The organism is Leucobacter manosquensis (genome assembly GCF_018304845.1).
GTDB lineage: Bacteria > Actinomycetota > Actinomycetes > Actinomycetales > Microbacteriaceae > Leucobacter > Leucobacter alluvii.
This window is the reverse complement of record NZ_JAFEVO010000001.1, coordinates 1,256,352-1,312,238: the sequence shown is the minus strand read 5'-3', so window position 1 is coordinate 1,312,238 and position 55,887 is coordinate 1,256,352. Positions and strand designations below refer to the sequence as shown.

Sequence of the window (55,887 nt, the reverse complement as noted above, 5' to 3'; positions counted from 1 at the left end):
TGCGCGCCGAGTGGCGGATCCGAGAATCGCGCGACTGATCGCGCGGCTCGAAGAGCTTCCCGGTGACGAGGTCTTCCGCTTCTTCGAAGACACGGGAGTGTCGCGCCAGGTGCGGAGCAAGCATGTGAACGCGTATGTGAAACGCGTGATGGGCGAAGAGTTCACGGCGAAGGATTTTCGCACGTGGGGCGGCAGTCGGATGGCCCTCTCGTCGCTGCTCGAGCACGACGAAGATGCGTTTCGCACCCAGAAGCGCGCTGCCGCTGCCGTCAGGGATGCGGTCCGCGCTGCGGCGGAGCGGCTCGGCAACACTCCAGCGGTCACGAAGTCCTCGTACATCGACCCGAGAGTGCTCGGGCTGGCGGAGGACGCCGCAGCTCGGGAGCGCTTGCGAACGGCCCGCGAGAAGATGAAGCCCCAGGCGCACCTGACCGTCGACGAGCAGTGCCTGCTCGCCCTGCTGGCCCGCCGGGCGCCGCGCTGAGCGCGGGCCCGCCGGGACAGGCCGTCAGTCGCTCAGCGCTTCGCTGACCGCGGTGGGCGAATCGTAGGTCTGGTCGGGAAGACCCTCGAGGGCCTGCACCACGTCGTCCGAGGCGCCGGAGTTCCGTGCTGCGTCGACGAGTGCCGACCGGTCGGCTGGGTAGTCGACGCCTCCGAGGGATCGCTGCACCTCGATGGGGTTGCTCGATGCTGACATGTCGTCTCCTTTCTTCTGGGGCTCGGGCCGGGAGGATCCCGACTCCGGGAACAGCTCGTCGCTCGCCTCGATGCGGCGATCGACGATGGACGTGGGCGCTTCGAGGTGCACCGCGCCGCTCGGCAGGATGCCGGCGCCGCCGCGGCGCTCCATGACCCGCCATTGCGCCACGCGGTCCTCGCCAACGTGGTACGCGGGCAGCTCGCGCCAGAAGGCGAAGCCGCCGGCTGATCGGAGGGCCGCGGTATCGAAGAGCACGCACGCTCCGATCCACGCCACGCGGTAGGCGAGGCGGTCGTCGTCCTGCAGTTCGAGACGGGCCGCGAGATGAGCGAGATTCGCCGCGTTGTGCAGCGGCCAGCGCTCGTGCTCCGGGGTATCGGGGCGCACGTACTCGGGGCGCACGCCGGACGGCGGCCACGGTTCGAACGCGCTCAGCTCGTCAGGCCTCGGGTCGTCGAGAAACGAGAGCCCCTGCACGGCGTACCCGACGAACCCGCAGCGCTGCTCCGAGAGGGACGCGTCGAGTCTCGACAGGGAGCCGGGCTCCAACCACACGTCGTCGTCGAGATAGAGCACCCGCGGCGCGGCTGCGCAGCTCAGCAGGAAGTCGCGCTGCTCCGCCAACCCGCGGCGGGGCAGGTGGCGGTGCACATCGACGGCGCGGCCCTGCGCTCGAAGCACGCGGATCATCGCGCTCACGGCGGGAACCTGCTCGACGGGATCCTCGGACTGGTCGCTGACGACGACTCGGAACGCCGGGTTGTCCTGCGCCGCGAGCCCCGAGAGCGTGACGGCGAGCTCTGGCCCTCGATCGGCGGTCGGAATCAGTACGTCGATCTCGATCGTCTGCTGGGCCGCAGGGCGCGCCCAGTGCGCGGCACCGCGCCGGCTGGGGCGCGCGCGCCTCCGGTGCGTCTGCACGTTCCAGTGCACAGCATTCCTCCGTTCAAACATGGTCATGCTTCGGCCGTCGTACGCAGCCGGTCGATGAGTTCGGTGGTCGAATGATCGGGGACGTAATCGAGGATCACGACCTCCCCGCCCATGCGACGCATCTCCGCGGCCTCCTCCAGCATCTCGGGAGTGTAATCGCCGCCTTTCGCGTACACGTCCGGGCGCAGCTCGCGGATGGTCGCGCACGCCGTCTCATCGTCGAACACCGTGACGTAGTCGACGCAGGACAGCTCTGACAGCACATTCGCCCGGTCCCGGATGCCGTTCACCGGCCGCCCAGGGCCCTTCACGCGTCGCGCGGAATCGTCGCTGTTCAACGCGACGACGAGCACATCGCCGAGACGACGGGCCTGCTTCAACGACGCCGTGTGCCCACGGTGGAGCACGTCGAAGCATCCATTCGTGAACACGATGCGCGCTCCGGCGTTGCGATGCGCGTCCAGGCGCCGTGCGAGTTCTGCGACGGAGATCTGCGGATCCGGTGCGGCCGTCGCGCGGAGTTCGAGCTCATCGAGGGAGCACCGGCAGGTGCCCGTGCGCTCGACGGCGATGTCTGCGGCGAGCTGCGCGAGGTCGACGGCAGCGGAGAGCTCGCAATCAGCTGCGCGTGCGACGGCGAGGGCGGAGACGAACACGTCGCCCGCTCCCGACGCCTGCTGCTCCGGGGCCGCGTGGGCCCGCGTTCGATGCGGCCGGGCGCCGTCCGTCAGCAGCACGGTGCCCGTTCGGTCGAGCGTGACCACCACCGACCGGGCCCCGCTCCGGCTGCGGAGAGCCTCGCCCGCATCGATGGCCGCCCCGACGCGTGCCTCACCCGAGCCCAGCGGCCTGCCGAGCAGCCGCTCGGTCTCGCCGGCGTTCGGAGTGATCACGTCGGGCCGGAGCGCGGACCAGCGCGCAGGGTCGTGCGCGTCGATGATGAGGAGCGCCGCTCGCGGCAGCTCGGCGAGTTCGGCGATCATCGCGTCGTCGAGCAGGGCCGCGCCGTAGTCGCAGATCACGAGTGCATCGCACTGGGTCACCGCCTCGCGCAACTCGGCAACGAGCCGGTGCCGCACGCGTTCCGGCCACGGTTCGCGCTGCGTGTCGTCGAGTCTGAGGAGCACATGATCCGCGACCGACACGCGCGCCTTCGTCGTGGTGCGCGCTCCGTCGACGCACTGCAGCGCGGAGACGTCGACGTGCGCGTCGCGCAGGCCCTCCCGGAGGCGATCGCCGGGCTCGTCCGCGCCGATGGCGCCGAAGGCCAGCACGTCCGCCCCGAGCGCGGCCAGATTGCGCGCCGTGTTCGCGGCGCCGCCGGGAAGGTCTCGGGCGCCGGCCAGTTCGACGACGGGCGCCGGAGCCTCGCGAGCGACGCGGTCGACGGTGCCGTGCCACCATCGATCGAGCAAGAAATCGCCGAGCACCGCGATGCGGGGCCGGCGCGCCCGAATGCGAGCGATGCTGTCGAGCGTGTTCATCACGACCGCCTTTCCTGGGGAACGATGACCGGTCCGTTTGAAACCGGGGCGAAGCGGGCAGAAGAAGAGCAGGCGCGTTGCGCGCCGGATACCGGACACGTCATCGCGAGATGGAGGAACACATGCCGCACGACCCGTACCGCACCTCGGAGGGCGCCGACCACGCTGCAGGGCCAGCGGTGATCCCGAGGAGACCGATCGTCGGTGCGCTGCGCGAGAAGATCGACGGGGTGCGGAAGATCGCAGTGCTGCGCGGCGGCGGTATCGGGGATCTGCTGTTCGCGCTCCCGGCCATCACGGCCCTCGCGTCCGCCTACCCGGAAGCCGAGATCACGCTGCTCGGCACGCCGGCGGCGCGACTGCTCGACGGCCGCGTCGGCGCACCGCACCGCATCGTGCGGCTGCCCGTGGCGGAGGGCGTTTACGAACCGAGCGGGGCAGCGGTCGACCCGGAGGCGCTGCGACGCTTCATCGCCGAGCAGCGCGGAGCGGGCTACGACCTCGCCGCTCAGATGCACGGAGGAGGCCGCTTCTCGAATCCGTTCGTGGCCGGTCTCGGCGCCCGGTGCACGATCGGCACGCGCACCGATGATGCGCTCGCGCTCGAGCGATCGCTGCCGTACGTCTACTACCAGCACGAGGTGATGCGATGGCTCGAGGTCGCCGCGCTGGCGGGCGCAGCCCCCGTCGATCTCGAACCGCGTGTGATCGTCGCGCCCGAAGAGGTGGAGCTCGGCCGAGCCCGCCTGGGCGAAGCCGACGGCCCGATCGTGGTCGTGCACCCCGGGGCGACCGATCCGCGGCGCCGCTGGCCCGTCGAACGCTTCGGCGCGGTCGCGGCGGAGCTGGCGCGCTCCGGCGCGGGGGTCGCGGTGATCGGCGACGCCTCCGAGCAGCGGCTCGCGGACGACTTCGTCCGTGCGGCTGTCGCAGCCGGAGCTGCTGCCGCACCGCTGAATCTCGCGGGGAAGCTCTCGTTCGACGAACTTCCCGGTGTGCTCGCCTCGGCCGACCTCTGCCTGGCCAACGACAGCGGCCCCCGGCACCTCGCCCAGGCGGTCGGAACGTCGACCGCGTCGGTCTTCTGGTGCGGAAACCTGCTCAACGCCGGCCCGATGGGGCGGGGGGAGCACCGGGTGCAGCTGTCGTGGACCACGAACTGCCCGGTGTGCGGCCTCGACAGCACCCAGGTGGGATGGACGGCGCCGAGATGCGAGCACGATGACTCGTTCGTCGCCGATGTCAGCACGGAAGCGGTGCTGGCCGACGCCCGAGCACTGCTCGCGGAGCGCGCGCGCTGAGGATCGCGCGCGCTCCGGCCGCCGGGCTACGGCCATGACGGCTCGTCCTCCGGGGCGATCACGAGCTCGCGAACCTCGGATCGCGGTGGCTGCTGCAGGGCGAAGAGCACGGCTCTGGCGACGTTGGCCGGATCGTTGAGTTGCGCGTCGGCAGCCGGCCGGTACTGCTCGGGTCGATCGTCGAAGAACGACGTCTGCATTCCGGCGGGAATCAACGTGGTCACGCCGAGACGACCCGCGGTCTCTGCGGCGAGCGCTCGCGAGAAACCGAGCACCCCGAACTTCGAGGCGCAATAGGCCGTCGCCTCGGGGAGCGCGCGGAGTGCGAGCGAAGACGCGATCGTCACGACGCGGCCGTGGACGCGCTCGAGGTGCGGCAGCGCCGCGCGGACCGTCGATACGGTGCCGAGCAGATTCACGCCGATGACGCGCTCCCACTCGGTCGCGTCCACGTCTTCGAGCCGACCGCACCGGTCGATGCCGGCGGCGGTGACGACGGCGTCGATGCCGCCGAGCTCTTCGGCGATGGCGGCGACGGCGTACTCCACCTGCGCGCGGTCGGAGACGTCGGCCGCCTGCGCGACCGCGCGATCGTGCCAGGCGCTGACGTCGAGATCGATGATGGCCGGGGTGCCTCCCGCCTCAGCGACGGCGTGCGCCACGGCGGCGCCGAGCCCGGAACTCCCGCCGGTGATGAGGACGCGGCCGAGCGGGGAGGGAGTGGTGGAGAGGGTCATCGAGGGTCCTTTCTCAGGTGGGACGAGGTGAGCAGTGCGCGACGCAGGGCCGCGCGGGGGATCGTGTCAGCCGACACGGGCGATGGCCTCAGCAAGGGCCGTGGTCGACCGGCCGAGATGATAGGGGAGCGTGAGGACCCGCCCGCCCCAGGACTCGACGAGCGCGGCTTCGGGGAGGGCCTGGGCGCTGTAGTCGCCGCCTTTGACCCAGACGTCGGGCCGCAGGCGGTCGAGCACGGCCTGGGGGTCGTCCTCGGCGAACACCACGACGGCGTCGACGCAGCTCAGCGCCGTCAGCAGCTCCACCCGATCGTGCTCGCTGATGAGCGGACGCTCATCGCCCTTGAGACGGCGGACCGATTCGTCGGAGTTCAGGCACACGATCAGGCAGTCTCCGAGACCGCGCGCGGCTGCGAGCGTGCGCACATGCCCCGCGTGCAGCAGATCGAAGCATCCGCCCGTCGCGACGACGGTGCCGCCCGAACTCCGCACCTGCTCGGCGATCGCGAAGGCGTCGGCGCCCGCAGTACGAGCACGTGGAAGCCCGGTTGCGCCGAGCGCTGCGACGCCTCCCGACGACAGGAAATCGCCGGCGGCGTCGACCGCGCTCCGCACCGCGTCGGGGAGGGAGTCGCCGGCGGCGAGGGCGAGGAGTGCCGAGGCGGCGAAACGATCTCCGGCTCCGCAGGCGTCGGCGGCGTCGACGGGACGTGCGGGGATGAGGGCTGGAGCGTGATCGGCGTCGAGCAGCAGCGCGCCTTCCGAGCCGAGCGTGACGACGACCGCCGCGCACCCCCAGCGCTCTCGCAGGCGCGCGGCGGCACCGGCTGCAGACGCGGCGTCGGCGGAGGTGCCGGCGGCCTTCGCGGCCTCTGAGAGGTTGGGCGTCACGAGGCTCGCAGAGGGAACCGGATCGGCGCCCCGCGGATGCGGGTCCCAGACGAGCGGTACGCGCGACCCCCGTCGATGCAGGGCGACCCGGATTTCAGGGTGCGCCGTGAGCGCGCGGCCGTAGTCGGAGACGATGATCGCGTCCGCCTCGCCGATGGCGCCGAGCATCTCCCGGGTGATGTGGGGCAGCACGGGATCGCCGCAGCCGTCGTCGATGCGGGCGACGGGCTGGCCGGCCGCTCGCAGTCGCGTCTTCACCGGGGTGGGGGCTGGCAGCAGCCCGGCGACCAGGTGGATGCCGTCGAGGTGGGCGCGGAGCCGCTCTCCCGGTTCGTCCGAGGAGAGCGCGGTCACGAGCGTGACGTCGTGCCCGTCGTGCTGCAGCATGCGTGCGACGAGCCCTGCGCCCCCCGCGCGGGAGCGGCGCGTCTGCACGTCGACCACGGGGACGGGGGCGTCGGGTTGGAAGCGTTCCGCGACGCCGTCGATGTCCTCGTCGAGGAGCGTGTCTCCGACAATGACGATCTTCATGATTGGGGCTCCGTTCCCACGCAGGCGTCGAACACTTCGCACATCGCATGGATCGCCGCGAGCTGGCACTCCTGCACATGGGGTGACGCGCCGTCCAAGCAGATCGCATCGTCGCAGAGGCGCGCCAGTGGATTCGGTCCCGGCCCGGTGAGCGCCCAGCTCGTCGCGCCCGACTCCTCTGCCGCGCGCGCGGCCTCGAGCAGGTTCGGGCTGCCACCGCTGGTCGAGAGCAGCAGCACGATGTCTCCGGCTCTTGCGTGCGCCCGCACCTGACGCGCGAACACCTGGTCGAATCCGTAGTCGTTGCCGATCGCGGTGATGCTCGACGTCTCCGCGTGCAGCGAGATCGCAGAGTAGGCGGCGCGGTCATCGCGATAGCGACCGACGAGCTCAGCGGTGAGGTGCTGAGCCTCGGCGGCCGAGCCGCCGTTGCCGCCGACCAGCAGGCGTCTGCCCGCGCGGAGTCGGGTCGCGAGCTCGACGCCCCATGCCTCCAGGTGGGTCGCGTGCCGGCGAGCCTGAGCGAGAGCTTGCGCGAGCGCGTCGAAGTGGTCGGTGACGGCGTTCGCCGTCGATCGCTCGGCGGCGAACGGCGCCTGGGTGAGCGTTGGGGTGGTCATAGTGCGGCCTCCGCGAATTGGGCGCTCGAAGCGCGGTCGGTGCGTTGTCTGGTGTGCTGCAGTGCGCGTTCGTAGATGCGCTCGGTGCGAGCGGCGACGCGCTCCCAGCTGTATCTGGCTTCGACGCGCATGCGCCCCGCCGCCCCGAGCGTCGCGGCGAAGGCGGGATCGGCACGGAGCCGGGCGAATGCATCGGCGACGGCCGGTGCGTCTTGCGGCGGCACGAGCAGCCCGGTCACTCCGTCGACCACCGTGTCTCCCAGGCCGCCGATGTTCGCGGCGACGACCGGTGTGCCGCAGGCCATGCTCTCGAGGGGAACGATGCCGAACGGCTCGTACCAGGGGGTGCAGACGACGGCGTCGGCCTCGCGGATCAGTGCCGGGACGTCATCGCGCGGCACGCGGCCCAGGAATCGCACCTGATCCGAGACGCCGAGTGATTCGGCGAGCGCCGTGAGGCGGACCGTCTCGGCGTCGGGTCCGGATTCGCCGGCGGGCGCATCCCCGGTCCCGACGATGTGCAGCTCGACGTCGTCGATTCCCTGCTCATGCAGCAGACCGACTGCGCGGATGGCGATGTCGACGCCCTTCCGCGGGACGAGGCGCCCGAGACTGAGCACGCGGAAGGTCGCTCCTCGAGCGGCGGCGCGGCCGGTGTTCTGGAACATGCCGAGGTCGACGCCGCACGGAGCGATCTCGATGCGGTCTTCCGGGACGCCGAGGAGCCGCAGTTCTGCGACCTCGTCCGGGCACGTGGCGATCACTGTAGTTGCGCGCTGGCCCACGAGCGGCTCGAGCCGCGCGCGTTCGGCAGGGCTCGTATCGGCAGCGCCCTGGTACCGTCGCTTCACCGAGCCGAGCGCATGGAAGGTGTGCAGCACTGGCGGATGGCCCGTGCCCCGCTCGGCTGCGGCGTCGAGGGCGGCGATGCCCGACATCCAGAAGTGACTGTGCACGACGTCGGGGCGGTCGAAGCGCCACGCAGCTGCGAGCCCAGCTGAGAGGGCCGGGAGGTGCGGGAGGAGGTTGTCCTTCGGCACGTGGCGCTGCGGGCCCGCGGTGAGATGCACGACTTCGACTCCCGGGCACAGGGGCACGCGCGTCGGGGTGGTCGGGTCATCCCTGCGCGTGAACACGGTGACCCGGTGGCCGCGCTCCGCGAGCGCTCGTGACAGCGCGGCGACGTGCACGTTCTGGCCGCCGGCATCCACGCTGCCCGGGGTGGCGAGGGGATTGGCGTGCTCGGACACCATGGCGATCTTCACGATGAAGCTCCTTCGGTGATCAGGTGGGGGGCGTCTACGCGCGCCCGGGCGCGACGGGTGTGGGCATCACGGGTGTCGGCCAGGACCGCGTCCCAGTCATCCAGGAAGCGCCGGAGGCCGTACCGCGCGATCGCGGCTTCTCGCGCGACGGCACCGCGTCGATGCGCCTCGTCGGGATCGAGGAGCAGCAGGTCGGCGGTCGCGACCAGTTCTGCCGGGTCCGCCGAGCGGGCCCCGGCCTCGGGCGGCACGGCGCGCGCAGCTTCGGTGGCGTCGAGCACGAGCACCGGCATGCCGAGGAACATCGCCTCGAGCAACGAGAGTCCGAGGGATGTCCACCGCATCGGATGCACGTAGGCCCGACGCTGGGCGAGTTCCGCGTGCAGTCGCTCCGTCGGCAGATCTCCGACGACGCGGAGACGGTCCGGCCCCAGATCAAGTGCGGCCGGCAGACGGTCGGTGGCGATCCCGAAGCAGTCCAGCCGCCCGGCACTCGCGAATGCGGGCAGCAGGTCGGTGCCCGTGACTCGCCCGCGCCGCACTGGTTCGTTGATCACGACGCCGAGCGCTTCGACGGCGCCCGTGTACTGCAGACCCGGGTCGGGGATGCCGTGCTCGATGACGATCGTCGGTGCCGAGCCGCAGTCCCAGATGAGGCGGTTGAAGTGCGTGACGTGCACGACCGGGATGTCCGTGCGATCGCTCAGGAAGTGACGCTCTGCCACCGGCGAGTGCTTCGGTGTGTTGTGCTCGACGAACACGGCCGGAACGTCTCGGCCGGGGCGCCGCCCGAGCAGCGACTCGGCCCACTCGAGCTCTTCGATGCGCTGCAGCACGACGAGGTCGACATCGACGCTGGCGAGTTCGGCCGCCTCGATGCGACGGGCGTGCGGGGGGAGCGGCGGCATGTCGCGCCCCGGCTCCGCCGGCACGAGATACTCGTGCGAACCGCTCAGGAACGCCTGCATCCAGCCGCCGTGCAGGTACCACACCAAAATCTTCATCGTCGTCCTTCCTGTACGCCCTGCACGCGCGGAACTGCGCGCGCGGGCTGTGCGTGATGAGCGCGATCTCGGTCGCGTCCGAGTGGTTCGAGCTCCTCGATCGCCGCGAGCACCGCTTCAGGTGCCACACCGGCGAGGCAGGGGTGCCCCGCGACGGGGCAGTCACGGGCGCGCGAATCCTTGCAGGGTGCGAGCTGGTCGCCCAGCAGCCGCACGGGGACTCCGTACGGCGCCCATTTCACGGCTGGCACCACCGGTGAGAACAGGCTCACCACGGGAGTGCCGACCGCAGCTGCCAGATGCGCCGGTCCGCTGTTTCCCGATACCAGCACGTCCGCACCAGCGAGCACGCCTGCCAGCTCCAGCGTCGAGCACGCTCCCGCGAGGTCGATCGCCTCCGGCGCCTCCGCGCGGATGCGTCCGGTGAGATCCGCCTCCCCGACGCTCCCCGTCAGCACCACCTGACGTCCGGTCTGGCCGAGCAGCCGAGCGAGGCGTGCGAAGTGGAGAACGGGCCACCGCCTGGCCGCCACCGCTGCGCCGGCATGCAGCGCGACGTACGGCGCGCCGCCCGTGAGCGCCCGGGTGTCAGGCGTCGGCACGACCGCGAGACGCCCGTCGTCCATGCTCGGGTACCCGGCGGCCTCCGCGATCGCGAGAGCGCGCTCCGGCTCAGGGATGTCTTCGCGAAGATCCTCACCGGGGCGCAGTCGCACGTCGAGCAAGGACCCGGGGTGGTCGACGGAGGCGCCCGTGATGCGTTCCACTCCCGCAAGTCGCAGCAGGAGCGCCAGGGGGAGCGGCGACTGGTGGAACGAGGTGAGAATGACCGCCTCTGCGGCGCCGGTATCGCGCACGCTCGCGATGAGCTGCTCGGCGTGCTCTCGGCTCACCTCGCGCCAGGGCTCCGAGATCCACGGCGCCTCCCAGACGATGGTGCGGCTGACGCCCGGCAGCAGAGCCGCTCCGCCCGCACCCAACGGCCCGCACAGCATGACGACCTCTGCCTGGTGCGCGACAGCGCGAACCGCCGGGCCCGAGACGAGCACGTCGCCCATGCTGTCGAGCCTGGCGACGAGCACCGGCGCGCTCATCGCTCCGCCCCAGACCTGCTGCCGAGCGCGATCTCCACCGCTTCCGCGATCGTCTCGGCGACCGTCGTCGCGTCGTCGCGCTCCTGCTGCAGCGTGAGACGAGTCGGTACGAGGATGCCGCGCGCACCCGCAGCTTCTGCCGCATTCACGTCGGCGCCGATATCGCCGATCATCACGACGTTCTCAGCAGCCACCCCGAGCTCAGCGGCAGCCGACACGATCATTCCCGGCCTCGGCTTGCGGCAGTCGCACGCGTCGCGCGGGGCGTGCGGGCAGATGCGCCAGACGTCGAACGGGCCGAGCAACTGCTCGACGCGTTCGTTCACGCGACGCACCTGTTCCTCGCTCAGCAGCCCGCGAGCGATGCCCGACTGATTGCTGATGACGCCGACGGGAATCCCGGCCGCCCGCACCCGATCGACCGCGGCGCGGGCCGACGGCATCGGGCGCACGGCCTCGGGGTCGCCGTTGTACGGAACGTCGACGATGAGGGTGTCATCGCGATCGAACAGCACGGCGTGCACGGGTACTGCGGGTTCAGTCATACCTCCCTCATTCCCCGAAGGAGCAGGAGTAAACGCAGAGCCCGACCCCTTGCGCCACGCCCCGGTGTGCGGTAGTCCAGTGGTGGGTGCTCTGCGCAGACGAAGCAATCTCGGGGCGGGGTGCACGAGAGGGGAACCACATATGACTCGACGGCATCGTCCTGTGCTGCTCGCACTGCGAACGCTCAAACTGGGAGACCTGCTCGTCGCGGTTCCTGCGCTCCGCGCTCTCCGACGCGCGTTTCCGGAGCATCGGATCGTGCTCGCGGCGCCCGGCTGGCTGTCGCCGATCGTCAGACTCGTCGACGCCGTCGATGAACTCCTCCCGACACCCGGCCTCGATGATCCGCTGCCGCTCGAACCCGGCAGCGTCGATATCGCGGTGAACCTGCACGGGAACGGGCCGGAGAGCCGGGCGGTCATCGACGCGCTCGAACCGCGTCGGCGCATCGTGCACCGGTTGCCGGATGACCCCGTCATCCATGATGAGGCGGCGCCAGCCTGGGTGGACGGGATGCTCGAACGGGAGCGCTGGGTGCGCCTGGTCTCGGCCTTCGGGGCGGCGGGAGACCCGGATGAGGTGCGCATCGCGGTGCCGGAGGCGGTGCCGCCCGTGACGGGAGCGGTCGTCGTGCACGTCGGCGCGTTCTACGGTTCGCGGCAGTGGCCTGTCGACCGCTTCGCCGAGGTGGCGCGGGCCCTGCGTGCGGACGGGCGCCGCGTCGTCGTGACGGGCGATGAGCGGGACCGTCCGCGGGCCGTCGCCGTCGCCGAGGCGGCCGGGATGACGGATGACGATGTGCTCGCCGGGAGGATCGGCCTGGCTGAATTCGCGGCGGTCATCGCGCGCGCGCCGCTCGTCGTGACGGCCGACACGGGAGCGGGTCATCTTGCCTCCGCGTACGGGGTGCCGTCGGTGGTGATCTTCGGCCCTGCGCCGCCGGAGGAGTGGGGGCCGCCTCCTGGCCCCCACGTGGTGCTGACCGACGCCGCGGTGCGCAGGGGCGAAGCATTCGCCACGGGGCCGGATCCCGCGCTCCTCGCGGTGACGGCCGGCGCCGTCGTCTCGGCGGCGCGCGGCGTCATGCTGCCGCCCGAGCCTCGGTCGACGCTCGATGCTGCGCCCTCCACCGGTTCCGCGGCGGAACCAGGAGCCCGGCGCGCGGCGGCGTCAGGCGCGAGCGACGTCGGTGTTGAGCGCAGCGCGCAAGCGCTGCAAGATGCTCGCCAGGAGTCGTGACACCTGCATCTGGCTGACGCCGCACTCGAGCGCGATCTCGGATTGGGTGAGCTGCTCCTCGAATCGCAACCGCACGATGCGACGCTCCTCCGAGGTGAGGGTGCGCGTCGCTCGTTCCAGCGTCAGCGCGAGGTCGGTTCTCGCGTACTCGGACTCCCGATAGGGCAGGGAGTCCGCGAGCGTGAGGTCCTCCGAGCCGCCGGGGATGGGAGTGTGCAGCGAGATCGCCTGACGGGCGGAGTGGCACTGCACCGCTTCGGCCACCAGCGCCAGTGGGCGGTGCAGCACTTCGGCGAGCTCCGCTACCCGGGGCGCGCGCCCGAGTTCCTGCTCGAGTACTTCGCGCACCGCAGGCACCTCGATCGCGAGCTCCTGGAGACGTCGCGGGGGCCTCACGAACCACGACGTGTCGCGCAGATACTGCTTGATCTCCCCGGCGATGGTGGGCACGGCGAACGATACGAGGTCGTCTCCGAGATCCGGGTCGAAGCGCTCGACGGCCTTCGCGAGCCCGATGCACGCGACCTGGCGGAGATCTGCCGCATCCTGCTGGCGCACGCGGTATCGGCGCGCGATGGAGTGCGCCAGATCGAGATACTCGACCACGACCCGCTGATGCAATCGCCGTCGCCCTGCAGGGTCGGCCCGCCGCGCAGCGACGAGGAGGGCGATCGCGTGCGCGTTGCGCGCAGCATCTGCTGCTGCTCGGTCGGCGCGTCCGCCCGGAGCGACGGGTGCAGGGGATGCTGCGAACGCCGGGTTCGGTGCGAGCATGGGCCTCCTCCAATGAGAGCGGTCGGTGGTGCGTGACCGACGCGGTGTGCCGGGCGCACGCGGTGCGCCCGAACGGGTACAGCTACCGCTCCAGGATCGCCACGCGGCCCAGCAACGGGCAGCGCCTTGCATCCGAGCCGAACTTCACCTAACATCGGCCGCCCGCGCCTCGACGGGTGCGAGGATGCGGCGGACGGCACGGGGCCACGCCCTGTCAAGGGCCTGCCCTCCGTTCGAGGTCCTTCCTAGCTTGGAATCATGACTGCACTGTGGCACCGCACCGGCCCCACCATCCCCGTCTCCCCGTCGGAGCCGACGCCGCTCGGGCGTCGCTACGACACGGTCGTCGTCGGCGCGGGACTCACCGGCCTCGTGACGGCGGTCCTGCTTTGCAGAGCGGGTCAGCGCGTCGCCGTGCTCGAGGCCCGCACGGTTGGAGCCGTCACGACGGGGCACACGACGGGCAAGCTCAGCCTCCTCCAGGGAAGCGTCTTCTCGCAGGTGCGGCGGCACGTCGGCGACGAGGCGCTCGTCGCCTATGCGGAGGCGAATCGTGAGGGACAGGCGTGGATGGTGCGCGAGCTCGAACGACTCGGTCTGCCGATCGATCGGCGCGATGCCGTGACGTACGCCAATGGCGAGGACCATCTCGACGCCCTGGAGCGCGAGCTCGAGGCATGCCGTGTCGCAGGAGTCGATGCGCGCTGGGCGGACGACACGGGCCTGCCGTTCGCGACCGCCGGGGCGATCACGCTCGACGACCAGGTGCAGTTGCAGCCCATCGAGGTGCTGGCGGCGCTCGCCGCCGAAGTGCTCGAGCGCGGCGGCGAGATCCATGAGCGGAGGCGCGTGCACGGGGTGGAGGAGGACGGCGACGCCCTGCACGTGCAGACCGCGGGCGGCGTCGTGTCGGCCGACCGCTGCGTGCTCGCGACGGGTGTGCCGATCCTCGACCGAGGTCTGTTCTTCGCGCGACTGGAGCCCTCGCGCTCCTTCGTCACCGCCTATGACGTGCCGGAGGACCGCATCCCACGCGGCATGCACATCTCGATCGACGCCCCGGACCGCTCCCTGCGCACCGCTCGCGGCACCGATGGGGAGACACTGGTCGTCGTCGGGGGCGGCGCGCACACGACCGGACGGGGCGGAGACACGGTGCGCACGCTGGCGGAACTCGATGCCTGGGCGCAGCAGAAGCTCGGCGCCGGGCCGCGGGTCACGTGGTGGGCCGCGCAGGATTATCAGCGGCACGCGTCGCTCCCGTTCGCGGGTCCGCTCGCAGGAGGGCACGGCCGCATCTTCACCGCGACGGGCTACGACAAGTGGGGGATGACGAATGCTGTGGCCGCGAGCCTCGCGATCGTGTCGCAGATGCTCGGCGGCCGGCTCGACTGGGCCGACACCATGCGCCACGCGGGCCCCGGTGTCGCCGGCGTCGCCGATGCGGTGCGCGTCAACGCGGAGGTCGCAGCGCATGTCGCCGCCGACTGGACCAAGGCGGTGCTGAGCGGCTCGGGCGCGGCCGACCTCGCAGAGGGGGAGGGTGCGATCGTGCGAGAGGGCGCCCGGCCGGTCGCGGTCTCACGCGTCGACGGGAAGCTCTGCCGCGTGTCGGCTGTGTGCACGCACCTCGGCGGCATCGTGAACTGGAATCCTGCAGAGCGCAGCTGGGATTGCCCGTTGCACGCCTCGCGATTCTCCGCAACGGGAGAGGTGCTCGAGGGGCCCGCCGTTCGAAACCTCGCTGCGGTCGATGACGACCGGAGCGCAGCCGAAGGCTAGCGACCCCATCGGCGACTGTCGAGGGGCTGCGAGACGGAGCATGGCTCGGTTAGCGTCGAATGCGAAGGACCACCCGACTGAGGAGAGGACGATCGATGCCGAAATCGAAGACCCCGCAGCTGAAGGATCCCGAACTGTACGACCGACTGCGCGAAGACGGGGCCTCGGCTGAGAAGGCGGCCCGAATCTCGAACGCGGCGGCGAAGGATGGCCGGTCGAACGTGGGGAAGCGCGGCGGCCACGCGGAGGACTATGACGAGCGCACCGTGCCGGAGCTGAAGAAACGGGCGAAAGAGCTCGGGCTCAGCGGCTACTCGGACCTGCGCAAACAGGAGCTCATCGACATGCTGCGCTCGCACTGACCGCCGCGTCGGCGGCATGGAATACGCCTGAACATCGCAGTAACCGGATCACCGAGGAGGACGCATGACCCCGAACCTGGACCCGCGGACGAAGTACCCGAAGGCCCCGCTGCCGCAGCAGGAGCAGCCGTCGCAGCCCGGTCTCACGGCGCCGATGCAGCCGGCGCCCGACCACGGCGAGGACACGTACGCCGGCACGGGAAAGCTCGCCGGAATGCGCGCGCTCATCACCGGGGGCGATTCCGGGATCGGACGGGCCGTGGCGATCGCATTCGCGCGCGAAGGCGCGGATGTCGCCATCGCGTACCTCCCAGAGGAGCACGAGGACGCGCAGGCGACGCTCGAACAGATCGAACTCGCGAATCGCCGCGGGGTGCTGCTGCCCGGCGATCTCCGACACGAGGCGGATTGCGTCGAGACGGTGAGCCGCACGGTCTCGGAACTCGGCGGCCTCGACATCCTCGTGCTGAACGCAGCAACCCAGCGTGAGCGCGGGCCGAACGCGGAGGTGACCCGGGACGCCGTCGAGAACGTGTTCTCGACGAATCTCGTCGCACCGATTCTGCTGTTCCGCGAAGCGGCCGAGCACCTGCAGCCCGGTTCGAGTGTCATCGTCACCGCCTCGGTGCAGGCGTACAATCCGTCGCCCGATCTGCTCGATTACGCAATGACCAAGGCGGGGCTCGTCGCGTTCACGCAGGCGCTCGCCGAGCAGCAGGGCGAACGCGGAGTGCGCGTCAACGCCGTGGCGCCCGGGCCGATCTGGACGCCGCTCATCCCGGCCACCGGTTGGGACGAGAAGCAGGTGCATTTCGGCGAGGACACGCCGCTCGGCCGCCCGGGGCAGCCAGCCGAACTCGCCGGGGCGTACGTCTACCTCGCTTCGGAGGACGCGTCGTACGTGTCGGGGGCCGTGCTCCCGGTGACCGGCGGCAAGCACCTCTGACGCTCAGCGGCTCACGAGGACGGGGCGTGCGTTCGCTACAGTGGTGAGCATGTCTCCGACCCGCGGGCGTCCGCATGCCTCCTCGCGAGAGATGCTTGCGGACGCCGCGTGTGAGCTCTTCCTGGAACGCGGGTACGAAGCGACATCGGTCACCGAGATCACCAGGCGCGCGGGCGTCAGCCGTTCGAGCTTCTTCAATTACTTCTCATCGAAGGCGGAGATGCTGTGGTTCGTCTTCGACGCGAGGGTCGCCGCCCTTGAACGCGCATTGCGCGAGCACGACCGAGACGTTGGAGCGGCGCTCCGCAGCTTCGCCGCGGGGGAGGTCCCGGAAATCCTGGCACTCGCGATCGCCGAGGGGCGGACGATGGACGTGGAGGGCGAGCTGGAGACAGGACGCGCGGTCCGTCAGCTCAGGATCGCCGCGGCGATCGAGGCGCGCCTGCGTCGCGACGGTCATGATGCGCGCCGGGCTGAGATCGTGGCCGCGGGGTACGCGGCGGCGCTCGTCGGAACCGTGTGGCGGTGGGCGCTGCTCGGCGCCGGACGCCACCGCCTCGACGCACTGCTCGAAGGTGCGATCGTCACGGCCGAGGAGATGCACGGGTCGGAAGGCTAGCGCGGCGCCGAGCGATCGCTCGCGACAGCACGGCGATCCTCGAATGCGCGCTGCGGCACCACGAACCGGAGCGCGACCGACGCCGCGAGAGCGGATCCCCCGCAGACGCACCAGACGATGACGTACCCGGTGAACGAGCCGGCGGTGCTGCCCCCGGAATCCGCGCCGGCTGCGCCCGCGACGCCGTGCAGGAGCGCGATGCCGAAGATCGCCGATGCGATCGCGCCGCCCACCGTCTTCGTCGAGTTGGTGAGTCCCGTCGCAACGCCGGTGAGACGGTCGGGGGCCCCGGCCGCCGCAGCCGCAGGCAGAGCCGCGACCAGGGCGCCCGAACCGAGCCCGGCGACGATCATGTTGATGATCATGTGCGGGTAAGCGGTGTGGAACGGCAGGAACATGAAGTAGCCGATCGCGACGAGGAGGGCGGCGGCGGCCAGCGCGTTCCGCGGCGTCGACCAGCGGGCCACCAGCGGATACGCGAGCGCGCCGACGACCATCGCGATGAGATAGACGCCGATGACGAGCGAGGTCAGGAAGCCGCCGATGCCGAGACCGTACCCGGCGGTGGCTGGATCCGTTCGAATGAAGGTCGACAGCGGGGCTTGTGCGCCGAGCACGCTCATGCCGAAGAGTGCCGCGGTCACGAAGACCGGCGCGAGCGCCGGTGAGCGGAAGAGGCGCACGTCGATGAGTGGATCGGGGTGCCGGAGCTCCCACCGTCCGAACGGCACGAACAGGAGGAGTCCGAGCGCGACGACGCCCCAGGCGAGGGGGCTCTCCACCCCTTCGATCCGCAGCAGACTCAGTCCGCCCGTGAATGCCAGGAGCGCGAAGGTGATGAGCATGAGCCCGACGGTGTCGAGTCGGCCGCCCAGTTTCACGGAGGATTCGCCGACGCCGAACATGATGACGAAGAAGCACGTGACGACGAGCACGCCCGGAACCAGGAGCACGCCGAAGATGGGGAACCCGTCGATGAGCCGCCCCCCGATGAGAGCGCCGGAGATCGCGCCGAGTTCGAGCGCGGCGACCAGCAGGCCTGCCGCCCGTGCGGTGAGCAACGAGCGTCCGTCACGGCCGGCCGTGCGCGACCAGATGAGCGCGATCTCGAGCGGCAGCCAGACGACGTACACCCCCTGCACTGTCCATGCGGCGAGAAAGAGCGGGAACGTATCGGCGAACGGCAGCGCGAGGGTCGCCGCAGCGGTCACCGCCGTGGACCAGAGCAGGATTCGCTTGTGCCCGATCATGTCGCCGAGTTTCGCGAGCACCGGCACGACCAGCGCGGACAGCATGAGTTGCGAACCCTCGAGCCAGTTCACGTCGGCATCCGGTACCTGCAGGTGCCGCGCGATATCGGACAGCATCGGGGTGTAATAGCCCTGGAGAAAGCCGCTCGTGAACTCGACGAACGCGAGGAACCCGACCACGCCGGCGAGCGCGCCGAGTCGTACGCGCGTCACGGGAGCTGCCGAGCGGGGAGCCGCTGGAGGAGCGAGCGGTGGAACCGGATGCCGCGTTCGAGTTCGCCGACGGCCACGCGCTCGTCGACGCCGTGGATCGTCGCCCTGAGTGCTGACGACATCGCGAGCGGCGCGAATCGGTACACCGCTGGAGCGAAGCGATGGAAGTGCCGCGAGTCGGTCGCCGCGAGCATCACGTACGGCACCGCGCTCGCTCCAGGGTGCGACGTGCGCACCGCGTCCGCGATGATCTCGAACTGCGCGTTCTCGGTCGATGATTCGGGTGAGGGGTCCTCGCCGTCGACGACGTCGATCCGGATGGCGCGGTCGGCGACTCGGCGCCGCACGCGCTGCACGGTGGAAGCCACGGTCTCTCCGAGCGCGATGCGCAGGTTGATGGTGGCGCTTGCTCGAGAGGGGAGCACGTTCGCCGCCGTGCCGCCTTCGAGCATCGTGGCCGCGATCGTCGTACGGATCATCGCAGCCGGCTCGCCTCCCATCCGTGCGAAGAGGCGCGCTGTGAGACGAGGCCGCGCGGCCAGCAGCCGGTACAGCAGGCGGGCGGGTCCGTGAGTGCTCGGCACGAGGCGCTCGAGCATGCGGCTGACCCCGCGCGGAGTGCTGGTCGGGAATGTGCGGGGGTGCAGGCGGGCCACGGCGCGCGCGACACGGGTGACTGCGGTGAGGGGCGGTGGAGCCGATGCGTGGCCGCCGTCGCCCCGTGCGCTCAGCCGCAGGGTCATCGCGCCCTTCTCGCCGACGCCCACCATCGCCGCCTGCCCGCGTACGAACGGCAGCGGAGCATCGACCACCGCGCCACCCTCATCCAGCACGAGCCATGGAGTGATGCCCCGTGCCGAGAACGTCTCCGCGATGGTGCGCGCCGCATCTCCGAATGTCTCCTCGTTGCCGCCGAAGGAGAGGTACACGTCGCGTGCGGGAGCGAATCCCTCCAGCAGCAGCGTTTCGACGGCCTCGAGGATCACGAGCAGCGGCCCCTTGTCGTCGAGCGCACCGCGCCCGTGGACGAAGCCGTCGGCGATGCGGCCCTCGAACGGCGGATGAGTCCAGGCGTCGCTCGCGTCGACCGGAACCACGTCGTAGTGCGCCATGAGCACAACGGGATCACTGTCTGAGTCGGCCCCGCGCCAGTGGAAGAGCAGCCCGAGTTCCGTGATGCGCTCTCGCGCGAGCCGACGATGCACGTTCGGATACAGCTCTTCGAGCAGCTCGACGAACGCCTCGAACGGTGCGCTGCCCCGTTCTTCGATCTCCGCAGAAACGGTGGGGATCCGAATCATGCGCGAGAGCCGGTCAGCTGCACCCGAGTGGTCCGTCATGGATGCACCTCACAATCTCGCTGCAAGTCGCGTGCCCTGATCGATCGCGCGTTTCGCGTCGAGCTCTGCCGCGATATCGGCTCCGCCGATGAGATGCGCATCGATGCCGAGCTCGGCGAGCTCGACGTGCAGATCGCGGGCCGGGTCCTGGCCGGTGCACAGCACGATGGTGTCGACTTCGATGGTCACCGGTTCGCCCTCGAGTCCGAGGTGCAGACCTGCATCATCGATCCTCCGGTACTCCGCCCCCGGAACCATGCGCACGCCCCGGCGGGCGAGCTCGGTCCGGTGGATCCACCCGGTGGTCTTGCCGAGCCCGGCGCCCAGCTTGCCGCCGCTGCGCTGCAGCATCACGACGGAGCGTTTCGCGGGCGCTTCGACGGCGACGGTCAGTCCGCCGGGGCGGCGGTACTCCGCGTCGACTCCCCAGTGGGAGAGGAAACCAGCGACGTCTGCGGGATCCTCTTCGGTATCCGAGGTGAGGAACTCGGCGACGTCGAAGCCGATGCCTCCGGCGCCGAGAATCGCGACGCGCCGGCCGACCGGAACGCGATCGCGCAGCACATCGAGATAGCCGACGACACTCGGATGATCGAGGCCGTCGATCACCGGTCGTCGCGGCAGCACTCCGGTGGCGAGCACGATCTCATCGAAGCCCTGTGCGGCGAGCGATGCCGCGTCGACCCGTTCGCCGAGCCGGACGGTGACGCCGGTCTCCGCGACACGCACTCCGAAGTACCGCAGTGTCTCCCGGAATTCGCTCTTGCCGGGTACTTGCAGTGCGACGTTCAGCTGGCCGCCGATACGGGTGTCGGCCTCGAACAGCGTCACGTCGTGCCCGCGCGAGGCGGCGGTCGTCGCGCACGAGAGGCCGGCAGGGCCCGAACCGACCACGGCGATGCGTCGGGGGGCGGTCGTCGGCGAGATGATGAGCTCAGTCTCGTGCCCGGCTCGGGGATTCACGAGACACGATGCGACTTTCCCGGCGAATGTGTGATCGAGGCACGCTTGGTTGCACCCGATGCAGGTGTTGATGCGTTCAGGGGTGCCAGCAGCCGCTTTCGCGATGAACGCTGGATCCGCCAGGAACGGGCGTGCGAGCGACACCATATCGGCGCATCCCTCGGCGAGCACGGCTTCGGCGCTCTCGGGGGTGTTGATCCGGTTCGTGGCGATGAGCGGAATCGACACGGCGCCCATCAGGCGATGCGTGACCCAGGAGAAGGCCGCGCGGGGCACCGAGCTCGCGATCGTCGGGATCCGCGCCTCATGCCAACCGATTCCGGTGTTGATCATCGAGGCGCCGGCGGCCTCGACGCGGAGCGCCAGGTCGACCACCTCGTCGAGTGTGGAGCCGTCGGGTACGAGGTCGAGCATGGAGAGGCGGTAGATGAGCATGCGCTCGTCGCCGAGCGCGGCACGCACCCGACGCACGATCTCGACCGGGAATCGCGCGCGACGCTGCGCATCGCCGCCCCACGCATCCGCGCGGTGGTTCGTGTGCGGCGCTGCGAACTCGTTGATGAGGTATCCCTCCGAGCCCATGATCTCGACACCGTCGTAGCCGGCGGCACATGCGAGCGCAGCCGTGTGCGCGAAGTCGTCGATCGTGCGTTCGATGTCTGCGTCGCCGAGTTCACGCGGCGTGATCGGGGAGATCGGTGCAGGGAGGGGGCTCGGGGCGACGATATCGGGGTGCGCCCCGTAGCGTCCAGCGTGAAGGATCTGCAGGACGATGCGCCCACCCGCGTCATGCACTGCGTCGGTGATGACGCGGTGATCGGCGATGTCGTCATCACTCGTGAGCATCGCCGCCCCCGGAGTCAGGCGGCCCTCGTCGTTGGGGGAGACGCCGCCGGTGACGATGAGCCCCGCGCCGCCGACGACGCGCTCGCGATAGAACGCCGCGAGCCGGTCGAAGCCACCCGGGGTCTCTTCGAGACCGATGTGCATCGAACCCATGATGATTCGATTCGGAAGTGTGATGGCGCCCAGCGTGAGGGGCCGGAACAGGTTCGGATACGTCAGCGTCGACATGCAGCTCCCGTGTCGGGGTCAGAATGTTCCGAATGTAGCGATGCGCCGATGCGAAGTCGAGGCGAGTGTGCGCTACATACAAAAAAACGAGGTGCAGGGCGTGAGCCCTGCACCTCGTTCAGTCGCGCGACTTAGAGTGCGCGGATGTTGCTTGCCTGCAGGCCCTTGGGGCCCTGCTCGACGTCGAACTCGACGCGCTGCTCTTCGAACAGGTCGCGACGGCCGTTACCCGAGATCGCGCTGAAGTGCGCGAAGACGTCGGATGCTCCGTCGTCGGGGGTAATGAAGCCGAAGCCCTTTTCCGAGTTGAACCATTTCACGGTGCCGGTGGCCATACTGTATTTCCTTCTTGTGTTGCTGGCCGCGAGAGCGGCCGGGGTGCCACGGCGACGGCGCCGACGTGGAGACTGGTAGCTTGCTGCATTTCAGCGGCAAATAAAACGTGCTGGAGAATCCCTACGTTCGGCATTACTGGTCTTACCCGTTGAGCCTATCCCACGGTTCGCAATCACGCGAGGCCTGGCTGCGTAATCGTTACTTTCGGCGAAGGATCTGTACTCGCATCTTGACAGCTCCCGATGTGCGCGTATGCTGCTTAAAGTCACATTGACTCTAACCTGGTCCGGTTGAGGGTATGGCGGAGAGGGAGGTCGAAGTGGATTTCGCGGATGTCAGCGCGAGCGAACGCCCCTATCTCCCGCCTGCCGTTGCGGTCTCCACCGTGGCTTTCGCGCTCAACCCGCCGTCGGGCGCGTTGGTCGTCGGACAGGGGGTGCGGCACGACGCGGCAGGGGAGTCGAGCGCCACGCTCTGGATCCCGCTCGTGCGCCGCACGCGCGCACCGTATCTCGGACGCTGGGCGCTCCCGGGGGGTCCGACGCGCTGGGACGAGACCCTCGCCGACACGGCACTGCGTTCGATCCGTGCGGCGGCGCAGTGCACTCCGGGGTACCTGGAACAGCTCTACGCGTTCGGCGGAGTCGAGCGGTCGGCCGATGCGCAGCGCCTCGTCACCATCGCGTACTGGGCGATGCTCGGCGAAGACGATCTCTCGACTGCGGTGCCCGGCGGCGCCGAGGGCGGTTCCACGGGTGCATCGACCGCAGAGCAGGCGGGCGGGCGGAGATGGGATGACCCGCGCGTCGATCCTCCGCGCGCCGAGACGGGAGCTGCGATCGATGAGAGCGGCCGCGCCGATGCCAACGTCGCCTGGTGCTCCGCCGATGCGCTGCCCGACCTCGCCTTCGACCATTCCGCGATCACCGACTACGCGCTCGCCCGGTTGCGCAGCAAGACAGAGTATGCAGCCGTCGCCCACCGCTTTCTGGGACCCGTGTTCACCATCGGCCAGTTGCGCGCCGTGCACGAGGCCGTGCTCGGGTACGCCGTCGATCCGGCGAACTTCAGGCGACAGATCCTCGCGCGGGGCGCGCTCATCGACACCGGAGAGCGTGAGACCGGCTCACCGCACCGGCCCGCTCGACTGTACCGATTCTCGAACGAGGCGGCACCGGAGTTTCCGGATGCACGCCCGCAACCCCGGAGGCCAGCATGACCAGCGTCTACGAGCTCATCAGCGAGGCCGCAGAGCGAGAGCGCGAGATGCGGCCGGCATCAGCGCCGACGTCTCCCGCAGCCCGATCCCATCGCCGACCGATCGCTCTCCGTGCGACCGGGTCGTCGAGTTGCGATTCGGACCTCTCGCAGGATCCCTGGCAGGTCGACCGGGCGCCCGGGTACGGTCCCGGTGCGTCGACGATCGATCCGGTTCCCGAGCACTCCCCGCGCCAGGGCCCGCTTCCCGAGCGATACACCGCGGCGAGCGACGATCAGCTGGCCGACTGGATCACCGCCGCGCGCGAGGCCCTGGGTCCTCGCGTGCAGATCCTGGGACACTTCTATCAGCGCGACGAGATCGTGCAGTACGCCGACTTCGTCGGTGACTCGTTCATGCTCGCGCAAGCGGCGAAATCGAGCCCGGAGGCCGAAGCCTTCGTCTTCTGCGGAGTGCATTTCATGGCCGAGACCGCCGACATCCTCTCCGGGCGCGACCAGGCGGTGATCTTGCCGAACCTCGCAGCGGGGTGCTCGATGGCGGACATGGCCACGATCGACCAGGTCGAAGCGTGCTGGCGCGACCTGATGGCCGCCCTCGGCACGACGGCGGAGGACGGACGGCGCACCGTCATTCCCGTGACGTACATGAACTCATCGGCGGCGATCAAGGCGTTCTGCGGTCGCAACGGAGGGATCGTCTGCACGTCGTCGAACGCTCGCGCCGTGCTCGAATGGGCCTTCGAACGGGGGCAGCGGGTCGTCTTCTTCCCGGACCAGCACCTCGGCCGCAACACGGCGAAGGCCATGGGGATCGACGAGGCGGAGATGCCGCTGTGGCGGCCGCATCTGCCGCTCGGAGGCAACACGGAGCAGCAGGTGCGAGATGCGCGCGTGATCCTGTGGAACGGGTTCTGCTCCGTGCACAAGCGCTTCACCGTTGCGCAGATCGAGCGCGCGCGCGCCGAATTCCCCGATGTGCGCGTCATCGTGCACCCCGAGTGCCCGGCCTCGGTCGTCGAAGCGGCCGATGGTGCCGGCTCGACGGAGTACATCAGACGGGAGATCGAGCAGGCCGCTCCGGGCAGTGTGATCGCGGTCGGTACCGAGATCAACTTGGTGAACCGATTGCAGCAGCAGCGACCGGACCTGACGATCTTCTGCCTCGACCCCGTCGTGTGCCCGTGCTCCACGATGTACCGCATCCATCCGGCGTACCTCGCGTGGACCCTCGAGGCGTTGCTCGACGGCTCGACGCCGAATCGCATCAGCGTGCCGGACGGCGTCGCCGATGACTCCCGCGTCGCACTCGAGCGCATGCTCGCCGCGAAGCCGTGATCCTCGTCATCGGATCGGGAGTCGCCGGTCTGTGCGCGGCGCTCGCCGCGGTGCATGCAGGAGCCGATGTGATGATCGTCACGGCGGGGGAGCTCGGCACGGGCAACGGATCGTCCGATGGGCGCGAACGGGTGCTCGGGAACACCCCACTGGCGCAGGGCGGGATCGCCGCGGCGATCGGCATTGAGGATCGCGCGGCCGACCACCTGGCGGATACGTTGCAGGCCGGAGCGGGACTGACCGTTCGTGCCGCCGCGGACGTGCTCGTGCGCGACGGGGCGCGGCTGGTGCGCGGACTGCTCGCGGAGGGCTTCGCCGCCGACCGGGGGAGCGATGGGGGCGTGGCCCTCGGCCTCGAGGCGGCGCACTCGAGAAATCGCATCGTGCACGCGGGCGGCGATCGGAGCGGAGCGGTGCTGCATGCGCACCTCGTGGGTCGCGTGCTGGACTCCGTGCCCGGACGTCGGAACGGATCGCTCAACGGCGCCCTCGTCGTGCGCGAGCGAACGACCGTCACCGGGCTCCTCAGCGAGGCCGGCGCGGTGACCGGGGCGACGGTGCGCCATGCCGACGGAGCTGAAGCGAGCCTCTCCGCCGACGCCGTGGTGCTCGCGACCGGGGGCTACGCCTCGCTGTACCCGATGAGCTCGAATCACCCTGGAGCGCGCGGTGCGGGCATCGTGCTCGCCGCTCGTGCGGGGGCGGTGGTCGCCGACCTGGAGTTCGTCCAGTTCCATCCCACGGTGCTCGCAGAGGGGCAGAACGGCCAAGGCCTGCTGATCTCGGAGGCGGTCCGGGGTGCCGGGGCGGTGCTGCGCGACGCTCGGGGCGAACGGTTCATGCTCGGCCGTCACCCGCGTGCTGAGCTCGCGCCGCGTGATGTGGTCTCGCTGGAGACGCACCGCGCCATGCATCGCGCAGGTGCTGCTGAGGTGTGGCTCGACGCCACCCCGATCGAGCATCGTGAGGGCTCGGGAGCGCTGCGGCGCCGATTTCCCGCGATCTCGCGGGCGCTCGCAGCGCGTGGGCACGATTGGGCTCGTGAGCCGGTACCGGTCGCGCCTGCCGCGCACTACACGATGGGCGGGGTGGCGAGCGATACCTCGGGCCGCAGCAGTGTGCCGGGGCTGTTCGTCGCGGGCGAGGCCGCCTCGACGGGCGTGCACGGTGCGAATCGACTCGCTTCGAACTCGTTGCTCGAAGGTCTGGTGTTCGGCGGCCGCGCGGGAGCGGCTGCGGCGGGATACCGAGGTCGGCAGGACGAGTGGCTCGAAAGCGGCAGCGCTCTCGGGCGACTGGTGCTCGATGCGGACAGGTGCGTCGTCGGTGACGGCGAGCCGCGGCACACCGGGGCGCTCGAGCTGGAGGTCTCACGGGCGCTGGGCGCCCACCTGGGAATCGAGCGGAACGGCTCCGGGCTCGCGCTCGCGGCGCGGGTGTTCGAGCGCGGTGCGGGGGATGCAACGCGGCTCGCGACCATGATCTGCTGTGCTGCGGCGGCCCGCAGGGAGACGCGCGGGGCGCACGTGCGATCGGATTTTCCAGACGTCGATCCAGCCCTCTCCCGCCGACGCGCGTTTCGCATCGAGTTCGGCACGGCACCGCCGCCCAGCCCGCCCGCACCGTCACGCCCCCGACAACTGACCCAACAGAGGAGCGTTTCCGTATGCTGACGCAGTCCATCGTCGATACCGCGGTTCGCGCCGCTCTCGCGGAAGACGCTCCGTGGGGCGACCTGACCGCCGAACTCGCGATCCCCGCCGAGCTCGGCATCGCAACACGCCTGGTGGCCCGCGAATCGGGTGTGTTCGCGGGCGGGGCGATGGTGCGCGAGACCTTTCGGCAGGCGGATGCGCGTATCGAGATCACGGATCTCGCGGAGGACGGTGCGGTGTTCGCCGCCGGAGAGGTACTCGCCCGCGTTGCCGGCCCCGCCAGAGGCGTGCTGACCGGCGAGCGCGTGGCGTTGAACTTCGCTCAGCGGCTCTGCGGTGTGGCGACGCTCACCTCGCGCTTCGTGGCGGCCGTCGCCCACACGTCTGCGCGCATCGCCGACACCCGCAAGACGACGCCGGGTCTGCGCGCTCTCGAGAAGCATGCGGTCCGCGCCGGGGGCGGTGTGAACCACCGCTTCAGTCTCTCCGACGCGATCATGGTGAAGGACAATCACCTTGCAGCCCTCGGCGCATCCGACACCGCGACGACGACGCGCGCGTTGCGGCTTCTGCGGGAGCGAGCCGGGCACACGACCGCGATCATCGTCGAGGTCGACCGGCTGGATCAGCTCGATGCGGTGCTCGCCGCCGATATCACGGGGGTGCTGCTCGACAACTTCCCGCTCGACGATCTGAGCATGGCGGTGCAGCGGATTGCGGGCAGCGTCGTCGCGGAGGCGAGCGGAGGGGTGTCGCTCGAGACGGTGGCCTCGATCGCGGAGACGGGAGTCGATGTCATCTCAGTCGGGCAGCTGACGCACGGTGCTCGCGCGTTGGATCTGGGTCTCGATGCGGATTGAGCGCTGCGCATGAGCTGGGAGCACCGCGCATGAGCGGGGAGCACCGCGCATGATCGGGGGAGCGCCGCGCCTCGGCTCGAGTGCCGACGGGTATCTCGACGCCGCAGCGACGGCGCCGCTGCGGCCTGAGGCGCGGGCCGCGATGATCGATGCGCTCGACGACGGCGCGGCGAACGCCTCGAGCGTGCATCAGGCCGGTCATCGTGCCCGTTCACGGATCGATGCGGCGCGGTCTGACATCGCGACGGCATTCGCTGCGCGTCCGTCCGAGGTGATCTTCACGTCGGGCGGTACCGAGGCCAACAACCTCGCGATCATCGGGCTCGCGCTCGCGAACCCTCGCGGTCGGCACCTGGTCACCACGCCGATCGAGCATCCGTCGGTGATCGAGAGCTGCCGGTATCTGGAGCGCGTCTTCGGCTTCTCGCTCGACTTCGCAGAGGTGGACGAGGTCGGACGCGTGAGCGCCTCGTCGGTCGCAGCGCTCGTGCGCTCAGACACGGCGCTCGTGTCGGTGGGGCTCGCGAATGCGGAGGTGGGTACCGTGCAGGATCTGCCGCGGATCGCGCAGATCGTGCACGCCAGCGGGGTGCTCCTGCACACGGACGCCGTGCAGGCCGCTGCCTCCTTGCCGGTGCGCTTCGGGTCCGCGACGTTCGGCGTCTCAGGAGCCGCCTGGCCGGGACCCGGTATCGATGCGATGACGATCGCGGGCCACAAATTCGGCGGGCCGCAGGGAACCGGGGCGCTGCTCGTGCGATCCGGTCTCGCCGTGGAACCGCTGCTCCACGGCGGCGGGCAGGAGCAGGGGCGCCGAGCGGGCACCGAGAACGGACCGGCGCTCGCGGGCTTCGCCGCTGCGGTGCGCGCAGCCAGTGCGGAGATCGGCTCGCAGGGCGTGGCGCTGATCGAGTCGCGCGAAGCGCTGATCGAACGCGTGCTCGCGGAGGTGCCGGGAGCCCGTCTCACGGGCGATCGCGCAGAGCGACTGCCGGGGCACGCGTCGTTCGTCGTCGACGGGGTGAGCGGAGAGTCGCTCCTGGTGGCCCTCGACGCCGCCGGGTTCGCGGTGTCCTCTGGTTCGGCATGTGCTGCGGGATCGGATGACCCGTCTCCGGTGCTGCTCGCACTCGGATTCTCCGCCGAGCTCGCGCAGACCGGCATCCGATTCACGCTCGCCGGCCCCGTGACCGCGGCCGCGATCGACCGCATCATCGAGGTGCTGCGCGCCGAGACTGCGTCTGCCGCGCACCGCCGAGGCTCGTGGAACGGGTCGCAGTGAGTCTCCGATACAGCGGTTTCGTCGTCAACCGGTGCACCATGGTGGCGAGCTCATGCCCAGCATCGATGGCGAGAGCCTCATGCGCCTGGCGGCGTGCCACCGACTGATTGCCCTGCAACCACCAGAGCCACGCGCTCAGTGCGAGCATGCCGGGTCTGAGGGGCTCCGGCGTCTCGCTCATCGTCTCTCGCAGTCGGGCGAGCACCCCGCGCAGGCGGCCGTGCTCGGTGAACTCTGGGCACGCACCGTCGAGGATGCGGAAGATGGACCAATCCGATGCGGCGACGCGTGTGCGTTCTCGCCCGGCCGAGGTGTTCGCGCGGCACTCCGTTCGGAGCCCCGCAGCCGGTTCGTCGGTGAGCGGTGGGAGATCGATCTCGAGTTCCACCGGCACGCCGGTGAATCTGCCGATGGGCAGTTCCGCGGCGAGTTCGAGAGGGAACTCAGGACGGGTGAGGAGTCCCAGTGCGATGATCAGCCAGCGATCGGAATGCGCACTGTTGCGGACGAGGCGCGCCGCAGCGTCACTGCTCAGCGGGCCGTCGGCGCACAGATCGCGGGTCGACTCCGCGGCTTCGGAGATCCAGGCGAAGTACGAATCTGAGGTGCTCCCGGATTCGGAGCGCAGCGGGGGGACGCGCTCCGAACCCGGGAAATCGGAGGGAGGATGGTGTTCGAGCGCGCGCGCCAGTGCCGCGGCACGCGCGGGATCGGCGGTCGGAATCTCTCCGAGCCGTTGGAGTTCGACCGGTGCCTCGATCTGTCGGAGCGGGCCGCGGATGACGGGGCTCTCCGCGATCTCGCTGAGGGGTCGGCCTGCCAATGGCGGGTGCGGGTCGAGGAAGCTCAGCCATCCATCTGCAGCGAGTAGGCAGAGTTCTCGGATCTCGACGCCGTCGCGACGGAGGCGGCGCTCGATGCGCCTCGCCAGTCGTTGCCATGGGGGAGGGCCCGTCACGTCGAACGACGCGTTGCTGACGATGACGACGGCCACCGCGACCGGGTGCTCGTGCATCGCGGAGAGATCGCGCGCGAGCTCGCTCATGAGATCGAGGATCGCGAGTGCATCGCCGGGATCGTCACTGCGGGGGAGGTCGATGCGGACCGCAGGGCCGGAGCGTGCGCCGATGAAACAGATCACGAACAGGCTGTCGGTGGCGGTGAACCCGGTGAGATAGGGCAGGGCCGCGAGGAAGTCTGCGGTGCCAGAGCATCGGATGACGGGGCGGGGGTCGGATTCGCGTTCGGTCATGATCCGATCCTCCGATGCTGCGCCGCACGACGAACGGTTATGCACAGAACTCGGCGCGGAGCACCGCGATTTCGTTTCCACGCGGCGGTGTGAGCGGGACTCCGCATTGCTCTGACCACCGCCGCGCGGAACTCGTGCTGCGGAACCGACCTCCCCGGCTACTCGACGAGCTTGCCCTGAACGGTGTCGTCAGCGGCGGCGAGCGCGAGATCACGGAAGGTTACCGGCGCCTCCGGGAGCGGCTCGAATACGGCACCGCGATCCGGCGTCCAGACGAAGTTCCCCCGCAGAGACGGATCCTGCTCGGTGTAATCGGAGCGGTTGTGGCAGCCGCGGGTCTCCCGACGCTCGCGCGCGCATTCGATCGTCGCCCGTGCGGCGAGCATCGACCCGTACAGATCGAAGGCATGAGCGAGGTCGTCGAATCCCGCGATGTCCGGATGCGCCGTGACCCGCGCCACGCGCTCCTGCAACGCTTCCAGCTTTCCGAGTGCGGTCGTGAGACCGGCCTCGCTGCGCACGACGCCGACGTGCTCGGTCATGATGTCTCGCAGAGCGCGCTGGAGCCGACGCGGGCTCTCGGTGCTCTTATCGGCGGTCCCCGCTCCCTCCAGCAGGTTCTGCATCTCCGCGCGCGCCTCGGCGACGGCGGCCGGGTCGCGGCGGATCTCGGTGAGCCCCGACACGTAGTCCGCGGCATCGGAGCCGGTGATGCGGCCGTACACGAGCAACTCGATGAGGGAGTTGCCGCCGAGGCGATTCGCGCCGTGCAGGCCGCTCGACGCCTCACCGATCGCGTAGAGTCCAGCGACCCCGGTGCTGTGCGTGTCGGGCGTGACCCACACACCGCCCATCGAGTAATGGGCGGTGGGCGCGATCTCGATCGGCTCCTCGGTGATATCAAGCATCTGCAGATCGATCAGCGTGCGGTACACCCGTGGCAGCTTCGAGAGGATCTGCTCGCGCGGAAGATGCGAGACGTCGAGGAAGACGCCGCCGTTGGTGGTGCCGCGGCCCTCAGAGATCTCGGTGTAGCTCGCGAGAGCGACGCGGTCCCGGGTCGAGAGCTCCATGCGTTCCGGGTCGTAGCGCTCCATGAAGCGCTCTCCGAGCGCGTTGCGCAGGATCCCGCCCTCTCCTCGAGCCGCTTCCGAGACCAGCGTCCCGGCGGCGTCGGCGGGCTCGAGGATGCCGGAGGGATGGAACTGCACGAGTTCTGCGTCGCGGATCTTTCCGCCGGCGAGCGCGGCGAGTCGGAACGAATCGCCGGTGTTCTCATCGCGCCGGGAGGAGGTGTTGCGCCAGATGCGCGTGTGGCCGCCCGCCGCCAGGATCACGGCGTCGGCGTGGATGACCACCGGGGCTCCGTCGACGATGTCGAACCCGTAGGCGCCGAAGATGCGTCCGTCGGCGACGAGCAGGCGCGTGATGTACACCGTATCCACGATCGAGACGCGCAGTTCGGCTGCGCGCCGCATCAGGGTGCGCTGAATCTCCAGGCCGGTGTAATCGCCGGCGTACGCGGTGCGGCGATACTTGTGCGCGCCGAAGAAGCGCTGGCTGATGCGGCCGTCGTCCTCGCGGGCGAACGGCATGCCCCAGCGCTCCAGATCCTCGATGCCGCGCGCGGCGTTGCGGGTGACCGTCTCGACGATCGCGGGGTCGGCGAGGAAGTACGATTCGCGGAGCGTGTCGGCGGCGTGCTGTTCCCAGCTGTCCTCGGGATCCATCGTGCCGAGGGCGGCGTTGATGCCGCCTGCGGCGAGGGTCGTGTGCGCGTCGTGCGCGCGCCGCTTCCCGACGGCGAGCACCTGGACGCCGCGCTCCGCGAGTTCGATGGACGCGCGGAGTCCGGCTCCGCCGGTGCCGATGACGAGTACCGAAGTGGAGAGGAGGCGCTCGTTGCGAGCAGCTCCCTGGGCGGGGGTGGGAGAGATGCGATTCATGCTCATCACGCTACGACCGGCCGATCGATTACTCCAATGAATAGACCTGATCGCCAAGATGCGTTTACGCTATGAAAATGAACCTCGAACAGCTCCGTGGCTTCGTCGAGATCGCGCAGCTCGGGCACTTCACCCGCGCCGCCGAGCGGCTCCACCTGGCCCAACCATCGCTCAGCAGGCAGATCTCCACCCTGGAAGCGGATCTCGGCGTCGAACTGCTGCACCGCGTCCGCGGCAACGTCGCTCTGACCCCAGCAGGGGAGCGGCTCCTGCCGATCGCGCGGCGGATGCTCGCCGACGCCGAGACCGCGCGCCACGAGATGACGGATCTCGCCGAGCTGCGACGCGGGCGCATACGGCTCGGCGCGACACCGACGCTCTGCACGAGCCTCGTCGCCGATGTGCTCGCCGCGTTCCGCGACCGCTACCCGGGCATCGAGATCGAGATTCTGGAGCGGGGCTCGCGGAGCCTCATCGCCGCGCTCGTCGAGGGAGCACTCGATCTTGCACTGATCGTGACGAGCGTGTCGTCCGGAGCGGCGCGTGCGGTGCTCGAACGCGAGCAGATTCTCAGCGAGCGTCTCGTCGTGGTGTCGGATCCGACCCGGCCGGATCCGTTCGGCCGCGACGAAACCGGTTCGGAGGACCCCGACCGTCCCGTCGAACTCGAGGAGCTCGCGCGAGTGCCGCAGGTCGTGTTTCCGGAGAACTACGATCTCAGGGTCACGGTGGACGCCGCGTTCCGCGCACGCGGAGTGACCCCGCTCGTCGCGGTCGAGGGAGCGGAGATGGACGCGGCGCTGAGCTTCGCCGGTCGAGGGATCGGCGTCGCCGTGGTGCCAGCGATGGTGGCGGCGGACCGCCCGATGCTGCGCACGGCTCCACTCGCTGACGCGGCGCTCTCGCGCACCGTGAGCATCGCGCGCCGCGTCGACATGGCTCCCACGCGCGCCTGCGCCGCGCTGCAGGCGGTGATCCGCGAGGTCGCCGACCGCGTCACCGCGCCCGGCGCCGAACTGTCGAATCTCGTGACGCGCGTCGGAGGAGCTGCGGAAGCTAGGAGCGCTGCGCCTCGACCTGCTTGAGGTCGGCCTCGAGAGCCACCCAGCCGAGCATCGCGCACTTGATCCGCATGACGAACTTGGAGACGCCCTGAAGCGCGACCGCGTCGCCGAGCAGTTCCTCGTCGGGATCGCCTTCGCCGCGCGCCTGGATCATCTCCCGGAATGCGTCGATGCGCGTCCAAGCCTCGTCGACGGTGAGGGCGTCGTCGCGCACGAGCTGCGACAGGATGGAGGCCGATGCCATCGAGATGGAGCACCCCTGACCCTGCCACGCCACCTGTCGGATGAGGCGGGTCTCGGGGTCGACTGAGATCGACAGATCGATCTCGTCGCCGCAGCTCGGATTGAACTCATGGTGCGACGCGGTCAACGCGGCCGCATCCGCCTCGAGTTCGCCCTTGCCGATCGGTCGCTTGGAGTGATCGAGGATCACCTCCTGGTACAACCCGTCCAGTGCACTCATGCCGAAACCTCCGCCCCGAAATACCGCTGAGCGCCGCGGAGCGCGTCGACGAAACGATCGACTTCGTCTTCGGTCGTGGTGACGTGCACGCTCGCGCGCGTACTCGACGTCAGGCCGAGCGCGCGATGCAGCGGCTGGGCGCAGTGGTGCCCGACGCGCACCCGCACCCCCTGCTCGTCGAGATACTGCCCCACATCGTGTGCATGCACGCCCTCGACCGAGACTGCGGCCAGTGCCACGCGCTGCGCCGTATCGGCCGGCCCCAGCAGGTGCAGACCCGGCGTTTCCAGGATGCCGGCGACCAGCCGCTCGACGAGTTCGTGCTCGCGTGCGGCTGCGCGGCTCATGCCGATCGCGTTCAAGAAGGAGACCGCTGCGCCCATGCCGACCGCTTGCGAAACCGGCTGCGTTCCCGGCTCGAAACGCTGCGGAGCCGGCATGAACTGCGCTGACTCCATCGTGACCTTCGTGATCGCGGAGCCGCCGGTTCGTGCCGGCGGCAGTGCGTCGAGCATCTCCGGGCGCCCGTAGAGCACTCCGATGCCGTTCGGACCGAACATCTTGTGCCCGGAGAACGCTGCGAAGTCGACGCCGAGCGCGGTGAAGTCCACGGGAATGTGGGGCACCGACTGGCAGGCGTCGAGCACGGTGACCGCCCCGACCGCGTGCGCGAGCTCGACGAGCTCCGCGACGGGTGCGACGTAGCCGGTCACATTCGAGATGTGCGCGAATGCGAACACCCTGGTGCGCTCGGTCACTGCGGCGCGCGCGTCGTCGATGGTCCAGGTGCCGTCCGCCCGCACCGGAATGTACCGCAGGCTCGCTCCCGTTCGCTTCGCGAGCCGCTGCCAGGGAATGAGGTTCGCGTGGTGCTCGGCTTCGGTGATCAGGATCTCATCACCGGGTTCGAGTCGGAAGCGCTCACTGCCGGAGACGCCGAGACCGGCGTTCGCCTCGCCGATGCCGGTGGCGACGAGGTTCAGCGCGTCGGTCGCGTTCTCCGCCCACACGATCTGCTCGGGCGCCTCCGCTCCCACGAAGGACGCCACGGCGGCGCGAGCACCCTCGAACGCCTCGGTGGCGGCTCCGACCGCGCCGCTGGTGCCGCGGTGCACGGCGGCGTTCGACGACTCGACGAACCGGCGTTCGGCGTCGAGCACCCGGCCCGGGCGCTGCGACGTGGCGGCGGAATCGAGGTAGGCGGGAGCGAACTCGAGCGCGTCTTGCGCGACGAAGTACGGGAATTCCGCGCGCAGCAGCGCGACGTCTGCGGGGGTGAGCGCGGGATGCAGCGCGAGGTCAGGCATGTTCTCCATTCTTCCACCTCTCGGGGTGGCGGTACCGGCCTGCAGTGCAACGCCGCCGGGCACTGCGCTATTCCGCGTCGAGCGTCACCGGCGCAGTGTTCGGACCGTGCCCGGCGCGATCGTCCGCTCCGCTCAGCCACCAGTTGATCGCGCCGGCCGCGAGTGCCAGCACGGCGGCCGCGAGCGGCAGCACGAGCGCCGCGCGCGTGCCGAGATCGGTCGCGACGACGCCGGTCAGGGCGGCGGCAGCCGACTGGCCCACCATGAGTCCGGAGCCGAGCATCGTCATGACGGTCGCCGAGCGGCCGATGGGACTGCGTGCGGCGCCGAAACTGTAGAGCGTCACGAGGAGCGGCCCGACGCCGATGCCCATGATCGCCAGGCTGAGCAGAATCGAGGGCACGTCGTGCGACCACTGCAGCAGCACGGCGCCAGCCACGATGCAGACCGCGAACACGGGCCACCGGGCGCGGAGCGAGAAGCGCGGGGGAAGCGCCGCGACCCCGATGGCGAAGATCGCGGAGCCCACGCCCATCGCCCCGTAGATCAGGCCGGCACTCTCGGGGTCGCCGCGATCCTGCATGAACGACGTGAGCGACGTGAGCATCGAGCCGAAGAACAACCCAACGGTCACGATGCCGAACACCGTCACGAGGAGCGCGGGTCGTGCGAGTTCCGACGCGGGAGCGAGCACTGCCGCGCGCTGCTCCGGCGATTGCGCTGGCGCGCTCGTCCGGTGCAGGGCGAAGGCGGTGACGAAGAGCAGCGTGAGCACGGCAGCGCCCACGATCGGCGCCCACGCGCCGATCGTGGTGGCGAGCACGCCGACGATCACCGGGCCGAACACGAAGATGACCTCGTCGGCGGCCGACTCGTAGGCGAGCACGTTCGACAGCACCCTCGGCCGCCGCTGCGCCGGCAGATCGTGCGCGACGATCGCGACGAGCCTCGAACGCGACATCGGCGACGTCTGCGGCACCGTGGCGCCGGCGAGGAATGATCCGAGGAACAGCACCCACGTCGGCAGCGGGCTGAACGCGATCCAGGCCAGGGCGCCGAGCAGTGCGCTGTTCGCGATGGCGGCGATGAGCAGTGTTGGCCGCTGCCCGTAACGGTCTGCCGCCGCGCCGATGAGGGGCCCGACGCAGGCAACGCCCAGCCCGACCATCGCCGAGTTGAGACCGCCGAGTTCAACGGAGCCGCGCGCGGAGACGACGAGCGTGAGCACGCCGATCACCATCATCGCGAACGGCAGACGCGAGACGAGGGCGAGCGGGTAGTACAGCTTCCCGGTTCGACTCAGGAGCGTGACCCCGCGGGGCGACGTGTCAGGGACCGGGTGCTCGCTCGTCTGATGCATAGCCGACCGATTCTAGCAGCTCGTTACGAGACGGATCCCACGGCGACGTCCTGCTCGGCGAGGAAATCGGTGAACGCCTGCGCGTCACCGGGGGAGCCCGTGAAGGGAACGCCGTCGACGACGACGAACGGCGTGCCGGTCACGGCGAGCTGCGGATCCTCAGCGCCCGGCACGGGATTGTCGAACACCCACTCGTTGAGCGCCTGGGCGAAGGGCACGAACCGCTCTGACTCGATGCATGATCGCACGTCGTCGTTCGCGCCGCCCGCCGCCTCGTCGACCGCGTCGATCAACGCACCGTTGTCGAGTCCGCCGGTCGTCTCCGCCGGCTGCACCGCCGGATCGAACAGGTGGCGGTGCACCTTCCATGCGGCTTCCGGCTGCGCTTCCGCCACGCACGCCATGGCGGCCGAGGCGCGCGACGAGTACTGGTCGGGGGAGATGCGATCGAGGAATGTCAACGGAGTGATCTCGACCGATGCCTGGCCGCTCTCCATCAGCCGCTCGAGCGTTTCCCCGTTCGTGGTCTCGAAGACGGAGCAGGAGGGGCAGCGGTAATCGACGTACACGCGAACCGTGTGCGCCTCGGCTCCCGCCTCCTGCGGTTCGGGGGCGCCGGTGCTCGGAACCTCGGATCGGACCACGCCGTCCTGATCGAACACGATGCCTCCCGTGGCCATGTTCTCGGGCCACGACATCGGATCCTCCGAACCCTGTGGCTCGTCTGCAGCGCCGGGGGCGCCGGAATGGGAGCCGGACGGGGCGGTGATCGAGCCTGCGAGCGTCACGGCCGACACCACGCCCAGCACCAGCGCGACGAGCAGCGCGAGCGCTCCGGAGGCGAGCCCGACGACCGCCGGAGCACGGCGGCTGCGGGAGATCACACCGACGATGCCGAGCACCACCGCTGCGACGGCGAGCAGCGCTCCGAGAATCGCACCGAGACCGAAGTAGAACGCGGAGACGATCACCGTGACCAGAGCGGCGAGACCGAGCGCCATGGCTGCGATCGAGAGGTTGCCGTTGCCGCGTCGCCGCGATGCCGAGCCCGATTCGGCGTAGGGGTGGGGCGGTGCTGGCACTGGCTGCTGTGGATCGGTCATGGATTCATTCTGTCAGCAGGCCCACGCCAGGGCGCGTCACCCGCCGCACCCGCCCGGTGACGCGCGCGCATACGATTGAGGCATGATCCTTCTCGCGGCGACGCCGATCGGAAACCTCGGTGACGCCTCCGCGCGGCTCCGCAGCACCTTCGAGGAAGCGACCGTCGTGGCCGCGGAGGACACGCGTCACACCGCCCAGCTGCTCCGTCTCCTCGGAATCGAGAATCGACCGGAACTCATCGCGCTGCACGATCACAACGAGCACGAGCGGGCGGCAGCGCTCGTCGAACGCGCGCAGACTGAAGACATCGTGCTGGTGAGCGACGCCGGCATGCCGACCGTTTCCGATCCCGGGTTCCGAGTGGTGCAACTGGCCGCCGAGCGCGGGGTCCCCGTCAGTGCGATCCCCGGCCCGAGCGCGGTCATCACGGCGCTCGCCGTAGCCGGCCTCCCGACCGATCGTTTCGCCTTCGAAGGATTCCTGCCCCGCAAATCCGGCGAGCGGGTGCGTGCCGTCCGCGCACTCGCCGCCGAACGGCGAACGCTGGTCTTCTTCGAATCGCCCAGCCGGCTCGCGGCGTCGCTCGGCGACCTCGCCGACGCGTTCGGGGATGATCGCGCCGCGGCGGTCTGCCGCGAGCTCACGAAGCTGCACGAGGAGGTGCGGCGGGGAGGTCTGCGCGAGCTCGCCGCCTGGGCAGCAGACGGGGTGCGAGGAGAGATCGTCGTGGTGGTGAGCGGCGCGGCTTCGAGCGCTGCATCGCCCGAATCGGCGCTCGTCGAGGTGCAGGCCAGAGTGCAGGCGGGAGAGCGTCTCAAGGACGCGACACGGGCCGTGGCCGAGGCCACCGGACTCTCATCGCGGGAGCTGTACGCCGCCGCGCTCGCCAGCCGTCGGTGAAGCGCGGCGTCTGCGCGTCGGCTCGCGATCACAGGCGAAGGTCGGAAGCCTCCCAGCCGCCGGGCAGCGCAATGCGCCATACTCGAAACGCATTCATGGCCGCGCGCCCACCGCACCTCCCTGTGCATCGGAACTGACGCGGCTCCTCGCGACTCGAAGGACTCCTATCACCGTGAAACTGACGCGCGCCATCGCCCCCGCCGCCCTCGTTGGCGCACTGCTCCTGGTCGGCTGCTCGAGCGGCGGCGGATCGGCGAGCGCCGATGCTTCCGGCACCGATTGCCTCGCTTCCGGTTCGGCCAGCTCCAGTGTGAAGGTCTCCGGTTCGGTCGGCGAGGATCTCGAACTCACCTCGGACACCCCGGTGGAGGCGGACAAGATGCAGCGCTCCGTGCTGGAGGAAGGCGAGGGGGACGTCGTCGAGGAGGGGCAGTCGGTGCTCACCTCGATGACCCTCTTCAACGGTGCCGACGGGTCGGCGCTGCAGCAGCTTCCCGCGAGCGCGATCCCGGTCGAGAAATCGGGGCTCGCCGAGTGGGCGTACGACGGTCTGCGGTGCGCCACGGCCGGCGAGCAGATCGCGCTCGCCGCTCCGTACGCCGACGTCTTCGGCGAGACGCCGCCCGAGCAGACCGGTCTCGAGAACATCACCGCCGACGACTCGCTCGTCATCGTGATGGAGTTCGGGGAGATCACCGATGCGGGCGACGCTGCCGCTGCGACGGGCGAGCCGGGAACGCTGAAGAGCGATGAGCTGCTCTCCAAGGCGGAGGGCAAGAAGGTCACCGCGCCCGACGGGTTCCCGACGGTCAAGGTCGCCGAGGACGGCGAGCCGACGATCACCGTCCCGGACGGCCTGGAGGCACCCGACAAGCTCGAGATCGCCACGCTCGTCGAGGGCGATGGCGAAGAGGTGCAGCCCGGAGACCGCGTATACGTGAACTACCGCGGTGTGATCTGGCGCACCGGCGAGGAGTTCGATTCGAGCTGGAGCCGCGGAGAGCCCACCGACTTCCTCACGACCCAGGTCATCGGCGGATTCCAGAAAGCCCTCGAGGGCCAGAAGGTCGGGTCCCAGGTCATCTCCGTGGTGCCGGCTGAGGACGGCGGCTACGGTGCGGCAACGCTGGAGCAGCAGGGGCACCAGGGCGACGACGTGATGGTCTTCGTACTCGACATCCTCGGCACGGTGCACGCGGACGCGCCCGCCGAGTAGCCTGGAGCGATGAAGCGCGTCATCGTCCTCGGTTCCACCGGATCCATCGGCGAGCAGGCGCTCGACGTCATCCGCAAGCATCCTGCGAAGTATCAGGTCTCCGGCCTCATCGCAGGGACCCAGGCGGATCGCCTGCGCGAGCAGGCGGACGAGTTCAACGTCGAGCACACCGGTCTCGGCGCCGACGCCGCGGTGCAGCTCATCCGCGACGTGCAGGCGGATGTCGTGCTCAACGGCATCACCGGCTCCGTCGGGCTCGGCCCCACCATCGCCGCGCTCGAAGCGGGGCGCACGCTCGCGCTCGCGAACAAGGAATCGCTCATCGTCGGCGGCGATCTGGTGACCGGGCTCGCGGCTCCCGGGCAGATCGTTCCGGTCGATTCCGAGCACTCCGCGATCGCGCAGGCGCTGCGGTCGGGCAGCCGCGACGAGGTGCGCCGCCTCATCCTGACCGCGTCTGGCGGGCCATTCCGGGGTCGCACACGTGAGCAGCTGCGCGATGTGACGCCCGCCGAGGCGATGACGCACCCCACCTGGAACATGGGCCGCGTGGTGACGACGAACTCGTCGACGATGGTGAACAAGGGGCTCGAGGTGATCGAGGCTCACCTGCTCTTCGGTGTCTCCTACGGCGATATCGAGGTCGTGGTGCACCCGCAATCGGTGGTGCACTCCATGGTGGAGTTCATCGACGGGTCGACCATCGCCCAGGCCTCGCCCCCGGACATGCGGCTGCCCATCGCACTGGGGCTGTCATGGCCGGATCGCATGGGCAATGTCGGAGTTCCGCTCGACTGGCGGTCGGCGACGGCGTGGGAGTTCGAGCCGCTCGATTCGGCCGCGTTCCCCGCCGTCGACCTCGCCAAGGAGGTCGGTCGGGCCAGACTCACGTATCCGGCGGTCTACAACGCCGTGAACGAGGAGGCGGTCGACGCGTTCCACGCCGGTCGCATCGGGTTCCTGGACATCGTCGACACCGTGCGCCGGGTGGTCGAGGCGCACGAGACGCCGGCGCAGCTCACGCTCGAGTCCCTCGCCGAGGCCGAGCGCTGGGCGCGCGAGCGCGCGCAACTGGCGATCGACGCGCGCGGGCGCTGACGCGCGCCGCCGTCGAACCGCGCTGCAACCGACGGTGATCCTGAGAAGGCCTGCGGCTTCCCCGAAACTCCCCAGCGGTGCGCAGTAGCCTGAGCGGGTGACTGAGGTACTGCTCTACGTGCTCGGCATTCTGATCTTCGTGATCGGTCTCGCCGTGTCGATCGGCCTGCACGAATTCGGGCACCTCATCCCTGCGAAGCTCTTCGGCGTCAAGGTGACGCAGTACATGCTCGGGTTCGGCCGCACCATCTGGTCGAAGCGCAGGGGCGAGACCGAGTACGGCGTGAAGATGATTCCGCTCGGAGGGTACATCGCGATGTCGGGCATGTACCCGCCGGAGCAGCCCGGCGCGGCAGCGCGGCCGTCGACGACGGGGTTCTTGAACTCGGTCGTGCAGGAGGGCGCCTCGTTCGGCAAGCCCGACGCCGAGCCCAAGCGAGGCATGGCGGCGGTGGTCGAAGACGCTCGGCTGGCGAATGCCGAGTCGATCGATTCTGGGGAGGATCACCGCACCTTCTACCGGCTTCCCCCGTGGAAGAAGATCATCATCATGCTGGGCGGGCCGCTGATGAACCTCGTGCTGGCGTTCGTGTTCTTCGCGATCGTGCTCGTGGGGTTCGGTGTGCCGCAGAACAGCACCACGCTCGGTCAGGTCAACGAGTGCCTGGCGCCGGCGAACAGCAATGCGTCCTCGTGCAGCAGCGATGATCCGGCCGCGCCGGCCGCCGCGGCCGGACTGCGCCCCGGTGATCGCGTCATCTCGGTCGACGGGACGCGGATCACCAGCTGGGATCAGTTCCGCACGATCATCGGAGAGTCGCCGGACGAATCGCTCTCCGTGGAGATCGAGCGCGGTGGTGCAGAGCAGACCGTCTCGTTGGAACCCGTGGTGAATACGCGGACGGTCACCGACGCCGACGGAAACACGGTGACGCGCGCCGACGGCACGGTGCAGACCGAATCGGTCGGCATGATCGGTGCGGTTCCGGCGAGCGAGAACGTCGCGCAGCCGATCACCGCCGTGCCGGCGTTCGTCGGCGAGAACGTGCAGCGGGTCGCCGGCATCATCATCCGCATGCCCGAACGCATGATCGACGTCTGGAACGCCGCGTTCGGCAGCGAGGCGCGCGATCCGAACGGGCCGATCAGCGTCGTGGGCGTCGGCCGCATGGCGGGGGAGATCGTCAGCCTCGACGACGCGCCGGTCGCCGCCCGTGCGCAGACGATGATCGGTCTGCTCGGCTCGCTGAACGTCGCGCTCTTCGTCTTCAATCTCGTGCCGCTCCTGCCGCTCGACGGCGGCCACGTCGTCGGCGCGGTCTACGAATGGTTGAAGCGCGGCATCGCCAGGCTGCGGCGGAAGCCGGACCCCGGGCCGATCGACACCGCCAAGATGGTGCCCGTGACGATGGCGGTGGCCATTGTGCTCGGCGCGATGACCGTGCTGCTCATCTACGCCGACCTCGTCAAGCCGGTCTCGCTCTTCGGGTAGCGCCGGACCGCGGCGCTCCGACGCCTCTGCCGGTGGGACTCGCCTCCGGCACGCAGCCTGCGCGAGTAGACTCGGCCCGTGCCAGCAGTCAATTTGGGAATGCCGCAGACCGTCGAAGTGCTCGCTCCGCGGCGTCAGTCGCGCGCCATCAAGGTCGGGTCGGTGACCGTCGGTGGGAGCGCTCCGGTCTCGGTGCAATCGATGACGACGACGCCGACCACGGACATCAACGCGACGCTGCAGCAGATCGCGGAGCTCACCGCGTCGGGCTGCGATATCGTGCGGGTCGCCTGCCCCAGTCGTGACGATGCTGAGGCGCTGCCCATCATCGCGATGAAGAGCCAGATCCCGGTCATCGCCGACATCCACTTCCAGCCGAACTACGTGTACGCCGCCATCGATGCGGGGTGCGCCGCGGTGCGGGTGAACCCGGGCAACATCCGCAAGTTCGACGATCAGGTCGGCGAGATCGCTCGGCGCGCGAAAGCCGCCGGAGTCTCACTGCGCATCGGCGTGAACGCCGGTTCCCTCGACCCTCGGCTGCTCGAGAAGTACGGCAAGGCCACCCCAGAGGCCTTGGTCGAGAGCGCCGTGTGGGAGGCGTCGCTGTTCGAGGAGCACGATTTCCACGACTTCAAGATCTCCGTGAAGCACAACGATCCGATCGTGATGGTCAAGGCCTACCGCCAGCTCGCCGAGCGCGGCGACTGGCCGTTGCACCTCGGCGTGACCGAGGCGGGCCCCGCATTCCAGGGGACCATCAAGAGCGCCACGGCGTTCGGTATTCTGCTCTCCGAGGGCATCGGCGACACGATCCGCGTCTCCCTGTCGGCGCCTCCCGTCGAAGAGGTGAAGGTGGGGTTGCAGATTCTGCAGTCGTTGAACCTCCGCGAGCGCAAGCTCGAGATCGTCTCGTGCCCCTCGTGCGGGCGCGCCCAGGTCGACGTGTACACGCTCGCAGAGGAGGTCACGAAGGGCCTGGAAGGCATGAGCGTGCCGCTCAGGGTCGCAGTGATGGGATGCGTGGTGAATGGGCCGGGCGAGGCGAGGGAAGCCGACCTCGGCGTCGCTTCCGGCAATGGCAAGGGGCAGATCTTCGTCAAGGGCGAGGTGATCAAGACCGTGCCCGAGAACGAGATCGTCGCGACACTGATCGCCGAGGCGAATCGTCTGGCTGCCGAGATGCCGGCCTCCGAGGGGACGGGGACGCCAGAGGTCGTGACCGCCTAGCGCAGCGCCTCAGGCGGCGCTGACGGCGGGGCGATCGCCGGAACCGTCCGTGAGCGGCGCGAGCTCGATCGTGCCGCTCGCGACGTCCGCAGCGGTGACCCGCACGTCCACTCGGGTCCCGGCGGTGTATCCGGCAGACGCGACCTGCGCGGTGACCGCGGGGTCGTCGAGCTGTACGCGGGCGCGCTCGCCTCGGACTTCGACCACGATCGCGGGGAGCACCTCTCCCACGCGGTCTCGCAGCAGCGCGGCTTCGACGCGATCGAGCGCCTGCGATCCCAGCTGACCGGCGAGCTGATTCGATGCGCGCATCAGCGCGGGCAACTCGTCGAGCGACGCCCTGGCCCACTCCGGAATCGGCTCATCCGCGCAGATCGCGGCGCAGATCACGAGCCCCCAGCGGTCCACCAGGCGGCGGAGCGGAGCGGTGACGTGGGCGTACGGCGCGGCGATCGCGGCTTGCATCGTCTGCTCCGGAACGACGCCGTCGAACGGCGTGTAATCGGCGCCGCGGAACAACGACGCTGCTGCCTGCAGCACCCCGGGCGTCGTCGGTGACGCGTGATCGAGCTGCTGCAGGTACTCGCCGTACGTCGTGTCCGCGGGCCAGGGGTGCCCGAGGCTGGCGACCCGCGCACGAAACGCGGTGAGCGCAGCCTCGTCGGGCGCCGGCATCGTGCGCAGGATCCCGACGCCGGCATCGAGCATCATGCGACCGGCAGCCATGCCGGTGAGGAGCGAGAGCTGAGCGTTCCACTCCTCGATGGGACGCGCGAAGCTCCGCACGATGCGGTAACCGTTGGGCTCCCGCACGATCTCCTCATCCGGCATGTTCAGGCTCGCACCTCCGCGCGAGCGCTCGTGCTCGGCGCGCAGCAGGCCGACGTCGCGCAGCAGTTCGAGCAGCGGGCCGCCGGTACCAGCGTCGAGCGCGGTCTGCGCCGTCGCGTAGTCGAGTTGCGCTCGGGAACGCACCAGGGCGCGTTCGACGTCGGCGCTCGTGACAGCGCCGGACGCGTCGAGGTCGAGCTCCCACACGTACGCGACACGATCGGCGCCGGGAAGGAGTGAGGCGCGGCCCTCGCTGAGCTCCGCGGGATGGAGTGGAATACGGCCGTCCGGCAGGTACAGGGTCTGTCCGCGCCGCCGTGCCTCTCGGTCGAGCGCGCCTCCCGGTCTCACGAAACCCGGGAGGTCGGCGATCGCGTAGCGCACGCGGAATCCGTCGTCGCGGTGCTCGATGTGGAAGGCCTGATCGAGGTCCTTCGCACCGGCGGGATCGAGCGTGACGAACGGAATGTGCCGGAGGTCCTCACCGGGCTCCGACGTCTCGGCGGTGCTCGCCTCCGCACGAGCGTCAGCGGGAAAGTCGGACGGCACGGCGTTGTCCGTCCGGAGCGCGGCGAGGGCGGCCGCGAGCTCGCCGTGTGCGGTCTGGGGGGAGAGATGGGCGCGCCGGTTCGGCATGCGGCCAGCCTACTGCGGTGCGCTCGTAGACTGTGAGCGTGACGACCGGGAACCAGCAACACTCAGAAGATGTGCAGGCCGCGGAGCTGCGCGAACGACTCGATGCAGTGATCGCCGATGCCGGCGCTTTGGGCCACCGCGGGTTGATCCGTCGCATTGTCTCGACGGGAATCGGGCTCGGCACCGACGGTGCGACGCGGCTGGATCTGAAGATCACCGCGACGGCGGTCGAGGAGATGCGAGCGGCGTTCCGACTGTTCGCTCCCTTCGTCGGCGTACCCAAGGTGACGATTTTCGGATCGGCCCGCACCCAGTCTCACGATCCCCTCTGGGTCGGCGCCGAAGCCGCTGCCCGAGGTCTCGCGGAGTTGGGCTGGATGGTGGTGACCGGAGCCGGCCCCGGGATCATGGAGGCGGCGGCGACGGGAGCCGGACCCGAGCGATCGCTCGGCATCTCGATCCGTCTGCCGTTCGAGGAGGCTCCGCTCGATGTCGCCGCCGATGACGGGCACCGCATCGCGATGAAGTACTTCTTCACGCGCAAGCTGATGCTGGTGAAGGAGTCGCGGGGCTTCATCTGCCTGCCAGGGGGGTTCGGCACGATGGACGAGACCTTCGAACTGCTGACGCTGCAGCAGACCGGCAAGATGGAACCGATGCCGATCGTGCTGCTCGATCGTGCCGGGGGCACGTACTGGCAGGGATTCGCGCGTTTCGTCACCGAAGAGCTCGCGGGTTCCGGGCTCATCGCGGTCGACGATCTCGATCGCGTGCTCGTCACCGATTCGCCCGACGCGGCGATCGCGGAGGTGACCGGATTCTGGCGCAACTACGATTCGCTGCGCTGGCAGGGCGAACAGCTCGTGCTCCGGGTGCGCGCTGAACCGAGCGATGCGGAGCTCGATGACCTGAACGAGCGATTCTCGGGTCTGTGCGAGGTGGGGGCGATCACCCGCTCGGGGCCTCTCGCGTCGGAGATCGCCGACGACGATGCGCTCGATCTGCCGCGTCTCGTGCTCACCCCACGTCGTCGTGCGGTGGGGGATCTCTATCGACTGATTCGGGCGCTGAATGAGCTGGATTCCGCGCCGCGGTGACGTGTGACCGCGGCGCGGGGCCTGCCACGTGCGACGCGCCTCACGCTGCCACGTACTCTGCGAGGTGCTCCCCGGTGAGCGTCGCGCGTGATGCGACGAGGTCGGCTGGGCTTCCCTCGAACACGATGGTGCCGCCTTGCTGCCCGGCGCCGGGCCCGAGGTCGATGATCCAATCGGCGTGCGCCATGACGGCCTGGTGATGCTCGATCACGATTACGCTCTTGCCGGCGTCGACGAGACGGTCGAGCAGTGCGAGCAACTGCTCGACGTCGGCGAGGTGGAGCCCGGTCGTCGGCTCGTCGAGCACGTAGACGTCTGCCTCGTCGAGCATGTGGATGGCGAGCTTGAGTCGCTGCCGCTCGCCGCCCGACAGGGTCGAGAGCGGCTGGCCGAGCTTGATGTAGCCGATACCCACGTCCACCAGGCGATCCAGAATCTTGGCCGCCTTCGGGATGCGCGTCTCCGGGGCGGAGAAGAACTGCTGCGCCTGCGCGATCGACAGGTCGAGCACCTCGGCGATGTTCTTGCCGCCGAACCTGTACTCGAGCACGGCGGCGGCGAAGCGCTTCCCCTCGCACACTTCGCACACGCTCTCCATCGTCGCCATCATGCCCAAGTCGGTGAAGATGATCCCCGCGCCCTTGCACTCCGGGCAGGCACCCTCGGAGTTCGCGCTGAAGAGCGCCGGCTTCACGCCGTTGGCTTTCGCGAACGCCGTGCGCACCGGATCCAGCAGGCCCGTGTAGGTCGCCGGATTCGAACGCCGAGAACCCTTGATCGCCCCTTGGTCGACCGCGACGACGTCGTCTCGATTCGCGATGTAGTTGCCGATGAGCGTGCTCTTGCCGGAACCGGCGACACCGGTGACCGCGCACAGCACGCCGAGGGGCACATCGACGTCGATGCCCCGCAGGTTGTGGCGATCAGCGCCCCTGATCTCCAGTGCAGCGCTCGAGGTGCGCACTGAATCCTTGAGCTTCGCCCGATCGTCGAGATGCGTGCCGGTCAGGGTTCCCGATGCCCGCAGAGCCGCGACCGTGCCCTCGAAGCAGATCTCGCCCCCATCGATGCCCGCTCGAGGGCCGAGATCGACGGCGTGATCGGCGATCGCGATCATCTCCGGCTTGTGCTCCACGACGAGCACGGTGTTGCCCTTGTCGCGCAGCTTGAGGAGCAGCTGATTCATGCGCTGGATGTCGTGCGGATGCAGGCCGATCGACGGCTCGTCGAAGACGTAGGTCGCATCGGTGATGGGGGAGCCGAGGTGGCGGATCATCTTCGTGCGCTGGGACTCGCCTCCCGAGAGCGTGCCGGTCGGGCGGTCGAGGCTCAGATAGCCGAGCCCGATCTGCACGAACGAGTCGAGGGTCTCGACGAGCTTCTCCACGAGCGGGGCGATGCCGGCGTCTTCGATGCCGCGCACCCACTCCGCGAGATCGGTGATCTGCATCGAGCAGACATCGGCGATCGACTTCCCCGAGATCTTCGAGGAGCGTGCGGTCGCATTCAAGCGCGTGCCAGCGCATTCGGGGCACGCCCGGAAGACGATCGCGCGATCCACGAACGCTCGAATGTGCGGCTGCATGGCCTCGCGGTCCTTCGAGAGCATCGACTTCTGGATGCGCGGAATGAGCCCCTCATAGGTGACGTTCACACCATCGGCCTTGATCTTGCGCGGCTCTTCGTGGAGCAGGAGGTGGATCTGCTCATCCGTGAAATCCCGGATCGGAGTATCCATCGGGAGCAGAGCCGCGAAGATGCGCCCGTACCAGCCGTCCATGCTGAAGCCTGGCACCTGCAGCGCGCCCGCGGCGAGCGACAGCTCAGCGTCGTAGAGCTCTTCGAGGGCGAAGTCGCTCACGGAGCCTCGCCCTTCGCAGGTGGGGCACATGCCGCCGAGTATCTCGAAGCTGCGACGCTCCTTCACCTGCTTGCCGCCCTTCTCCATCGTGACCGCCCCAGCGCCGCTGATCGAGGCGACGTTGAAGGAGAACGCGTTGGGTGAACCGATGCGGGGGCTGCCGAGCCGCGAGAAGATGATGCGGAGCATCGCGTTCACGTCGGTCGCCGTGCCCACCGTCGAACGCGGGTTCGCCCCCATGCGCTCCTGATCGACGATGATGGCGGTGGTCAGCCCTTCGAGCACGTCGACATCGGGTCGGCTCTGAGACGGCATGAAACCCTGCACGAACGCGCTGTAGGTCTCGTTGATCAGGCGCTGCGACTCTGCGGCGATCGTGCCGAACACCAGGGAGCTCTTGCCGGAGCCGGAAACGCCCGTGAACACCGTGAGGCGGCGTTTGGGGAGGTCGACGCTGACGTTCTTCAGGTTGTGCTCGCGCGCGCCCCGCACGCGGATGCGGTCGTGCGAATCTGCGATGTGCGTGGTGGTCATGCAGTCAGAGTAGTGGGAGCCGCCGACATCCGCGCCCCGACTTCCGCTCGGTTGCTAGGCTCGCAGCATGACCCTTCCCGAAACGTGGATCGCGCACCGCCGAGAGGACCGCGAGCCCGTGGGATGGATCGAACCCGTCGGCGACGGGTTCGTCCCCTACGACCTGCTGGGTCGCCCGCGGTCGCCCAAGCCGATTGATTGGCTCGCGGCCGAGGAACTGCTCGAGGCACTCGGGATAGGGTACCTCGCGGACGCCTACGCCTTGCGCACCGAAAGCGGGGAGTGGATCCGCGTACGCATCGTCGAGGCGTCTGCGACCGGAATCGGGGTCAAGGAAGACGACTTCGGCGACATCGGGGCCCCGGTCTCCGCGTACCGGGTGCCGTTTCCCATCGATGACCGACTCGTCCCGTTAACGGCGGCCCCCGGCCCCGTGCGCAGTCGCTTCCTCTGATGCCGGCACCGGAGTCGGCGCAGCGCCCGGAAACGCGGCGCCCGAGCCCCCTCGCGATTTCGGCGGCCGTCTGCGTGTGCGCCATGGCGCCTGTCTGGTTCGTGCTCCACTGGATCTGGGCAGGGATCGCCCTCGGCGTCATCGGGCTCGCGCTGGCAGCGCTCGCGGGTCGGACGCGAGACGGGCGCGCTGCGCCGCACGTGCTCATGCGGGTGGGCTTCGAACCGGACCGGTCGCAGCGGCCGCCGTCCCTGCTGCGCGACCTGTCACTCATCGTCATGGGCCTCGGCGTCGTCCGCTTGATTCCGCTCGCCGCTCACCTCGACAACTGGTCGATGGTGAAGTTCACGCTGGCGCTCGGCGGCGCCGTCGCGCTGCCCTACGTCGTCTCGCGCTTCATCTACCGCGATCGGGCGACGAGCTTCCCCTGGCGGGGCGCCGGGTCGGCGCGGGGTGAGCGCTGGGGTCCGTATCACTGGGCGTGGCTCGTCGCCGTGATCGTGCTCGCCTGGGTGATCCTGCCCTGGTACTTCATCTCCTCAGGCGTCTACACGAACTGGCCGATCGTCGACACCCCCGAACTCGTGGCGCGGCTCTTCGTCGGAGTGGGCGCGGTCGGCATCTGGGACGAACTGTTCTTCATCTGCACAGTGTTCGCCGTGCTGCTGCGGCACTTCCCGGTGTGGCTGGCGAATCTGCTGCAGATGGTCGTCTTCGTGTCGTTCCTCTGGGAGCTCGGGTACCGCTCGTGGGGGCCGCTGCTCACGATTCCGTTCGCACTGATCCAGGGCATCATCTACCTGCGGACCCGTTCGCTGTCATACGTGGTGACCGTGCACCTCCTCTTCGACGCCGTCGTCTTCGCGGTGCTCGTGCACGCGCACCAGCCGGATCTCTTCGACTGGTTCCCGACGGCGCCGTAGCGGGAGCCGGCCTGAGCACGGTCTGCTTCTGTCGAATGGGGGGGGCAAGGCCGGGCGCGGAGTGGAACGTGAATGCTCTCGGGTACTCTGCTATACCTTGATACGGGGGGGCTCGAAAAAGGAGTACCCCATGCGACGTGCGACGATGGACACCCGCAGCGTGCCGAATTCGCTGCAACCACGAATCACGCGAGGTGGCTGGTGAGCGGGCGCGTGTCGTTCGTCGCGGACCTCGTGCGGTCTCGCGCCGAGGTGCTCCAGCGCTCTGCGCACGACGTGACCGCCGCCGATGCTCCACTGGGGCAGGAGTCTGGCGTGCCCGAACTCCGCGGAGTCGACGCGGCGTTCTCTGACGTGGGTGCAGCGGTCGGGATGCTGTGCCGAAGCACCGGTGAGGCGCTCGCTGCTGCCGGAGATCATCTCGCCGATGCTCTCGCCGAGATGATCTCGGTCGAGCAGGACATCGTGGACATCATCGCCCGAGTTCTCGGCGGGTTCTCATGAGCGGGTTCTTCGAGTCTCGTCTCGAGGTGATCGCACGTGCGCCGCGTTACGGTGACGAATGGGCGCACTCCGCGGCACGCGTCACGTTCGAGAGTGCGGCACGCACCTGGCGGAAGGCCGCGGCTGATCCAGGTTTCACCGGGAAGACAGGAGCGGCGGCATCAGCGGCCTTCGCGACGAGCGCGTCGCATCTCCTCTCGCACGTCGAGGAGCTCGCGCGACTTCCATCGCTGGTGAGTGCAGCCAATGCCACGCTCGACGAAGCCTGGAATCTACTCGACGCGCTCCCGCCGACATTGCACGCCGAGCACGCGCTCGCCTTGGCGGTCGCTGACGTCGCACGCGGAGGCGCGATCGCATCTTTGACGACGGTGACGACCGCCTACGCCCGGCTTCGCGTCGCTCAGACGGCGCGGGAGGCGGCAGCGCAGGCGGCGCACGCGAAGCTCGTGGCCCGTTTGCAGCACACTCAGCAGTCGCTGCACGCCGTCGCTGCGACACTGGGGTTCACCAGCACCGACGCGGCAGGCGGTGGTTCGCGTGACAAGCCGAGCATCGAGGAGATCCTCGTGAAATACCAGGTCGCCGACGATCCGCGCGACGGCGGAGAACTGCGTTTGTGGGCGCCCTGGGGCATCCCGCACGGGATCGCGCGTTGGTTGATGGAACGTCTGGGCTTGGATTTTGACATTAGGATGACGGCGAAAGAGAAAGCCATGCTGGAAAGCCTGTGGGCCTGGGACCTCAAGGACGCCTACGAGATTCAGAAGTCTGCGCAGTCAGTTGCCGCCGAGAGATTCCCGAGTGGTACGGGCCGGCCGGGCAATTACGACCGGAACGATGCGTTCCGTCATACCTATTGGTCCGCGCTGTTGACGAGGCGTTTCGGCCCCGACTGGGCAGAGGAATTCACAAGCGCGCACGAGGGGTATCACAGCAATCCCGGCCCCGCTGAGGCGATGGATCTCTACAACAATGAGATGGGACGCACCTTCGCACTGCAGCATCCGCAGGTGAGTGACGAGGAGCTCGCGGAACTCGTCGAGCGTGCAGCGAGAAATGGCGACCTCATCACCATCGGTGATGATAAACGACTCCGATGGAGTGACTACGAGGGACCGCACCCTGAGCCAGACTCGTTTGACGAGTTGTCCGGCGCGCACAGCCTTCCAGGCAGGGATCGTGCAGAGTTCGGGATCGATGATCGCAGGAAGACCCCGATTCCTCGGTCGGGAAGTGGGTACTGGCAGTGATGAAACTATTTGCGAAGCGTCACCTGGGCCGGAAGGCGGCTGCGTGCGTTGCAAGCGTAGTACTCGTGAGCACAGCGGGGTGCGCTGGCGTGATCGAGAGCGACGCTGCGAGAGCACGCGCCGACGACTTTGATGCGGCGTTGCGGCAGGCGTGTGCCTCGGGTGAGATCGTGCCGGCGACGTCGTTGATACCGGAGCAGTGGGATCGGATGCTGGTGGTGGGCCCGGGCACGTACGGCTACATGGTGAACAATATGCTGGGGTTCGAGTACACCAACGAGAACAGTTTCTACGGTTCGAGCGAGTCCGGTTTCCTGTTGAACGGCGACCGGAAGGTCGTCGAGTTCACCTATCAGTACGTGAGTGACAATCCGCCGGTGGAAATGCCCGCGCCCGGTTACGTGTTCGAGGCGGACTCGTTGCACGTGACGCCCAGATCGGAGACGCCGGAGTCGATGCAGCGATGGCTCGAGCATCGGAACTTCGACTGCATCCTGCTGTCTTCGGACGACGAGGAGGCTTACAGTCATTGATTAATGCTGCTCGGTGCCAAACGCTTTACGCCCTTCCGGCCGCCGGAGATCGCAGGAAGACCCCGATTCCTCGGTCGGGAAGTGGGTACTGGCAGTGATGAAACTATTTGCGAAGCGTCACCTGGGCCGGAAGGCGGCTGCGTGCGTTGCAAGCGTAGTACTCGTGAGCACAGCGGGGTGCGCTGGCGTGATCGAGAGCGACGCTGCGAGAGCACGCGCCGACGACTTTGATGCGGCGTTGCGGCAGGCGTGTGCCTCGGGTGAGATCGTGCCGGCGACGTCGTTGATACCGGAGCAGTGGGATCGGATGCTGGTGGTGGGCCCGGGCACGTACGGCTACATGGTGAACAATATGCTGGGGTTCGAGTACACCAACGAGAACAGTTTCTACGGTTCGAGCGAGTCCGGTTTCCTGTTGAACGGCGACCGGAAGGTCGTCGAGTTCACCTATCAGTACGTGAGTGACAATCCGCCGGTGGAAATGCCCGCGCCCGGTTACGTGTTCGAGGCGGACTCGTTGCACGTGACGCCCAGATCGGAGACGCCGGAGTCGATGCAGCGATGGCTCGAGCATCGGAACTTCGACTGCATCCTGCTGTCTTCGGACGACGAGGAGGCTTACAGTCATTGATTAATGCTGCTCGGTGCCAAACGCTTTACGCCCTTCCGGCCGCCGGAGCGGGTGACGCGCCCAGCAGTGCCGCGATCCGGCGCACCGCGAACTCGTACCCCTGCACGCCGCATCCCACGATCACGCAGGCCGCGACGCCCGAGAGGTAGGAGTGCTGGCGGAATTCCTCGCGCGCGTGCACGTTCGAGATGTGCACCTCGGCGGTCGGCAGCTCGACTCCGCTGATCGCGTCGCGGATCGCGATCGACGTGTGCGTGAACGCGCCCGGATTGATGATGATCGCCGCGCAGTCCTCGCGCGCCGCGTGAATCGCGTCGATGAGCTCGCCCTCGTGGTTGCTCTGCACGGCGCGCACCTCGAGCGAGAACTCGGCGGCGACGCGCGCTGCGAGCGACTCGACCTCGGCGAGCGTGTCTGTGCCGTAGACCTCGGGCTCCCGTGTGCCGAGCAGATTGAGATTGGGTCCATTCACCAGCAGGATCCGTCTGGTCATCATGCGCTCCTTCGCTCGGGCACGGTGTACAGCCGTCTCCATGCTACTGCCCGATCACCTCCGGCTTTGCCCCGGGCCGCAGCCCCGACTACCGTTATGGGGTGACCGAGCAGCAGCCACTTCCGCCCAAGAGCTTCGACCCGACGACCTTCCGGGAGAAGCCGGTCTCGTTCGTGCGGCGGAGCGGTCGCATGACGCCGTCGCAGGAGCGGGCGTGGGCCGATCATGCTGAGAAGTACGTGCTCGATATCGCGCACGGCCCCGCGGCGACCAGCGTCGCCGATGGGGAGACCGGCGACCCGGAGCAGATCTTCGGGCGGACGGCGCCGCTCATCGTGGAGGTGGGGTCCGGGCAGGGGCATGCGATCCTGCACGCATCGCAGACCCGGCCGGACACGAACTTCCTCGCGATCGAGGTGTTCCGCGCGGGGCTGGCCCGCACCATCATCCGGGCAGAGGTGGCGGGCGTCGAGAACCTGCGCCTCGCAGAGGTGAACGCGCCGGAACTGCTCGAGAAGTACCTGCCAGCAGGCTCGGTCGACGAGATCTGGGTGTTCTTCCCGGACCCGTGGAAGAAGGCGCGGCACCACAAACGGCGTCTGGTGAATGATGACTTCGCGCGCGTGGCCCGTCGCGCGCTGCGGCCCGGCGGTGTGCTGCGGCTCGCGACGGACTGGGAGAACTACGCCGAGCACATGCGGCAGGTGCTCGATGCCGCCGAGGGCTTCGAGCGCGACTTCTCGGGGGAGTGGGCCGAGCGTTTCGACGGGCGCATCCTCACCGCGTTCGAGGAGAAGGGCATCGACAAGGATCGCCGGATCCGCGACCTGACGTACCGTCGCGGGACGGCGACATCCGCGATGACTGCGACCATCGAGGAGACACCATGAGAACTGCCATGAGGCGCGGAGGAATCGTCGCGGCGGCCATCGCGCTGACGATGGGCGCGGCGGGGTGCACGGCGCTGATCCCATCGTTCACGGACGACGCCGCGCCCGCCCCGGCGCCAACGTCGCAGGCCGAGCAGAGCCTGGACGGCGCGTGCGAGACGGTGAATGCCGAATGGGGATTCGCTCTCGACCCGTGGGTGGCCCTCGAGGCGGATACCGAGAGCAAGGATTTCGAGAGGAAGCGAACGGAGCACCAAGCGGTGATCTCCACCCTGCAAGACATCGCCGACCGCGTCGACGTTCCCGAACTGCACGACGCCCTTGACGCGTCGATCGCCGCGCATCAGCAGTACGCCGACACCATTTGGACGGGCCTCGGTGATATTCCCGAAGGGTACGTCGCCAACCCCGACGACCCTGCGAATCTGGTCCTCATTCTGGGGAAGCAGAAGAGCGCCTTCGAGCAGCAGATGTCCGATGCCGACGTGCGGCGCTACGAATTGTGCGGCGTGATGCAGAGCGGTCAAACTGCAGCGCAGGCGTGCGAGGTCGCCAATGGTGACTGGGTCGATGCCGGCTTGGTGTTCAGCGGCGCCTCCAATGTCGCGGCGAGGGGTGACGTCGCCGCGGCGCAGCTCCAGGCGGCCGACGGGCTCGCGCAGCTCACGGCGGCGCTGGCGCAGGTGACCGATCCCGAGGCTTACGCGGAGATGGCGCGCATGTATGACGCCTACGAGACGTACTACGAAGACGTGGTCACCACTTTGCTCACGGAGGAGCAGGCGCTCCAGCTCCCTGCCGACGAGCTCGATGCGTACATCGCCGAAGCAGACGCAGCGTTCACCGCCTGGGACGAGGCGCTGACCGCTGGCGAGGAACGGCTGTCGACCTACTGCGCCGGCCAGGAGTAGTTTCCGGCGCGACCGTGCGGCGGTAGCCTGGGCGGCATGAGCAACGGCAGACTCACCGACTGGGCCCGTTCCCTGGGACTGTCCACCCCGATCGTGTGCGCACCCATGGGGGGTGTCGCCGGCGGACGACTGGCCGCCGCCGTGTCGCGAGCGGGCGGGCTCGGGATGATCGGCATGGGCAGTGCGGGTTCCGTCACCGCACTCGAACGGGAGCTCGGGGCTCTCGGAGACGGAATCGGCGCCGGTGGAGCGCCGTTCGGCATCGGGCTGGTCGCCTGGGGAATCGCGCGGGATCCCGAGCTGTTCGAGCGCGCGCTCGCCGCAGGGCCAGCGCTCGTCTCGGTGAGCTTCGGCGAATGGGGCGACGCGCACCCCGACGCGTCGTGGATCGAACGGGTGCACGCCTCCGGTGCCATCGCCGTGACGCAGTCGGCGACGGTCGACGAGGCGATGCGCGCCGCGGCCGCCGGCGTCGATGCGATCGTCGCCCGCGGCCGGGAGGGCGGCGGTCACGGCGATCATCAGCACCCGCGGGATGCGCTGCTCGCCGAGATCATCGCCGCCGTCGACGCTCCGGTGCTCGCAGCAGGGGCGATCAGCACGTCGAGCGATGTGGCCAGGGTGCTCGACGCCGGCGCCGCGGGAGCGTGGGTCGGCACCGCATTCGCCGCGTGCGAGGAGGCGCTGACCCCGCCACCGGCTCGTGACGCGCTGCTCCGGGGATCCGCCGCCGACACCCTGGTCACCCGGGTCTACGATGTGGCGCTCGAGCGGCCCTGGCCGGAGCGCTTTCCGGAGCGGCTGCTGCGCACGCCCTTCATCGATCAGTGGCATGGGCGCGAGGACGAACTCGCGAGCGACGCCGAGGCGCGCTCCGAGTTCGCGGCCGCCGCAGCGGCGGGCGATTACTCGATCGTTCCCGTCGATGCCGGCGAAGGGGTCGGGCATCTCACGCGCGTGCGATCAGCGTCGGAGGTCATCGCGAGCCTGCGCTGAGCTGTGCGGAGCGCGGCCGTCCTCGTCAGTGTCTTGTGAGGAACCCGCGCAGCAGCGCGGAGGAGCCTTCGACGTGCTCGAGCATCGCCTCCGCCGCCGACTGCGGTCGCCCGGCGAGAATCGCCGACACGATCGCTTCGTGCTGATCGTTCGAGTGCACGATGTTGGGCTGCAGCATCGGAATCGCTTCGAGCAGCGCATTGACGCGCGTGCGCAGGTTGGCGACGAGCGGTACGAGGCTCGTGGAGCCCGAGAGCTCGGCGATCAGCAGGTGGAGGCGCGAGTCGAGCCGTCGGTGATCCACCGCTTCCGAGCTCGAGCACTCCTCCAGCGCGTGAGCGAGCGCGGCCCGTTCCTCCGCGGAGAGCTCTCGCCCTGCCGCTTCGCGCGCCGCCCCCACCTCGAGCACGCGGCGCAGCGTCGTGACGTCCTCGATCTCCGCAGCGCTCGGCAGGGTCGCGGAGCCGCGTCCCAGCGCGGAGTCCTCGGGAATGCGCTCGGCGACGAACGTGCCGCCGTACCGGCCCCGCCGGGAGACGACGTATCCG

52 protein-coding genes (2 of these 52 running past the window's edge) are annotated in these 55,887 nt (G+C 69.3%); 28 read left to right on the top strand and 24 right to left on the bottom strand.

What is annotated here, in order from left to right; genetic code table 11:
• On the top strand, positions 1 to 484 hold the 3' portion of the coding sequence (locus tag JSQ98_RS06055; RefSeq protein WP_211648807.1) for a DNA topoisomerase IB. Its footprint begins 533 nt before the window's first position; 484 of the gene's 1,017 nt are visible here — the last part of the coding sequence; its start codon lies off the left edge, out of view; the stop codon is at positions 482 to 484.
• A 24-nt stretch (positions 485 to 508) separates the two neighbouring features.
• On the opposite strand, the gene JSQ98_RS06050 is transcribed toward JSQ98_RS06055, so the two are convergent.
• Together JSQ98_RS06050 and JSQ98_RS06045 are read right to left on the bottom strand one after the other, a co-directional pair.
• Positions 509 to 1,663: a DUF2795 domain-containing protein gene (locus JSQ98_RS06050; RefSeq protein WP_249290760.1), complete on the bottom strand. Its 1,155-nt coding sequence runs from the start codon at positions 1,661 to 1,663 to the stop codon at positions 509 to 511.
• Positions 1,660 to 3,120: a PfkB family carbohydrate kinase gene (locus JSQ98_RS06045; RefSeq protein WP_211648805.1), complete on the bottom strand. Its 1,461-nt coding sequence runs from the start codon at positions 3,118 to 3,120 to the stop codon at positions 1,660 to 1,662. Before JSQ98_RS06045 ends, JSQ98_RS06050 begins: the two co-directional genes overlap by 4 nt.
• Before the next feature lie 122 nt (positions 3,121 to 3,242).
• Between JSQ98_RS06045 and JSQ98_RS06040 the strand changes: the two genes are divergently transcribed.
• A complete protein-coding gene (locus JSQ98_RS06040; RefSeq protein ID WP_211648804.1) occupies positions 3,243 to 4,421 on the top strand; it encodes a glycosyltransferase family 9 protein in 1,179 nt (392 codons plus the stop codon).
• A gap of 26 nt (positions 4,422 to 4,447) precedes the next feature.
• On the opposite strand, the gene JSQ98_RS06035 is transcribed toward JSQ98_RS06040, so the two are convergent.
• The 7 genes from JSQ98_RS06035 to JSQ98_RS06005 form a co-directional block, all read right to left on the bottom strand.
• Positions 4,448 to 5,158: an SDR family oxidoreductase gene (locus tag JSQ98_RS06035; RefSeq protein ID WP_200331427.1), complete on the bottom strand. Its 711-nt coding sequence runs from the start codon at positions 5,156 to 5,158 to the stop codon at positions 4,448 to 4,450.
• Between the two features lie 66 nt (positions 5,159 to 5,224).
• Positions 5,225 to 6,580, bottom strand: a complete 1,356-nt coding sequence (gene rfaE2, locus JSQ98_RS06030; RefSeq protein WP_211648803.1) for a D-glycero-beta-D-manno-heptose 1-phosphate adenylyltransferase — start codon at positions 6,578 to 6,580, stop codon at positions 5,225 to 5,227.
• Entirely contained in the window at positions 6,577 to 7,200 is a 624-nt protein-coding gene (locus tag JSQ98_RS06025) for a D-sedoheptulose-7-phosphate isomerase (protein ID WP_211648802.1), read from the bottom strand. The genes rfaE2 and JSQ98_RS06025 overlap by 4 nt, the downstream gene beginning before the upstream one ends.
• Complete coding sequence (locus JSQ98_RS06020; RefSeq protein WP_211648801.1) at positions 7,197 to 8,465, bottom strand: glycosyltransferase; 1,269 nt, start codon at positions 8,463 to 8,465, stop codon at positions 7,197 to 7,199. Before JSQ98_RS06020 ends, JSQ98_RS06025 begins: the two co-directional genes overlap by 4 nt.
• Positions 8,462 to 9,469, bottom strand: a complete 1,008-nt coding sequence (locus JSQ98_RS06015; RefSeq protein WP_211648800.1) for a glycosyltransferase — start codon at positions 9,467 to 9,469, stop codon at positions 8,462 to 8,464. The genes JSQ98_RS06020 and JSQ98_RS06015 overlap by 4 nt, the downstream gene beginning before the upstream one ends.
• Positions 9,466 to 10,563: a glycosyltransferase family 9 protein gene (locus tag JSQ98_RS06010; protein WP_211648799.1), complete on the bottom strand. Its 1,098-nt coding sequence runs from the start codon at positions 10,561 to 10,563 to the stop codon at positions 9,466 to 9,468. Before JSQ98_RS06010 ends, JSQ98_RS06015 begins: the two co-directional genes overlap by 4 nt.
• On the bottom strand, positions 10,560 to 11,108 hold the full coding sequence (locus tag JSQ98_RS06005; protein ID WP_211648798.1) for a D-glycero-alpha-D-manno-heptose-1,7-bisphosphate 7-phosphatase: 549 nt from the start codon (positions 11,106 to 11,108) through the stop codon (positions 10,560 to 10,562). The genes JSQ98_RS06010 and JSQ98_RS06005 overlap by 4 nt, the downstream gene beginning before the upstream one ends.
• A 142-nt stretch (positions 11,109 to 11,250) precedes the next feature.
• Here JSQ98_RS06005 and JSQ98_RS06000 point away from each other — a divergent pair, with 142 nt between their 5' ends.
• The gene (locus JSQ98_RS06000) at positions 11,251 to 12,348 is read left to right on the top strand and encodes a glycosyltransferase family 9 protein (RefSeq protein WP_211648796.1); all 1,098 of its coding nucleotides are present in this window, start codon (positions 11,251 to 11,253) and stop codon (positions 12,346 to 12,348) included.
• On the opposite strand, the gene JSQ98_RS05995 is transcribed toward JSQ98_RS06000, so the two are convergent.
• A complete protein-coding gene (locus JSQ98_RS05995; RefSeq protein ID WP_211648794.1) occupies positions 12,280 to 13,122 on the bottom strand; it encodes a sigma-70 family RNA polymerase sigma factor in 843 nt (280 codons plus the stop codon). The two genes, JSQ98_RS06000 and JSQ98_RS05995, sit on opposite strands and share 69 nt — an antisense overlap.
• A gap of 258 nt (positions 13,123 to 13,380) precedes the next feature.
• Between JSQ98_RS05995 and JSQ98_RS05990 the strand changes: the two genes are divergently transcribed.
• The 4 genes from JSQ98_RS05990 (at position 13,381) to JSQ98_RS05975 (ending at position 16,831) form a co-directional block, all read left to right on the top strand.
• Positions 13,381 to 14,904: an FAD-dependent oxidoreductase gene (locus tag JSQ98_RS05990; protein ID WP_211648793.1), complete on the top strand. Its 1,524-nt coding sequence runs from the start codon at positions 13,381 to 13,383 to the stop codon at positions 14,902 to 14,904.
• Between the two features lie 95 nt (positions 14,905 to 14,999).
• A complete protein-coding gene (locus JSQ98_RS05985) occupies positions 15,000 to 15,266 on the top strand; it encodes a DUF7218 family protein (RefSeq protein WP_211648792.1) in 267 nt (88 codons plus the stop codon).
• A gap of 64 nt (positions 15,267 to 15,330) precedes the next feature.
• Entirely contained in the window at positions 15,331 to 16,212 is an 882-nt protein-coding gene (locus JSQ98_RS05980; RefSeq protein ID WP_211648791.1) for an SDR family oxidoreductase, read from the top strand.
• A gap of 49 nt (positions 16,213 to 16,261) precedes the next feature.
• Positions 16,262 to 16,831 carry a TetR/AcrR family transcriptional regulator gene (locus tag JSQ98_RS05975; protein WP_211648790.1) on the top strand — a complete coding sequence of 190 codons (570 nt, stop codon included), beginning with the start codon at positions 16,262 to 16,264 and terminating at the stop codon, positions 16,829 to 16,831.
• Here JSQ98_RS05975 and JSQ98_RS05970 read toward each other — a convergent pair.
• The 4 genes from JSQ98_RS05970 to JSQ98_RS05955 all read right to left on the bottom strand — a co-directional run bounded on the left by JSQ98_RS05970 (position 16,828) and on the right by JSQ98_RS05955 (position 22,006).
• Positions 16,828 to 18,294, bottom strand: coding sequence for an MFS transporter (locus JSQ98_RS05970; protein WP_211648789.1), 1,467 nt, complete (start codon positions 18,292 to 18,294; stop codon positions 16,828 to 16,830). The two genes, JSQ98_RS05975 and JSQ98_RS05970, sit on opposite strands and share 4 nt — an antisense overlap.
• Entirely contained in the window at positions 18,291 to 19,634 is a 1,344-nt protein-coding gene (locus JSQ98_RS05965; RefSeq protein ID WP_211648788.1) for a M20/M25/M40 family metallo-hydrolase, read from the bottom strand. Before JSQ98_RS05965 ends, JSQ98_RS05970 begins: the two co-directional genes overlap by 4 nt.
• Positions 19,635 to 19,643: 9 nt before the next feature.
• Positions 19,644 to 21,671: an NADPH-dependent 2,4-dienoyl-CoA reductase gene (locus JSQ98_RS05960; protein WP_283242017.1), complete on the bottom strand. Its 2,028-nt coding sequence runs from the start codon at positions 21,669 to 21,671 to the stop codon at positions 19,644 to 19,646.
• Positions 21,672 to 21,802: 131 nt separating this feature from the next.
• Entirely contained in the window at positions 21,803 to 22,006 is a 204-nt protein-coding gene (locus tag JSQ98_RS05955) for a cold-shock protein (protein ID WP_090150682.1), read from the bottom strand.
• A gap of 299 nt (positions 22,007 to 22,305) precedes the next feature.
• On the opposite strand from JSQ98_RS05955, the gene JSQ98_RS05950 reads away from it, so the two are divergent.
• The 5 genes from JSQ98_RS05950 to JSQ98_RS05930 are packed head-to-tail and all read left to right on the top strand — an operon-like array spanning position 22,306 to position 28,360.
• Positions 22,306 to 23,226, top strand: coding sequence for an NUDIX hydrolase (locus tag JSQ98_RS05950; RefSeq protein ID WP_249290759.1), 921 nt, complete (start codon positions 22,306 to 22,308; stop codon positions 23,224 to 23,226).
• Positions 23,223 to 24,563: a quinolinate synthase NadA gene (gene nadA, locus JSQ98_RS05945; RefSeq protein WP_211648787.1), complete on the top strand. Its 1,341-nt coding sequence runs from the start codon at positions 23,223 to 23,225 to the stop codon at positions 24,561 to 24,563. The genes JSQ98_RS05950 and nadA overlap by 4 nt, the downstream gene beginning before the upstream one ends.
• Positions 24,560 to 26,236, top strand: coding sequence for an L-aspartate oxidase (locus JSQ98_RS05940; RefSeq protein WP_211648786.1), 1,677 nt, complete (start codon positions 24,560 to 24,562; stop codon positions 26,234 to 26,236). Before nadA ends, JSQ98_RS05940 begins: the two co-directional genes overlap by 4 nt.
• The gene (nadC, locus tag JSQ98_RS05935) at positions 26,230 to 27,078 is read left to right on the top strand and encodes a carboxylating nicotinate-nucleotide diphosphorylase (protein ID WP_211648784.1); all 849 of its coding nucleotides are present in this window, start codon (positions 26,230 to 26,232) and stop codon (positions 27,076 to 27,078) included. The genes JSQ98_RS05940 and nadC overlap by 7 nt, the downstream gene beginning before the upstream one ends.
• A gap of 49 nt (positions 27,079 to 27,127) precedes the next feature.
• A complete protein-coding gene (locus JSQ98_RS05930) occupies positions 27,128 to 28,360 on the top strand; it encodes a cysteine desulfurase family protein (RefSeq protein WP_211648782.1) in 1,233 nt (410 codons plus the stop codon).
• On the opposite strand, the gene JSQ98_RS05925 is transcribed toward JSQ98_RS05930, so the two are convergent.
• Positions 28,290 to 29,612, bottom strand: a complete 1,323-nt coding sequence (locus tag JSQ98_RS05925; RefSeq protein WP_211648780.1) for a DUF4192 family protein — start codon at positions 29,610 to 29,612, stop codon at positions 28,290 to 28,292. The two genes, JSQ98_RS05930 and JSQ98_RS05925, sit on opposite strands and share 71 nt — an antisense overlap.
• Before the next feature lie 158 nt (positions 29,613 to 29,770).
• Positions 29,771 to 31,558, bottom strand: coding sequence for an FAD-binding protein (locus JSQ98_RS05920; RefSeq protein ID WP_211648778.1), 1,788 nt, complete (start codon positions 31,556 to 31,558; stop codon positions 29,771 to 29,773).
• A gap of 77 nt (positions 31,559 to 31,635) precedes the next feature.
• Between JSQ98_RS05920 and JSQ98_RS05915 the strand changes: the two genes are divergently transcribed.
• Positions 31,636 to 32,643 carry a LysR family transcriptional regulator gene (locus JSQ98_RS05915; RefSeq protein WP_090150667.1) on the top strand — a complete coding sequence of 336 codons (1,008 nt, stop codon included), beginning with the start codon at positions 31,636 to 31,638 and terminating at the stop codon, positions 32,641 to 32,643.
• On the opposite strand, the gene sufU is transcribed toward JSQ98_RS05915, so the two are convergent.
• Genes sufU through JSQ98_RS05895 form a run of 4 tightly spaced genes read right to left on the bottom strand, consistent with a single transcriptional unit; the run spans position 32,615 to position 36,855 of the window.
• A complete protein-coding gene (sufU, locus tag JSQ98_RS05910; RefSeq protein WP_211648777.1) occupies positions 32,615 to 33,085 on the bottom strand; it encodes a Fe-S cluster assembly sulfur transfer protein SufU in 471 nt (156 codons plus the stop codon). The two genes, JSQ98_RS05915 and sufU, sit on opposite strands and share 29 nt — an antisense overlap.
• On the bottom strand, positions 33,082 to 34,401 hold the full coding sequence (locus JSQ98_RS05905) for an aminotransferase class V-fold PLP-dependent enzyme (RefSeq protein WP_211648776.1): 1,320 nt from the start codon (positions 34,399 to 34,401) through the stop codon (positions 33,082 to 33,084). The genes sufU and JSQ98_RS05905 overlap by 4 nt, the downstream gene beginning before the upstream one ends.
• Positions 34,402 to 34,459: 58 nt before the next feature.
• Positions 34,460 to 35,752 carry an MFS transporter gene (locus JSQ98_RS05900; RefSeq protein ID WP_211648775.1) on the bottom strand — a complete coding sequence of 431 codons (1,293 nt, stop codon included), beginning with the start codon at positions 35,750 to 35,752 and terminating at the stop codon, positions 34,460 to 34,462.
• Between the two features lie 23 nt (positions 35,753 to 35,775).
• Entirely contained in the window at positions 35,776 to 36,855 is a 1,080-nt protein-coding gene (locus tag JSQ98_RS05895) for a DsbA family protein (protein ID WP_211648774.1), read from the bottom strand.
• Positions 36,856 to 36,937: 82 nt separating this feature from the next.
• On the opposite strand from JSQ98_RS05895, the gene rsmI reads away from it, so the two are divergent.
• The 5 genes from rsmI (at position 36,938) to ispG (ending at position 42,792) form a co-directional block, all read left to right on the top strand.
• Positions 36,938 to 37,756, top strand: a complete 819-nt coding sequence (rsmI, locus tag JSQ98_RS05890; RefSeq protein WP_211648773.1) for a 16S rRNA (cytidine(1402)-2'-O)-methyltransferase — start codon at positions 36,938 to 36,940, stop codon at positions 37,754 to 37,756.
• A 172-nt stretch (positions 37,757 to 37,928) separates the two neighbouring features.
• Entirely contained in the window at positions 37,929 to 38,972 is a 1,044-nt protein-coding gene (locus JSQ98_RS05885; protein ID WP_211648772.1) for an FKBP-type peptidyl-prolyl cis-trans isomerase, read from the top strand.
• Positions 38,973 to 38,981: 9 nt separating this feature from the next.
• Positions 38,982 to 40,070: a 1-deoxy-D-xylulose-5-phosphate reductoisomerase gene (gene dxr / locus JSQ98_RS05880; protein WP_211648771.1), complete on the top strand. Its 1,089-nt coding sequence runs from the start codon at positions 38,982 to 38,984 to the stop codon at positions 40,068 to 40,070.
• Between the two features lie 97 nt (positions 40,071 to 40,167).
• Positions 40,168 to 41,562 (top strand): M50 family metallopeptidase, encoded by a 1,395-nt coding sequence (locus JSQ98_RS05875; protein WP_211648770.1) that lies wholly within the window; start codon positions 40,168 to 40,170, stop codon positions 41,560 to 41,562.
• A gap of 99 nt (positions 41,563 to 41,661) precedes the next feature.
• Positions 41,662 to 42,792, top strand: coding sequence for a flavodoxin-dependent (E)-4-hydroxy-3-methylbut-2-enyl-diphosphate synthase (ispG, locus tag JSQ98_RS05870; protein WP_090150633.1), 1,131 nt, complete (start codon positions 41,662 to 41,664; stop codon positions 42,790 to 42,792).
• A gap of 9 nt (positions 42,793 to 42,801) precedes the next feature.
• On the opposite strand, the gene JSQ98_RS05865 is transcribed toward ispG, so the two are convergent.
• Positions 42,802 to 44,259: an RNB domain-containing ribonuclease gene (locus JSQ98_RS05865; protein WP_211648768.1), complete on the bottom strand. Its 1,458-nt coding sequence runs from the start codon at positions 44,257 to 44,259 to the stop codon at positions 42,802 to 42,804.
• A gap of 38 nt (positions 44,260 to 44,297) precedes the next feature.
• Here JSQ98_RS05865 and JSQ98_RS05860 point away from each other — a divergent pair, with 38 nt between their 5' ends.
• On the top strand, positions 44,298 to 45,356 hold the full coding sequence (locus tag JSQ98_RS05860) for an LOG family protein (RefSeq protein WP_211648766.1): 1,059 nt from the start codon (positions 44,298 to 44,300) through the stop codon (positions 45,354 to 45,356).
• A 40-nt stretch (positions 45,357 to 45,396) separates the two neighbouring features.
• On the opposite strand, the gene JSQ98_RS05855 is transcribed toward JSQ98_RS05860, so the two are convergent.
• A complete protein-coding gene (locus JSQ98_RS05855; protein ID WP_211648764.1) occupies positions 45,397 to 47,751 on the bottom strand; it encodes an ATP-binding cassette domain-containing protein in 2,355 nt (784 codons plus the stop codon).
• Between the two features lie 67 nt (positions 47,752 to 47,818).
• Here JSQ98_RS05855 and JSQ98_RS05850 point away from each other — a divergent pair, with 67 nt between their 5' ends.
• The 6 genes from JSQ98_RS05850 (at position 47,819) to JSQ98_RS05825 (ending at position 52,049) form a co-directional block, all read left to right on the top strand.
• Positions 47,819 to 48,205 (top strand): hypothetical protein, encoded by a 387-nt coding sequence (locus tag JSQ98_RS05850; protein WP_211648762.1) that lies wholly within the window; start codon positions 47,819 to 47,821, stop codon positions 48,203 to 48,205.
• Between the two features lie 83 nt (positions 48,206 to 48,288).
• Positions 48,289 to 49,128 (top strand): CPBP family glutamic-type intramembrane protease, encoded by an 840-nt coding sequence (locus tag JSQ98_RS05845; RefSeq protein WP_346728724.1) that lies wholly within the window; start codon positions 48,289 to 48,291, stop codon positions 49,126 to 49,128.
• Positions 49,129 to 49,329: 201 nt separating this feature from the next.
• Positions 49,330 to 49,632 (top strand): hypothetical protein, encoded by a 303-nt coding sequence (locus tag JSQ98_RS05840; protein ID WP_211648759.1) that lies wholly within the window; start codon positions 49,330 to 49,332, stop codon positions 49,630 to 49,632.
• Positions 49,629 to 50,885: a DUF6973 domain-containing protein gene (locus tag JSQ98_RS05835; protein WP_211648758.1), complete on the top strand. Its 1,257-nt coding sequence runs from the start codon at positions 49,629 to 49,631 to the stop codon at positions 50,883 to 50,885. Before JSQ98_RS05840 ends, JSQ98_RS05835 begins: the two co-directional genes overlap by 4 nt.
• Positions 50,886 to 50,950: 65 nt before the next feature.
• Positions 50,951 to 51,418 carry a hypothetical protein gene (locus tag JSQ98_RS05830; RefSeq protein ID WP_211648757.1) on the top strand — a complete coding sequence of 156 codons (468 nt, stop codon included), beginning with the start codon at positions 50,951 to 50,953 and terminating at the stop codon, positions 51,416 to 51,418.
• A 163-nt stretch (positions 51,419 to 51,581) separates the two neighbouring features.
• A complete protein-coding gene (locus tag JSQ98_RS05825; protein ID WP_211648757.1) occupies positions 51,582 to 52,049 on the top strand; it encodes a hypothetical protein in 468 nt (155 codons plus the stop codon).
• A 25-nt stretch (positions 52,050 to 52,074) separates the two neighbouring features.
• On the opposite strand, the gene aroQ is transcribed toward JSQ98_RS05825, so the two are convergent.
• A complete protein-coding gene (gene aroQ, locus JSQ98_RS05820) occupies positions 52,075 to 52,542 on the bottom strand; it encodes a type II 3-dehydroquinate dehydratase (protein WP_211648756.1) in 468 nt (155 codons plus the stop codon).
• A 101-nt stretch (positions 52,543 to 52,643) separates the two neighbouring features.
• Between aroQ and trmB the strand changes: the two genes are divergently transcribed.
• Genes trmB through JSQ98_RS05805 form a run of 3 tightly spaced genes read left to right on the top strand, consistent with a single transcriptional unit; the run spans position 52,644 to position 55,339 of the window.
• Positions 52,644 to 53,432: a tRNA (guanosine(46)-N7)-methyltransferase TrmB gene (trmB, locus tag JSQ98_RS05815; RefSeq protein ID WP_211648755.1), complete on the top strand. Its 789-nt coding sequence runs from the start codon at positions 52,644 to 52,646 to the stop codon at positions 53,430 to 53,432.
• Entirely contained in the window at positions 53,429 to 54,343 is a 915-nt protein-coding gene (locus JSQ98_RS05810) for a hypothetical protein (RefSeq protein WP_211648754.1), read from the top strand. The genes trmB and JSQ98_RS05810 overlap by 4 nt, the downstream gene beginning before the upstream one ends.
• A gap of 36 nt (positions 54,344 to 54,379) precedes the next feature.
• Positions 54,380 to 55,339, top strand: coding sequence for an NAD(P)H-dependent flavin oxidoreductase (locus tag JSQ98_RS05805; RefSeq protein ID WP_211648753.1), 960 nt, complete (start codon positions 54,380 to 54,382; stop codon positions 55,337 to 55,339).
• A 25-nt stretch (positions 55,340 to 55,364) separates the two neighbouring features.
• Here JSQ98_RS05805 and JSQ98_RS05800 read toward each other — a convergent pair whose 3' ends face one another.
• A protein-coding gene (locus tag JSQ98_RS05800) for a FadR/GntR family transcriptional regulator (protein ID WP_211648751.1) crosses the window boundary here: on the bottom strand, positions 55,365 to 55,887 show its 3' portion. 206 nt of this gene lie beyond the right edge of the window; only the last 523 of its 729 coding nucleotides appear in the window; its start codon lies beyond the right edge, outside the window — the gene reads right to left on this strand; it ends in the stop codon at positions 55,365 to 55,367.

Bases quoted from the DNA above. Each gene is read 5' to 3' on its own strand.
- JSQ98_RS06050 (WP_249290760.1), bottom strand. From the start codon at position 1,663: ATGACCATGTTTGAACGGAGGAATGCTGTGCACTGGAACGTGCAGACG.
- JSQ98_RS06045 (WP_211648805.1), bottom strand. From the start codon at position 3,120: ATGAACACGCTCGACAGCATCGCTCGCATTCGGGCGCGCCGGCCCCGC.
- JSQ98_RS06040 (WP_211648804.1), top strand. From the start codon at position 3,243: ATGCCGCACGACCCGTACCGCACCTCGGAGGGCGCCGACCACGCTGCA.
- JSQ98_RS06035 (WP_200331427.1), bottom strand. From the start codon at position 5,158: ATGACCCTCTCCACCACTCCCTCCCCGCTCGGCCGCGTCCTCATCACC.
- rfaE2 (WP_211648803.1), bottom strand. From the start codon at position 6,580: ATGAAGATCGTCATTGTCGGAGACACGCTCCTCGACGAGGACATCGAC.
- JSQ98_RS06025 (WP_211648802.1), bottom strand. From the start codon at position 7,200: ATGACCACCCCAACGCTCACCCAGGCGCCGTTCGCCGCCGAGCGATCG.
- JSQ98_RS06015 (WP_211648800.1), bottom strand. From the start codon at position 9,469: ATGAAGATTTTGGTGTGGTACCTGCACGGCGGCTGGATGCAGGCGTTC.
- JSQ98_RS06010 (WP_211648799.1), bottom strand. From the start codon at position 10,563: ATGAGCGCGCCGGTGCTCGTCGCCAGGCTCGACAGCATGGGCGACGTG.
- JSQ98_RS06005 (WP_211648798.1), bottom strand. From the start codon at position 11,108: ATGACTGAACCCGCAGTACCCGTGCACGCCGTGCTGTTCGATCGCGAT.
- JSQ98_RS06000 (WP_211648796.1), top strand. From the start codon at position 11,251: ATGACTCGACGGCATCGTCCTGTGCTGCTCGCACTGCGAACGCTCAAA.
- JSQ98_RS05995 (WP_211648794.1), bottom strand. From the start codon at position 13,122: ATGCTCGCACCGAACCCGGCGTTCGCAGCATCCCCTGCACCCGTCGCT.
- JSQ98_RS05990 (WP_211648793.1), top strand. From the start codon at position 13,381: ATGACTGCACTGTGGCACCGCACCGGCCCCACCATCCCCGTCTCCCCG.
- JSQ98_RS05985 (WP_211648792.1), top strand. From the start codon at position 15,000: ATGCCGAAATCGAAGACCCCGCAGCTGAAGGATCCCGAACTGTACGAC.
- JSQ98_RS05980 (WP_211648791.1), top strand. From the start codon at position 15,331: ATGACCCCGAACCTGGACCCGCGGACGAAGTACCCGAAGGCCCCGCTG.
- JSQ98_RS05975 (WP_211648790.1), top strand. From the start codon at position 16,262: ATGTCTCCGACCCGCGGGCGTCCGCATGCCTCCTCGCGAGAGATGCTT.
- JSQ98_RS05965 (WP_211648788.1), bottom strand. From the start codon at position 19,634: ATGACGGACCACTCGGGTGCAGCTGACCGGCTCTCGCGCATGATTCGG.
- JSQ98_RS05960 (WP_283242017.1), bottom strand. From the start codon at position 21,671: ATGTCGACGCTGACGTATCCGAACCTGTTCCGGCCCCTCACGCTGGGC.
- JSQ98_RS05955 (WP_090150682.1), bottom strand. From the start codon at position 22,006: ATGGCCACCGGCACCGTGAAATGGTTCAACTCGGAAAAGGGCTTCGGC.
- JSQ98_RS05950 (WP_249290759.1), top strand. From the start codon at position 22,306: ATGGCGGAGAGGGAGGTCGAAGTGGATTTCGCGGATGTCAGCGCGAGC.
- nadA (WP_211648787.1), top strand. From the start codon at position 23,223: ATGACCAGCGTCTACGAGCTCATCAGCGAGGCCGCAGAGCGAGAGCGC.
- nadC (WP_211648784.1), top strand. From the start codon at position 26,230: ATGCTGACGCAGTCCATCGTCGATACCGCGGTTCGCGCCGCTCTCGCG.
- JSQ98_RS05930 (WP_211648782.1), top strand. From the start codon at position 27,128: ATGATCGGGGGAGCGCCGCGCCTCGGCTCGAGTGCCGACGGGTATCTC.
- JSQ98_RS05925 (WP_211648780.1), bottom strand. From the start codon at position 29,612: ATGACCGAACGCGAATCCGACCCCCGCCCCGTCATCCGATGCTCTGGC.
- JSQ98_RS05920 (WP_211648778.1), bottom strand. From the start codon at position 31,558: ATGAATCGCATCTCTCCCACCCCCGCCCAGGGAGCTGCTCGCAACGAG.
- JSQ98_RS05915 (WP_090150667.1), top strand. From the start codon at position 31,636: ATGAACCTCGAACAGCTCCGTGGCTTCGTCGAGATCGCGCAGCTCGGG.
- sufU (WP_211648777.1), bottom strand. From the start codon at position 33,085: ATGAGTGCACTGGACGGGTTGTACCAGGAGGTGATCCTCGATCACTCC.
- JSQ98_RS05905 (WP_211648776.1), bottom strand. From the start codon at position 34,401: ATGGAGAACATGCCTGACCTCGCGCTGCATCCCGCGCTCACCCCCGCA.
- JSQ98_RS05900 (WP_211648775.1), bottom strand. From the start codon at position 35,752: ATGCATCAGACGAGCGAGCACCCGGTCCCTGACACGTCGCCCCGCGGG.
- JSQ98_RS05895 (WP_211648774.1), bottom strand. From the start codon at position 36,855: ATGACCGATCCACAGCAGCCAGTGCCAGCACCGCCCCACCCCTACGCC.
- rsmI (WP_211648773.1), top strand. From the start codon at position 36,938: ATGATCCTTCTCGCGGCGACGCCGATCGGAAACCTCGGTGACGCCTCC.
- dxr (WP_211648771.1), top strand. From the start codon at position 38,982: ATGAAGCGCGTCATCGTCCTCGGTTCCACCGGATCCATCGGCGAGCAG.
- ispG (WP_090150633.1), top strand. From the start codon at position 41,662: ATGCCGCAGACCGTCGAAGTGCTCGCTCCGCGGCGTCAGTCGCGCGCC.
- JSQ98_RS05865 (WP_211648768.1), bottom strand. From the start codon at position 44,259: ATGCCGAACCGGCGCGCCCATCTCTCCCCCCAGACCGCACACGGCGAG.
- JSQ98_RS05855 (WP_211648764.1), bottom strand. From the start codon at position 47,751: ATGACCACCACGCACATCGCAGATTCGCACGACCGCATCCGCGTGCGG.
- JSQ98_RS05850 (WP_211648762.1), top strand. From the start codon at position 47,819: ATGACCCTTCCCGAAACGTGGATCGCGCACCGCCGAGAGGACCGCGAG.
- JSQ98_RS05845 (WP_346728724.1), top strand. From the start codon at position 48,289: ATGGCGCCTGTCTGGTTCGTGCTCCACTGGATCTGGGCAGGGATCGCC.
- JSQ98_RS05835 (WP_211648758.1), top strand. From the start codon at position 49,629: ATGAGCGGGTTCTTCGAGTCTCGTCTCGAGGTGATCGCACGTGCGCCG.
- aroQ (WP_211648756.1), bottom strand. From the start codon at position 52,542: ATGACCAGACGGATCCTGCTGGTGAATGGACCCAATCTCAATCTGCTC.
- JSQ98_RS05810 (WP_211648754.1), top strand. From the start codon at position 53,429: ATGAGAACTGCCATGAGGCGCGGAGGAATCGTCGCGGCGGCCATCGCG.
- JSQ98_RS05805 (WP_211648753.1), top strand. From the start codon at position 54,380: ATGAGCAACGGCAGACTCACCGACTGGGCCCGTTCCCTGGGACTGTCC.